The following is a 57,671-nucleotide window of genomic DNA, read 5'->3' as shown; positions in this document are numbered from 1 at the left end:
GTAACGGCATCCGTGAGTGAGGCGGCGGGTGTCGTGGAGGTCGCCGAGCCCGGCTGGACGATGTACCTGGTCTCCCACTTCCACTACGACCCGGTCTGGTGGAACACCCAGGCCGCCTACACCTCTCCCTGGGAGCTGCTCTCCGCCGACGCCACCACCCGGCCGCTGTGGGAGCGCAACGGCTTCGCGCTGGTCGACGCGCACCTGGACTTCGCCCTGCGGGACCCGGTCTACAAGTTCGTGCTCGCCGAAGTCGACTACCTGAAGCCGTACTTCGACCAGCACCCGGAACGCCGTGCGACCCTGCGCCTGCTGCTGGAGCGCGGGCAGGTCGAACTCGTCGGCGGCACCTACAACGAGCCCAACACCAACCTCACCGGCGCCGAGACGACCATCCGCAACATCGTCTACGGCATCGGCTACCAGCGCGACGTCCTCGGCGGCGACCCGCAGACCGCCTGGCAGCTCGACGTGTTCGGGCACGACCCGCAGTTCCCCGGTCACCTCGCCGCGGCCGGCCTCAGCGGCAGCGCCTGGGCCCGCGGGCCGTTCCACCAGTGGGGCCCGATCCAGAAGAACTTCCGCGAGGGCAAGGACGACGCCCGGGTGATGCAGTTCCCGAGCGAGTTCGAATGGATCGCGCCCGGCGGCGACGGCGTCCTCACCCACTACATGCCGCACCACTACTCGGCCGGCTGGTGGATGGACTCCTCCCCGGACCTCGCCAGCGCCGAGCAGGCCGTCTACGAGCTGTACCGCAAGCTGAAGCCGGTCGGCGCGACGAAGAACCTGCTGCTGCCGGTGGGGACGGACTACACCCCGCCGAACAAGTGGGTGACCGAGATCCACCGCTCCTGGGCCGCCAAGTACCTGTGGCCGCGCTTCGTCTGCGCCACCCCGTGCGACTTCCTGGACGCCGTCCGGGCCGAACTCGCCGCCACCGGGCGCCGGGCCAGCCCGCAGACCCGCGACATGAATCCCGTGTACACCGGCAAGGACGTCTCGTACATCGACACCAAGCCGGCCCAACGGGCGGGCGAGGTCGCGGCGGTGGACGCGGAGAAGCTCGCCACGCTCGCGGTGGTGAACGGGCTCGGGCGCTACCCCGGGGCCGCGCTCGACAAGGTGTGGCGCCAACTCGCGTACGGTGCACACCACGACGCGATCACCGGCTCGGAGTCGGACCAGGTGTACCTGGACCTGCTCGGCGGCTGGCGGGAGGCGTACGACCTGGCGTCGGCCGTCCGGGACGCGGCGCTGGACGCGCTGACGGCGCGGATCTCGACGGTAGGCGTCGGGTCGGCGGTGGTGGTGACCAACACGCTGTCCTTCGATCGGGCGGACCTGGTCACGGTCGAACTCCCCGACGGAGTAAGGTCCGTGCGGGTGCTGGACGAGGCCGGTGCGCCCGTGCCGAGCTACGTCGATCGGGGGACGCTGCGCTTCCTCGCCGAGGACGTGCCCGCGCTCGGCTGGCGCACCTGGCGGCTGGTGGAGGGGGCCGCGGCGCAGCCGTGGAACGCCGCGGAGGGCTGCACGATCGCCAACGGACGGTTCCGGGTGACCGCCGACCCGGCGCGCGGTGGCGGGCTCAGCTCGGTCTACGACCTTCTGCACGAACGGGAGCTGATCCAGGACGGCCGGATCGGCAACGAGCTGCGGGTGTACGAGGAGTACCCGCAGCACCCGGACTTCGGCGAGGGCCCGTGGCACCTGGTGCCGAGCGGCCCGGTGGTCGGCTCCGGGGCTTCTGCTGGTTCAGTCCGCCGCGAGACCGGTCCGCTCGGCGAGCGGCTGGTGATCGAGGGGACGGTCGACGGGGTCCGCTACGAGCAGACGGTCACGCTGTGGCGCGGCCTCGACCGGGTGGACTGCCGGACGAGGGTCGTCGACTATTCCGGCGCCGATCGCCTGCTACGGCTGCGCTTTCCGGTGGACGTACCGGGCGGGCTGCCGGTCAGCGAGGTCGCGGGGGCGGTCGTCGGGCGCGGCTTCGCCATGCCGGACGTGGACTCCGCGGAGGCGCCGTGGACGCTGGACAACCCGGCGAACACCTGGTTCGGGCTGGGTGCCACCGTGCGGGCGGTGCTGACCGACCCGGCAGGGGCGGTGGTCGGCTCGCGGGCCCTCGGCGTGGCGGAGGTGGTCGTGCCGACGCTGGACGACGCCGCCGACGCCCGTCCGATGGTGGTTGCGCTCGCCCGGGTCGGGGTCACCGCCACCACCTCGGGGGCGGACTGGGCCCGGTACGGGTGGCTGGACGTGGACTCCAACCTGCCGGACTTCCGGGTCGTCGTGGGCGGTCCGGAAGACAACGAGGCCGCCCGGGAGTTGATCGAGCGCGCGGGGGAGGAGTACGCGGCCGCGCTGAAGACGCACGGCGCGGTCTGGGTCCCGGCGCTGACGCCGCTCGCCGAGGTGTGGCGGCCGGATGCGGATCTGCGGGACCTGCGAGCGCTGCCGGTGTTGGTCGTGTCCGAGGTCTCCGCGCTGGTCGACGACCTGGCCGACGCCCGGATCACCGCCGTCTGCCCCGCGCCCGTTGAGGACCAACTCGCCGACCACACCGTGGCCCTGCTCAGCTTCGGCCTGCCCGGCTTCGCGGTGGACACCACCGGCGCGCTGCACCTGTCGCTAATGCGCTCCTGCACCGGCTGGCCGTCCGGGGTGTGGATCGATCCGCCGCAGCGTACCCTGCCGGACGGTGCCTCATTCCAACTCCAGCACTGGACCCACGAGTTCAGCTACGCGCTGGTGGGCGGGGACGGCGACTGGCGGGACCAGACACTGCCCGCGCGAGGGCAGGAGTTCAACCACCCGCTGTACGCCCGGGTCGCGCCCGCCCAGGAGGGGCCGCTTCCGCCCACCCTGTCCTGGCTGCGGGTCGAGCCGCAGCGCGAGGTGCTGCTCGGCGCGCTCAAGCCGGCCGGAAACCCGATCGCCCACGGCTCGGCGGCGCCGGAGGGGCATGACCTCACCGTTCGGCTGATCGAGTCGACCGGCCTCGGGCAGACGGCGAGGCTCAGCGGCGCGCTGGGGTTGGACCAGGTGCGGCCCGCTGACCTGCTGGAACACCCGCTCGGGGAATCGGTCGACCAGCTCGACCTGACCGGGTCGCAGATCGCCACCCTGCTCGCGGTTCCTGCCGTGACCGCTCCGGCCGACGGCCCCGTGCTCGGTCCGGTCGCCGAACCCGCCCAGCCCGTGCACGCGCGCTACTGGCTGCACAACCGGGGCCCGGCACCGCTCGGCTACCTGCCCGTGTCGATCGGCGCGTCGCCGGGGCTGCTGCGGACGACGGGGGAGGCGGTGACCCTCTCGGTCGCCCTCTCGTCGCAGCTGCGGGACGCGGCGGTCGAGGGCACGGCCGTCGTCCTGCCGCCGGACGGCTGGGCGACGAGCCTCGGCAGCCGCCCGTACCGGCTGGAGCCCGGCGGCCACCTGCGCTTCCCGGTCACCCTCACCCCACCGTCGGACTCCGAACCCGGTCTGTACTTCGCCGCCGTCCGGATCGAGCACGACGGGCAGCAGATCGAGGACGTGGTCACGATCGCCGTCGGTGACCTCCCCGATCTGTTGCCCGTCCCTGGGGACACCCCCGAGGACTGGACGGCGGCCCAGGGCACCAAGGCCGTGACCGGCCGCGACACCGGCCTGTCGGTGGACGTCTCCCACGAGACCGTACGCCTGACCGCCGGAGGCCGTGCCGCCCTCACCCTCAGGCTCACCAACCGCACGCGCGGCGAGGTCCGAGGCGAACTGCAGCTGGTCTCCCCGTGGGGCACCTGGGAGGCGATCAACGATCCGGTCCGCGGCTTCACCGTCCCGGCCGGCTCCTCCGTGACCGTCGACTTCGAAATCGCCGCCCCCGAGTCCACCGACCCCGGCGCCTACTGGGCGCTGGCCAAGGCCATGTGGTTCGGCCGCTGCCAGTACGCGCCGACCGTCGCCCTGGTGGTGGAAGCATGACTCTCGGCCTGCTCGACGGACACCCCCTCCCCCGCACCGCTCTCGACGAGCGCCTCGCCGCCCTCCGTAACGCCCCACGCTCCACCGCGCTGCCCCAGCCGGGCAGCTCGGAGGACCGCCAGCTCATCAGGTGGGTTGCCCAGGTACTCCTGACCGAAGTCCTCTGCGAGGTGGTCGCCGCCGAACGCGAGCTGCCCGTCACCGAGGACGGCCCGGCCCGACTCGACCAACAGGCTGCCGTCGAGCTCGGCTCCATCACGGCGGCCGCCTACGAGGGCAGCGCAGCCGTCCGCGCCGTCTACGAGGCGGTCACCGCCGAGGTCGAGCCCTCACCGAACGACATCGCCCACTACCGCGCCCTGACCACCCAGCCGCCGGCCACCCGCTGGCACATCGCGACCCCCGACGGCGGCTTCGAGGCCGCCCCGCCACGCTCCCCATGGCCCTCGCCGAAGCCCTCCGCGAAGCACCACCCGGCGAGTGGGTCACCGTCGGCCCCTGGAAGGCCAGCCTGCTCGCCACCCTGACCAACCCCCAGAACCCCGACCCCACCCCCGCCCTACGCGAAGCCGCCCGCCGAGCAGAGTTCGTCCGCTGGCTCGACCGCGAGCGCGCCCAACGCCTCACCCTGGTAGAGGGATTGGAACACCCCGGAGACCCCGCCCAACCCGACAACCACCACCGCCACTGAGCAGACTTCGTAGGTCAAGCAGCGAGTTGGTAGCGGGCCCGGTGGTTGCGCTGGTGCTCTAGGCCCAGATGGTAGGTCCAGTAGCGGTCGAAGTCGCCGTTGGCGAGCAGTGCGCGGAGTTCCAGGACGGCTTCGGCGCCGGCGCTCCGCCCGGCCGTCGACGCGTTCGTCCGACAAATTCGTTACCCGGCGGCCGGAGCGCCGTGATACACAACCGAGGTGCAAAACACTTTGGAGTTCCCCGAGGTCCTGCGGCTGATCGAAGACCGCTCGGCCGCGTTCCGCGCCGCGATCGCGTCCGCCCCCGACCTTGACGTCCAGGTCCCGACCTGCCCGGACTGGACGCTGCGCGAACTGGCGCAGCACCTCGGCGACGGCCGCCGCCGCCAGGCCGCCATCGTCGCGGCGGGCCCGGGCGCTGAGCCCCCGGCGAGGACGGACCCGAAGGGCGCCCCGACCGCGCCCCGCGACCGCGAAGCCCTGGACGCCTGGCTCGCCGAGTCGACCGAGCTCATGCTCGACGCGATGCGCTCGGCCGGCCCGGACCGCGGCTGCTGGACCTGGTGGGGCCGCTCGCAGGCCCCGGAGACCAGCGGAGCCGTGGCCCGGCACCAGATCCAGGAGATCGCCGTCCACACCTACGACGTCCAGCTCACCCAGGGGGCCGCACAGCCGCTGCCGACGGACGTCGCGGTCGAGGGCGTCGACGAGTTCCTGACGACCGTCTCGGCGACGACCGTCCCCTGGCCGTTCAAGCCGGCGACCATCGACCTGCACACGACCGAGGGCCGCTCCTGGCGCCTGACCCTCAACGCCGACGGCGTCCGCTGCGACGACCTCGCCGCCGACGCGGAGCCGGGCGACATGGCGGTGCGAGGCGCAGCGAGCGAACTGGTCCTCTACCTCTACGCGCGCGTCCCGCTTGACGGCCTGGAGACCACCGGCGACACCGAGCCGATGGAGCAGCTCGCAGACTGGGACCCGAACGCGTAAAACGCGCACTTGTGACGCATCCGTCGGTTGATGCGCTCGCTCCTGCGGGCGCCACTGGGCCCGGGGTTGCGGACATCGCGCGGCTGCGGGCAGGCTGCGGGCCTGCTGTTCAAGGGCGAAAGGCGCACCTGCGGGCGGCTCGCGCCCGACTGGGGACAGTGCGCGGCGGGTGCAGATTGCTGGGACTGACCTCGTAGATCAAGCAGCGAGTCGGTAGCGGGCATCGGCGCGCGGAACTCCGTCTTGGATCGGCCCCTCGCTCGGTGGAGCGAGGGGCCGATCGTTTCAGCCGGTGGAGTTGGCGTGGTGGTCGAACTCGCCGGCCTTGGCGGCTTCCAGGAACCTCGTGAAATGGGCGGGCGTGGTGCGGACTATGACCTCTCCCTCGTCAGACTCCCGCAGTTCAACCACCCCGTCTAGCGTACGTACTTCGACGCACTCATCGTTTGCGGCGGAGTAACTGGACTTCCACCACGCAGAACTATTCACGCTTGCTCTCCATTTCCTTCTTGATGGATCCGATGAAGTCTCGGGACTCCTCCTCGGAGAGCGCGTTGGAGTTGAATCGCGCGAGGAGGGAGCGGAACCTTGCCATGTGGGCCGGAGCGTCGAAGATTCGGCAGCCGAGGCTCGTGTCTACCTGAGCCCCATCGAGCTCGGGCACTGATCCCTCGGCATACGTGAAGTTCTCGCTGGAGCTTGGCATACCGCCGATGTCGAAGGGCACGACTCGAATCGAGATGGTCGGTTGCTCGGAGTCTTCGATGAGGGCTCCGAGTTGCTCGCCGAGGACGGCTGGTCCACTGAACTGCATGCGCAGCGCTGCTTCATGGATGAACGCTGAGTAAGGCGTCGCGCCGGACCGGATGAGGCGCTGCCGCTGCATTCGGAAGGCTGTTCTGAGATCGATCTCGTGGCGAGGCAGTGGCGGGAATGTCTGAGCGAAGACGGCAGCAGCGTACGGCCCGGTCTGGAGCAACCCGGGGACGAAGGCCATCGTGTAGGTGGTGAGACGTCGAGCCCAGCCTTCGAACTCTGCGACATCAATGAAGTCCGAGGACAGAGTTCCTCGGTATTCCTCCCACCAGCCCGGCCTCTCGCGCTCCGTGATGATGTCGGAGAGCGCAGCGATCAGAGGCTCGTTGACGCACATGCACGTCGCGGCGATCGTGCGCAGGCGCTCCACGCTGATGCCGATTCTCCCTGCCTCCATCTGCGTCACCTGCGCCGGGCTCATGCCCGCGAGGCGGCCGAGCTCGCTGCCGCCGAAGCCAGCCTGCTCGCGCATCCTTCGCAGCTCTGCGCCGAGTCGTCGCTGACGGAGTGTCGGGTTCGCGCGTGGAGCCATGGCTTCCTTCCAGGGCGGGGTGGGCCCCAGTCTGCCGCGCGGCTTGCCGGTCGGTCCATCTGAGGCGGCTGATACCACGATAGAGGGAAAGATCCGAGATTGGGGTAAAACTTGATCTCATCCTGGGCTATGGTCGCCAGTAGGTCGATCGATCCGACGGATCGTCAGTAACGCCTGTCTTTCCGGGCAGTAGGCGCCTGCTGCCCGCGCACCGCAGAGCAGCCATGCGCGGCATCAACCAGCCCCGCCCTGGCCTGGCTCACGGCGACGAATCCACCGGTTCGCCTCTCTCTCCGCACCACCGCCTCATGGAGGACTCCATGTGCACCCGTAACGCGCCCTCGCTCGCCCTCTCCCGGCAGGCCCTGCGGGAGGTCCTGACCCGCGCGGGCTGGGACCCCGAGACGATCTTCAACGCCGAACTCGCCCTCTGCGAGCTCATCGTCAACGCGTGGCGGCACGGCGAGACCGCCGCCCCCGTCGTCTACTTCTCCCTCCTCACCCGCACCCTCCGGGTCTGCGTCTCGGACGAGAACGACGCGCTCCCCGAGCAGCGCAACCCCGTCGACCTCGGAGAGTCCGGCCGTGGCCTCCAGCTCGTGGAGGGCCTCACCCACCGCTGGGGCGTCGACCCCCAGAAGCGGGGCAAGATCGTCTGGTACGAGCTGGACTCCGTCTCGTGAGCCCCCACCGCACGCCCATCGCGCCCACCGACCCCCGGCTGCGCGACCACGCCGAACCGCAGGTCGCGGCGCTCCTCCGCGAACTCCACGAGTGCGGGCGCGAGTTCGGCCTCCTCTGGGGCTCGGCCACCGTCACCGAGAGGACCCTCGACGGCCGCATCCTGGTCGACTTCGGCAACGCGCCCGTGAGCACTCTGCTCAACCTCCTCCACCTCCTCCGCGACAACGAAGGGAGCGAGCGAGGATGAGACCGGGTACCGCCACCTTCCTGATCGGCGCCGCCTTCGCCGTGCTCCTCGCGCTAGCGTTCGCCACCGTCGCACTGGGCGTGATCACGGCCCTCCGGATGCCCAAGCCTGACGACCGCACCGATCCCGAACGGCAGGACCAGGACCGGACCCGGGGCATACCCGCCTGACCGCGACGCCGCGCGGCCGAGCCGAGTCCCCCGACTCGGCTCGGCGGCAGGGAATCCGAGCCCGTCTTGCCGTACGAGCTCCCGTATCCGCAGCTGACCGAGCAGCGAGGGCTTGAGGCGCGGTCGACTCCCGGGGGCGAAGCTCTGAGCGAGCAGCGGCATCAATCCTGCTGATGCGCAGTGAAGCAGACCGCGTTGGACGTGATCGCGGCCGCGACTTCAGGATGGCCGCATGACCGTTTCCTCTGCCATCGCCTCCTTCGCCGTCGTGGCAGGCATGCTGACCATCATGCCGGGACTGGATACCGCTCTGGTGCTGCGCTCCGCCATCACGCTGGGCAGGCGCCGGGCCTTCGCGACGGCGCTGGGGATCCTCTGGTGGCTGAACCGCGGCTCGGTGCAGCGGGTCATCGACGCGATCACCGGCACGGTGCTCGTCGGGTTCGGCGTCAAGCTGGCACTCGGGGACAACTGACCACTGAGACCGACCGGCAGGAACGGTCGACGGCCACCGAGTGGCGACGGTGTTCACGTACTTGTCCGCCGCATCGACGACGTGGGTCGACAACGGCGGCAAGGGGGACGTCATGGACCTGCACGACGAGTGCCTGGCCCTGGGACTCCTGGCAAAGGTGGTGGGCTTGACCTGGTCAGCGGTCGGTGTTGTGTACGAGGCCGCCGGGTAGCGGGACGCGGTCAGCCGCGCGATAGCACGCGATAAACCCGGCGACGTCGACGGTCATCCCGGGATAATGGTCGCCATGGATGAGGTCGAGGTCGTCGTCGCCCATTCCGAGCGCGCGACCCTGCGCGTCGGCGACGTGTTCCTGAAGGTGGACGCCGATCAGGCGCGCATCGACGTCGAGGTCGAGGCGATGGCCCTGGCACCGGTTCCGACCCCGGAGGTCCTGTGGCGCAAGCCGTCCGTGCTCGCGATCGCCGCCGTCCCGGGGACGGCGCTCGGCCGCCTCGGCGAGCCGTCGACCGCGTCGCCGGCGGCGTGGGCCGCGGCGGGTGCCGCCATCCGGAAGTTGCACGACGCGCCGTTGCCGCCCTGGCCCGGCCGGGGACTCGACGAGTTGACGGCGGATCTCGACGGCGAGTGCGAGTGGCTCGTGACGAACGGCGTCCTGCCCGCCGACCTGGTCACCCGCAACCGCCAGGTCGCCGAGGCCGCGCTCCGGCCGTGGAACCCGGTGTTCACGCACGGCGACCTGCAGATCACTCACGTGTTCGTCGACGGCGACGAGGTCACCGGCATCATCGACTGGTCCGAGGCGGGCCAGGGTGATGCCCTGTTCGACCTCGCCATCTTGACGCTCGGACACGAGGAGCACCTCGGCGACGTCGTCGCCGGCTATGGCACCGACGTCGACCTCGACGTGATCCGCGCGTGGTGGTCGTTGCGAAGCCTGCTGGTGGTTCGCTGGCTGGTCGAGCACGGCTTCGACCCGTCCGCGCCGGGCTGTGAGGTGGACGTGCTGAGATCCCGGCTGTGAGACTGCGCGGGCCCGACTGTCCGGCAGCGCCGGGTGGGCGTGGCGGTACCGTCGACCGCATGACTGAACTGAGCGACTGGACGTACGTGGTGACCGACATCGAGGTCGACGGTCCGTGGGCGGGCCCGAACTCGATGCGGTCCTTCGCGTCTGTTGCCACGACGACGGACGGGCGGACGTTCGGCGAGTTCGAGGCCATCCTCGAACCGCTCCCCGGTTCGGCACCGAACCCGCGCACCAAGGAATGGTTCGACTCCGAGCCGGGCGCGTGGGAGGCCGCGACCGCGAACCCGGAACCCGTCGTCGACGTGATGAGCAGGTACGTGGAGTGGATCCAATCGCTGCCCGGGCCACGAGCGTTCGCCGCGGCACCGCTGTCGTTCGACGGCACATGGATCGACTACTACCTGCGTCGGTTCACCCCGTACGGGCTGCACCAGGGCCCGTACGAGCAGGATCCCCTCTTCCAGGGACCGGCGCTGTGCCTGCGCTCGTACACGGCGGCACTGACCGGGCGGCCGGCAGCGGACCTTGCGGCGCCGAAGCTGCCCCCGCACTGGCTGGGCGATGTGACGCACACGCACAAGGCGATCGACGACGCTCGTGGCTTCGCCAACCTGCTGCACTTCCTCACCCGGAACGCCGGGACACCTGTGATCACGTTCGACGCGTAAGCCAACGTGCTGCGGCTGGGTCCGCCGCCCGCTGCCGGTGCCGGTGCCGGTGCCGGTGCCCAGGGTGCGGAGCGTGTGGTTGGCCATGTGGAGGTGGCCGACCAGGCTCGTTCGCGGACGGCTTCCTGCCCCAGGGGCCGGAGGGCTCAGCGAGGCAGGACCATCCGCAGCCGGAGGGTTCAGCGCAGCACCGCCGGTGTCGGACCGTTCGGGCGTACCGTGATGCTGTAGGCGGAGCCGGTCGGGCGGGAGCGGAACTCCAACCGCCCCAGCGGAAGCAGTAGTTCCAGCAGCGCCGTGGTCTCCCGCAGGGCGAACTGGGTGCCCAGGCAGGCGCGGGCGCCAAGGCCGAAGGGCAGGTATGCGCCGAACTGGCCGGGGCGGTCCGCGCCGGGGGCGAACCGGGCGGGGTCGAAGCGCTCCGGGTCGGGCCACAGCGCCGGGTCGCGGTGGGTGAGGTACGGGCAGACCAGGACGTCCGTGCCGGCGGCGATCCGGTGCCCGGCGATCACGTCGTCCTCGATGGCGTGCCGGGGGAGCAGCCAGGCGGAGGGGTAGAGCCGGAGGGTCTCGCTCACCAGCGCCTGGGGGTCGGTGCCGCGGGCCCCCGGGTTGTCGTCGAGCAGCAGGAACAGCCAGGTGAGCGTGGTGGCGGTGGTCTCGTGGCCGGCCACCAGCAGGGTGACCAGCTCGTCGCGGATCAACCGGTCGGTGTACTCGGGGAGGTGGTCGGCCGCGTCGAGCAGGACGCGGAGCACGCCGGGCCCCTCGACATCCCGGACCGACCGCGCCGCGTCGATCGCCGCCTGGGCGACGGCGTCGATCCGGGCGAGGTCCTCGGCGACCGCGTCCCGGGCGTCCGCCGCATTGGTCGGCAGGGTCGGCATCGCGGTCACCACCCGTTCCACGGAGCGCAGTTCGCCGTCCGTCCGGTCGTCCAGCGGCAGCCCGGTGAGCGCTCGCCAGACGGTGTCCAGGGCGAAGCCGCGCATCTCCTCGCCCACGTCGAAGGTCTCCCCGCTGCGCCGGTATCCCTCCCAGCGCTCGGCAGTCCGGCGCGCCGCGGCGGCGATCCGCTGCTCGTAGCGGCGCATCCCGGTGCCGGTGAACTGCGACTGCAGCAGCCGCCGTTGGCGCTTCCAGGCGTCGCCGGTGGCGGAGAGAACGCCGTCGCCGACCAGCATCCGGGCCCGGTGCGAGCGCTTGACGTACCGGTCGGGGTGGCGGCCGAGCACGTGCTGAACCGCGGCCGGGTCGGTGACCAGGACGGTCGGGGTCGGGCCGAGCCGGAAGGCGGCGATGCCGCCGATGCCGCGCTGGGCGAGGGCCAACAGGTCGACCAGCTGGGCCTCCTCGGCCCGCCACTGCTCGACGACGTCCGCCGCCAGCTCGGGGACGGGGTGAGCTTCCGTGGTCACGGGGTCTCCCTAGCGTGTTGGGCGGCCCGGGAGGGGCTGGGAACATCCCGGCTGACTGTACGCCAGACGGGCGACGCCGAGTGGCGGCGTGATGGCCTCCGGTGGACGCTGGCCGGCCTGGCCACCCCGGGCGGAGGGCACGACGACCGCCTGGATCACCCGGATCGCCACCTGGATCGCCCCGACGGCACTGATCACCGCGCCGCTGTTCTTCTTCGGCTACGTCTACACCAGCGCCTACTACGACTACTTCGGCGTCGACAGTTCGACGCTCGGCTTCGACACCCGGCAAGTGCTGGTAGCGGGCGAAAGCGGCGGCCACGACCTACGCCTCCGACCGGGGGAGTGCTCACGCGGCGTGGGCCGGGCGGAACCTCTACATGAGCCCCGCGGTCATCCTCGACACCGTCGAACGCCTCCACCTGGACCTCTCCGCGTGCGCCGACCCGAAGAGCACCGCGTGCCGCAAATCGGAATGGGCCGGTCTGACGGAGACGACGCTCCCGGACGCGGGGCCCCAGGACCGGTTCCGGTACCGCTACCGCGGACTGCGCCTGCTCGCCCAGTCCGGCGACCGGATGTTTCTCCTCCCGAACTACTGGACCTGGGAGCACGGCGACCTGCTGGTCCTGCCGATGGACGCCGACGTCCGGGTGGCCCTCCACCCCGGCTGACCGCGGTAGCGCCCACACGGCTGCGCCGCTCAGATGGGGTCGGCTACCAGTGGTTGATCACACCGGCTGCCACAGCGCCGGGACGATCGGCGCTCAGGGCGTGCAGCAGCGCGGATGCGCCCCCTTCGCGTCGGCTTGACGTCAACTTCGTGCGCTAATTTTCCGTCGATCGGGTCATTTGTGGCGTTAACACGTCGAATGACTGCCCCGGCCTGTGGCTCCCGCTAGAGTCTCTGACGTTTGCAGTCATTAGTCCGCGAAGAACAAGGGGGAGCGTGCTGTCCGCCATCGCACGCCGGCTCGCCCATCCGCTTCCGCTCTTGGGTGTGCTGTGTACGGTCGCCGCCATGTGGCACTTCCGCCTCGGGCGGGTCGGCTCTGCCCGCCCGGCGCTGCCGGCCGCGCTGGGGATCCCGCTCGCCCTGTCGATCGGCTCGCCTTCCCGCTGCCTCCAGAATGTCGCTGACAATGGCGTGATTCACTTTCCGGTGTCTTCGTCGCGTGGCCCGGGGTGCATCTGTCCGCGGGCCCTGATCTGCTTCTCGGCGTATTCAGTATTCGTGGTCGGAATACTTATTTCGGCACAGGGGTATTCCGCTCACGCCGACATCGACGTCCACCTCGGCCGGCTCGGCCGCGGCCCGGTCATGTTCCCGACCGCGGTGTGAGCTCCCCGCCACCCCGCCGCACCCCTGACGCCGGATGAGGGCCACCGAGCAGTCCGCCTGACCCCGGCCCGCGAAGCCTCTCCTCTCCTCCCGTGCCCGCGCGTCCCGCCACCGACCCCGGATTGGATCATGACCACATCGCCCTTCGCCGTGCCCTGCGACCGGATCGCGATCACCGGGATCGGCTGCCGACTGCCGGGACACGCCAACGACCACCGGACCTACTGGCGCAACCTGATCGAGGGTCGGGACTGTCTCACCGACACCCCCGCCGACCGGTACGACACCGGTACCCTCGGCAGCCGCGACCGGGCCAAGCCGGGGCGGCTGATCGGCGGCCGGGGCGGCTACATCGACGGCTTCGACACCTTCGACCCGGACTTCTTCGGCATCAGCCCGCGCGAGGCCGAGCACATGGACCCGCAGCAGCGCAAGCTCCTGGAGGTCAGCTGGGAGGCGCTGGAGGACGGCGGGCTGCGCCCCGGCGAGCTGGCCGGGCGGGACGTCGGCGTCTACATGGGCGCCTTCACCCTGGACTGGAAGATCCTGCAGTTCGCCGACCTCGACTTCGCCACCATCGCCGCGCACACCGCCACCGGCACCATGATGACGATGGTGTCGAACCGGATCTCGCACTGCTTCGACTTCCGCGGCCCCAGCGTCTCGATCGACACCGCCTGCAGCTCCTCGCTGGTCGCGGTCCACCTGGCCTGCCAGAGCCTGCTCCGCGGCGAGACCGAACTCGCCCTGGCCGGTGGCGCGTTGCTGCACATGGCGCCGCAGTACACGATCGCCGAGACCAAGGGCGGCTTCCTCTCCGCTGACGGCCGCTCGCGCGCCTTCGACGCCTCCGCCGACGGCTACGTCCGGGCCGAGGGCGTCGGCGTGGTGGTGCTCAAGCGGCTCTCCGACGCGCTGCGCGACGGGGACCCGGTGCACGCGGTCATCCTCGGCAGCGGCGTCAACCAGGACGGCCGCACCAACGGCATCACCGTCCCCAGCGCGGACGCCCAGGCCGCCCTGATCGAGCGGGTCTGCGCCGAGGCGGGGGTGCTTCCCGGCAGCCTGCAGTACGTCGAGGCGCACGGCACCTCCACCCCGGTCGGCGACCCGATCGAGGCGGCCGCGCTCGGCCGGGTACTGGGCATCGGCCGGCGCTCCGGGGACCGCTGCTACGTAGGTTCGGTCAAGACCAACATCGGGCACACCGAGGCCGCCGCCGGTGTCGCCGGGCTGATCAAGACCGTGCTGGCCCTCAAGCACCGCCGCATCCCGCCGCACCTCAACCTGGAGCGGCCCAACCCCGCCATCGACCTGGCCGTGCTGCCCTTCGAGATCCCGACCGCCCCGGTCGACTGGCCCGAGCACCAGGGCCCGGCCCGCGCCGGCGTCAACTCCTTCGGCTTCGGCGGCACCAACGCCCACGTCCTGCTGGAGGAGCCGCCGCTTCCCGCCACCGCCCCGGCCCCAGTCGTCGCTGCGGCGTCGCGGCCGACCCGTACGGTGCTTCCGCTGAGCACCCGGGACGCGGCCGGACTGCCCGAGCTGGCCGGCGCCGTCCGCGCGGAACTCGCCGCGGGGACGGCGCTCACCGACCTCGGCCACACCCTGGCCCACCGCCGTCAGCACCTGCCCGAGCGGCTCGCCGTGGTCTACTCCGGGCAGCAGGACCTGGACGAGGCGCTGGCCGCGGCCGAGCGCGGCGAGGCGCACCCGCTGGTGGTCCAGGGGTGCGCCCGGGAGCGCCGACAGCGGCGGCTGGCCTGGGTGTTCACCGGTATGGGCCCGCAGTGGTGGGGGATGGGCCGGGGCCTGTACGAGAGCGAGCCGGTCTACCGGGAGGCGGTGCGGGCCGTCGACCGGGAGATCCGCGAGCAGGCCGGCTGGTCACTGCTGGAGGAACTGGGCCGCGACGAGGCGAACTCCCGGATGGCCGAGACCTGGCTCGCCCAGCCCGCCAACTTCGCCGTCCAGGTAGGGCTTTCGGCGCTCTGGCGAAGCCACGGCCTGGTGCCCGACGCGGTGGTCGGACACAGCACCGGCGAGGTCGCCGCCTTCTTCGAGGCCGGGGTTTACGACCTGGCCGACGCCGTCCGGGTGGTGCTCGCCCGCAGCGGGCTGCAGCAGCGCCTGGCCGGGACGGGCTCGATGCTCGCGGTCGGCTTGCCGGAGGCCGAGGCGGAGCGGCGGATCCGCCCGTACCGCACCCGGGTCTCGCTCGGCGCCGTCAACAGTCCCTCCGCGGTGACCCTCGCCGGCGACGCCGAGGCGCTGCGCGAACTGGCCGAGGAACTCAGGCAGCAGGGCGTGTTCACCCGCTTCCTGGACGTTGAGGTCCCGTACCACAGCGTGCGGATGGACCCGATCCGGGACGAGCTGATCGCCGCGCTGGACGGGATCAAGCCGCGCGAGGCGCAGCTGCCGCTCTACCTGACCGCCCGTGAGGGGCTCGCCCAGGGCCCGGAACTGGACGGCGAGTACTGGTGGCGCAACGTCCGCAACCCGGTGCGCTTCCGGGCCGCCGTCGAGCGGATGGCCGAGGACGGGCACCGGCTGTTCCTGGAACTCGGCCCGCACCCGGTGCTCGGGCACGCGATCCGCGAGTGCGCCGAGCAGGCGCACACCCTGCCGTCGATCCGCCGCCAGCAGGACGAGCCCGAGCGCTTCGCCCGGACCCTGGCCGAACTGCACACCCTGGGCGTCGAGTTGAGCTGGGACGCGCTGCACCCGGCCGGACGCCCGGTACCGCTGCCGACCTACCCGTGGCGGCGCGACCGCTACTGGGTCGAGCCGAAGCCGGTCGAGCAGGTCCGGCTCGGGCTGGTCGACCACCCGCTGCTCGGCCGCCGCACCGCCGCGGCCCAGCCGACCTGGACCACCGCGCTGGATCCGGAGCGGCTGCCCTACCTGGACGACCACCGGATCGAGGGCCAGGTGGTCTTCCCGGCCGCCGGGTACCTGGAGATGGCTGCCCAGGCCGTCCGGGCGCTCACCGGCGGCACCGAGGTGGTGCTGGCCGAGGTCGAACTGAGCCGGGCGCTGTTCCTCTCGACCGAGCCGGTCCCCGTCCAGCTCGGCTACGCGCCCGAGGACGCCCGCTTCACCATCGCCTCCACCCCGACCGGCGGCGAGCCCGCCGTGCACGCGAGCGGCCGGGTCCGCACCGGCCAGCGCCGCGCCCACGGGCCCGCACCGGACTTCGACGCACTGCGCGACCGGGGGCGGCGCTTCGACGGCCCCGACTGCTACCGGCGCCTGGCCGAGCGGGGCTACCACTACGGGCCCGCCTTCCAGGCCATCGCCGAGGTGTGGGCCGGTCCCGGCGAGGCGCTCGCCCTGATCCGTCCCACCCCGCAAATCGGCGCCGGGGCGGCCGACCACCACCTCCACCCGGTGCTGCTGGACGCCTGCTTCCAGACCCTGCTGACCACCCGGCTGCACGCCCCCGAGGGCGGCGTCGTCCGGCTGCCGGTCTCGATCGAGGAGGTCCGGCTCGACCGGGCCGGCGACCGGCCGCTGTGGGCGCACGCCACCGTCACCCGGGACAGCGGCGAGGAACTCGTCGGCGACCTCGCCCTCTACACCGAGGACGGCACCCCGCTCGGCCGGATCACCGGCTTCAAGGTCGCCGACGTCGCCCGGGCCTCCGCCTCGGTGGGCCTGGCGACCATCGACGGCTGGCTCACCGAACTCGCCTGGACGCGGGCCCCGGCGGCGCCGCTCGACGAGTCGACCGGCGACCTGCTGCTGTTCGCCGACGGCGGCGGCCTCGCCGAGCGGCTGGCCGCCCTGGCGGTCGACCGCGGCGCCCGCTGCCACCTGGTCCGGCCCGGAACCTCCTACGCGTTCGGCGACGGGGAGACGACGGTGCGGCCCGACTCCGCCGAGGACCTCCAACGGCTGTTCGCCGACCTGGAACCGGCGTACCGAACCGTCGTCCACCTGTGGAACCTCGACCTGCCCGCCCTCGACGCCGCCGAGCCCGCGCAGCTCGACCGGCTCGCCACCCACGGCGCCTACTCGCTGATCACCCTCGCCCAGGCGCTGCCCGCCGCCCGCCCGGACGGCCGGCTGCACATCGTCACGCGGGGCACCCAGGCCGCCGCGCCCGGGGACCGGGTCGAACCGCTCGGCGCCCCCGCCTGGGGCATCGGGCGGGTGCTGTGGCAGCAGGAACTCGTCGCCCAGCGGGGCAGCCTGGTCGACCTCGACCCCTCGCTCGACGCGCGGGACCAGGCCGAGGCACTGCTCGCCGAACTCGCCGCCAGGGGCGAACAGGAGATCGCCCTGCGGGCCGGCAGCCGGCTCACCAGCCGGCTGCGCCGCGCCGAGGGCCTCACCCGGCCGCTGCCGCCGGTCCTGCGCCCCGACGGCAGCTACCTGGTCACCGGCGCCTTCGGCGCGCTCGGCCGGCTGCTCTGCCGCACCCTGGTCAAGCGCGGCGCCCGGCGGCTGATCCTGGTCGGCCGCACCGCCCTGCCCGAGCGCGCCGAGTGGCAGACCGTCGACGCGGCGAGCCCCGCCGGGGAGCGGATCGCCTTCCTGCGCGAACTGGAGGCGCTCGGCGCCGAACCGCTGCTCGCCCCGGTGGACGTCACCGACGAGACCGCCCTCGCGGCCTGGCTCGCCGACTACCGCCAGCGCCAACTCCCGCCGATCCGAGGGGTGTTCCATCTCGCCGGGCAGGTCCGGGACACCCTGCTGGCGCAGATGGACCGGGCGGCCTTCGACGCCGGATACAGCCCCAAGGTGATCGGCGGCCACCTGCTGCACCGGCTGCTGCGCGCCGAACCGCTCGACCACTTCGTGCTGTTCGCCTCGGTCGCCTCGCTGCTCACCACCGCCGGACAGGCCAACTACGCGGCCGGGAACGCCTTCCTGGACGCCCTGGCCCACCACCGCCGCCGCGACGGCCTGCCCGCGCTCAGCCTGGACTGGGGCCCCTGGGCCACCGGCATGATCGAGGAACTGGGCCTGGTCGCCCACTACCGTGACGCGCGCGGCATGAGCTCGCTGCCGCCGGAGGCCGGAACCGCCGTGCTGGAGCGCGTCCTCGGGCAGGACCGGGCCCAGCTGCTGGTCGCCACCGTGGTCGACTGGCCGACCTTCCTGGCCTGGTACCCGGCCCCGCCGCCGCTGGTCGCCGAACTCGCGGCGAGCGCGGCCGAGCAGGCCCCGGCCGAGACCGGCGGCTTCCTGGACGGCTACCGCGCCGCCGACCAGGGGACCCGGCGGGAGCTGGTCACCGAGCGGTTCACCGCGGCCGCCGCGGCCGTGCTGCGGATCGGCGCCGAGCGGATCTCCCAGGGCAGCAAACTCGGTGCCCACGGCCTGGACTCGCTGCTCGCCATGGAGCTGCGGGCCCGGGTGCACGGCGAACTCGGCGTCGCCCTCCCGGTGGTGGCGCTGCTCAGCAACGGCACCGTCGGCGACCTGGTCGACCTGCTCACCGCGGGCCTGGCCGACCAGCTCGCCGCCGAGGGGAGCCCGGAGCAGGCCGAGGTCGAGCTGTACACCGACGAGTCCCGCTACCCGCTCACCCACAACCAGCAGGCGCTGTGGTTCCTGCGCCAGCTGCACCCGGACGGCTTCGCGTACAACATCGGCGGCGCGGTCGAGGTGCGCGCCGAACTCGACCCGGAACTGGTCTTCACCGCCTTCGCCTTCCTGGTCGCCCGCCACCCCGGGCTGCGCGCCGCCTTCACCGCCGAGGAGGGCCGCCCCGTCCAGCGCATCCGGGGTGAGGTCGTCGCCGACACCGGGCTGTTCGACGTGGAGGGCCGCCCCTGGGAGGAGATCCACGAGCTGATCGTCCGCGAGTACCGACGGTCGTACGACCTGGCCGAGGACCCGTTGGTACGGCTGCGGCTGTTCCGGCGCGGGCCGGACCGCTGGGTGCTGATGAAGGCCGTCCACCACATCGTCTCGGATGCGATCTCCATCTTCACCTTCATCGAGGAGCTGTTCGAGGTCTACGAGGCGCTGCGCCAGGGCCGCATCCCCGAACTTCCCCCGGTGGCCGCCCGCTACCTGGACTTCCTCAACCACCAGAACCGCTTCCTGGCCGGTCCGCAGGCGCAGCGGATGCTCGACTACTGGCGCGGGCACCTGCCGGCCGAGATGCCGGTGCTGGCACTGCCCACCGACAAGCCGCGCCCGGCGGTGCAGACCCACAACGGGGCCTCTGAGTTCTTCCAGCTGGACGCCGAACTGACCGGTCGGGTACACGAGTTGGCCCGCGCGCACAGCGCCACCCCGTTCATGGTGCTGCTCAGCGCCTACTACCTGCTGTTGCACCGCTGGTCCGGGCAGTCGGACATCGTGGTCGGCAGCCCGGTGACCGGGCGCACTCAGGAGGATTTCAGCTCCGTCTACGGCTACTTCGTCAACCCGCTGCCGCTGCACGTGAGCCTGACCGGGGAACCGACCGTGGCCGACCTGCTGGCCCGGGTGCGGGAGAGCGTGCTCGGCGGGCTGGACAACCAGGAGTACCCGTTCCCGCTGCTGGTCGAGCAGCTGGGGCTGCAGCACGACCCGAGCCGCTCCGCGGTGTTCCAAGCGATGTTCATCCTGCTCACCCACAAGGTCGCCGTGGAGCGCTTCGGCTACCGCCTGGAGTACATCGAACTCCCGGAGGAAGAGGGGCAGTTCGACCTGACCCTGTCCGCCTACGAGGACCGGTCGGACGGCTGCTTCCACTGCGTGTTCAAGTACAACTCCGACCTCTTCGAGCCCGCCACCGTGCGGCGGCTGGCCGCGCACTACCGCAACCTGCTGGACGCCATGACCCGGGCCGCCGAGGACGAGCCGGTCGGCCGGCTGCGGATGCTGGATGCGGCCGAACGCCGGCGCATCCTCACCGGGTTCAGCGGCGCCGAGCGGCGGATCGACCACGAGGTGCCGGTGCCCGAGCTGATCGCCAAGGCCGCCGCCGAGCACCCGGAGGCCGTCGCGGTGGTCGCCCCCGGCCGGGACGCGGTACGGCGGCTCAGCTACGGCGAACTGGACCGGCGCTCCCAGCGCACCGCCGCACGGCTGCGCGAACTGGGCGTCGGCGAGGGCTCGGTGGTCGCCGTCTGTCTGGACAAGTCCCCCGAGCTGATCACGACCCTGCTGGCGATCTGGCGGGCTGGCGCCGCCTACCTGCCGCTCGACCCCGGGCACCCGGCCGACCGGCTGGCCTACCAGGTGGCCGACGCCGGGGCGGCCCTGGTCGTGGTGGACGAGCGGCGCCCGCTCGCGGCCGACCTGCCCGCGCCACTGGTCACCCTGGAGGAGCTGGAACGGCCCGCCACCGCCAACGGGTCGCTGCCCGCCGCCGACCCGGACCGGCCCGCGTACGTGATCCACACCTCCGGCTCCACCGGCCGCCCCAAGGGCGTACGGGTCGACCACCGCAACCTGGCCGCGGTCACGGCGGGCTGGCGCGAGCAGTACCGGCTGGACACCGAGGCCCGGGTGCACCTGCAGATGGCCGGGACCGCCTTCGACGTGTTCTCCGGTGACCTCGCCCGGGCGCTCAGTACCGGCGGCACCCTCGTCCTGGTCGACCGCGAACTGCTCTTCGACACCGCCCGGCTGTACCGGGTGATGCGCGAGGAGGCCGTGGACTGCGGCGAGTTCGTGCCCGCCGTCGCCCGTGCCCTGCTGACCCACTGCGAACGCGAGGGCGTCGGGCTGGACTTCCTGCGGCTGCTGATCGTCGGCTCCGACTCCTGGAAGGCCGCCGAGCACCAGCGGCTGCGCGCCCTGTGCGGGCCGGGGACCAGGCTGGTCAACTCCTACGGCCTGACCGAGGCCACCGTCGACTCCAGCTACTACGAGGGCACCGCCGAGGAGCTGGAACCGGGCCGGATGGTCCCGATCGGCCGGCCCTTCCCGAACAGCGCGCTGTACATCCTCGACCGCTACGGCGAGCCCGTCCCGGCCGGGGTGCCCGGCGAGCTGTGGATCGGCGGCGCGGGCGTCGCCGCCGGCTACCTGGGCGGCACGGAGCAGACCGAACGGCGCTTCACCACCCTGGAGTTCGACGGCACCCCGCTGCGGCTCTACCGCACCGGCGACCTCGGCCACTGGGACACCGAGGGCACCGCTCACCTGCTCGGCCGGATCGACAACCAGGTCAAGGTGCGCGGCCACCGGATCGAACCCGGTGAGATCGAGGCCCACCTCACCGCCCGGCCCGAAATCGCCCAGGCCTGCGTGGCGGTCCGGCAGGACGCCTCGGGCGAGTCCGTCCTGGCCGCCTACCTGGTGCCCCCCGAGGGCGTCGAGCTGGACCGCCGCGAACTGCGCCGCCACCTCGCCGAGCACCTGCCCACCGTGATGATCCCCTCCTACCTCACCGAACTGCCCGCCCTGCCGCTCACCCCCAACGGCAAGGTCGACCTCGCCGCCCTGCCGGATCCCAAGGCCGACACCGGCGGCGAGCGGCACGAACCGCCCGTCACGCTCTACGAGGTCCGGGTCGCCGAGCACTGGAAGAACCTGCTCGGCCTCGAAGAGGTCGGCCTCCAGCACGACTTCTTCGAACTGGGCGGCAGCTCGATCCGGCTGATCGAGCTGATCCACCACCTGCAGACCGAGTTCAACATCAGCATCCCGGTCGGCCTGCTGTTCAAGGTCACCACCCTGCACGGCATGGCCCGCACCGTCGAACAGATCATCACCGGCGAGCTGGCCGGCGGCGAACCCCACCTGTGGTTCAACCCCGAGGCGCCCGAGGACCGGACGGTCTTCTGCTTCCCGCCGGCCGGCGGCCACGGCCTGGTCTACCGGCAGCTCGCCGCGCACCTGCCCGAGCACCGGGTCGCCGCCTTCAACTACCTGACCGGTGAGGACAAGACCGCCCGCTACGCCGACCTGGTCGAGGCGCTGCACGAGTCCGGACCGTACGTCCTGCTCGGCTACTCGCTCGGCGGCAACCTCGCCTTCGAGGTGGCCAAGGAGCTGGAGCGGCGCGGTCGCACGGTCGGTTCGGTGCTGCTGGTGGACGCCTACCGGACCCTGGCGGCCTTCGACCTGGGCGAGGAGCACGTGGCCGTCTTCGAACGGGAACTGCGCGAGCACCTGCACCGGCACACCGGCTCGCGGATCGTCGCCCAGAAGACCCTCGAACAGGCCCGGGACTACCTGGAGTTCTGCAGCCGCACCCCCAACACGGGCACGGTGAACGCCCAGCTGGACGTGGTCTGCGAGCGCGAGCGCCTCGCCGTGCACGTGGGCGGCGAGAGCGGCTCCTGGCACGGCGCCTCCGCCAGCGGCACGGCGGTGTACGCCGGCCACGGCAGCCACGCCGAGATGCTCGACGGCGAGTTCGCCGCGCGCAACGCCGAACTGGCGGGTGCCATCCTGGCCGGAGGCGCCGCCGATGGCCGCGGCTGACCACGGGCCGGACTGGTCCACCAGGGAGCGGGCCGGCGGCGGCCCGCCCCGGGTGATCGTGATCGGGGCCGGCCTGGCCGGTCTCGCCACCGGTTGCTACGCGCAGATGAGCGGGCTGGAGACCCGGATCTTCGAGAAGCACGTGCTGCCCGGCGGCTGCTGCACCGCCTGGTCCCGGCACGGCTACCTGTTCGACTACTGCATCGACTGGCTGATCGGCACCGCCGAGGGCACCGGAGCCCACCAGGTGTGGCGTGAACTCGGCGCCCTGGACGGCAAGTCGGTGACCCACTTCGACACCTTCAACCGGGTCGTCGACGAGCACGGCCGGGCCGTCACCTTCTACGGCGACCCGGACCGGCTGGAGGCCCACCTGCTGGCCCTCGCCCCCGGCGACGCCGCGCCGATCCGGGCCTTCTGCAAGGACCTGCGCCGCTTCGCCGCGATCGACCTGCCCTGGGACCTCACCCCGCCGCCGCTGCGCACCACGGCCGAACGGCTGCGCACCCTGCGCACCGTACTGCCCGCCTTCCGGCTGTTCTGGCGCACCGCGACCACCCCGATGAGCGGCTTCGCCGAGCGCTTCCAGGACCCGCTGCTGCGGCGGGCCTTCCCCAACATGTTCCTGCAGGAACCGGCCGGATTCCCGCTGCTGCCGTACCTGTACACCCTGGCCGCCGCGCACACCGGCAACGCGGGCTTCCCGCAGGGCGGTTCGCTCGGACTGGCCCGCTCGGTGGAGGAGCGGTACACCTCGCTCGGCGGGGTGATCGGCTACCGCTGCCGGGTGGACCGGATCCTGGTCGAGCGCGGGCGTGCCGTCGGCGTCGAACTACGGGACGGCTCACGGCACTTCGCCGACCACGTGGTGGCTGCCTGCGACGGCCCGACGGTGCTCGACCGGCTGCTGGAGGGCCGCTACTCCAGCCCGGCCACCGACCGGCTCTACGGCGAACTGCTGGACAAGCCCGGCAACCTCTACCCGGCCGTGGTCTCGGCCTTCGTCGGCGTCGACGGCTCGCTGCCGACCGGCGAGCCGCACAGCACCACCTACCTGCTCCCACCCGAGCAGGGCGCCCGGTTGCCAGGATCGCTCCAGCACAGCCTGGTGGTGCAGCTGCGCTCCAACTACGCGGACGGCTTCGCTCCGCCCGGCAAGTCGGTGCTGCACTGCACCTACTTCAGCGACTACCGCTCCTGGAAGGACCTGCGGATCCGCGACCGCCGGGCCTACCGGGCCCGCAAGCAGGAAGTCGCCGTGTTCGTCCGGGAGTTCCTGACCCGGACCTATCCCGGGGTCGGCGAACGGATCGAACTGGTCGACGTCGCCTCGCCGGTGACCACCGAGCGCTTCACCGGCAACACCTACGGCAGCATCCTCGCCTGGCAGGCCTTCTCCGAGGCGGAGGACACCGCCAACCGGCTGGTCAACCGGGACCGGATGCGGCTGCCGGGCCTCAGCGGCTTCTCCATGGCCGGGCAGTGGGCTTCGCTCGGCGGCCTGATCCGCGCCGCCACCAGCGGCCGGTACGCCGCCCAGTACCTCTGTCGGGAACTCGGCCGGCCGTTCCGGGCCTGGCCCAGCGACAACCAGGAACCCTGGCGCGCGGAGAAGTGGGGCCGTCTGCCGCAACTCGACCGGGCCACCGTGGGCCAGATGACCGTCGGAGGGCCGGAATGACGGGGACGAGCAGCAGCCGGCGGAGCGTGGTCATCATCGGCGGGGGGCTGGGCGGCCTGTCCACTGGCTGCTACGCGCAGATGAACGGCTACCGCACCCAGGTCCTGGAGATGCACGAGCTGCCCGGCGGTTGTTGCACCGCCTGGGACCGCGGCGAGTTCACCTTCGACTGCTGCGTCAGCTGGCTGCTGGGCAGCGGGCCCGGCAACGAGATGCACCGGATCTGGCTCGAACTCGGCGCCCTGCAGGGCAAGCGGATGCGCAACTTCGACGTCTTCAACGTGGTGCGCACCCGGGACGGGCAGGCGGTCTACTTCTACTCCGACCCGGACCGGCTGGAGGCCCACCTGCTGGACCTCGCCCCCGAGGACGCCCGGCGGATCCGGCAGTTCTGCGCCGGGCTGCGCAAGTTCCGGGTGGCGCTGACCCGTTACCCCTTCCTCAAGCCGGTCGGGCTGATGGGCCGGTGGGAGCGCTGGCGGATGCTCGCCTCCTTCCTGCCGTACTTCAACGTCATCCGGCGCTCGGTCTCGGTGCTGATGACCGACTACTCGGCGCGGTTCCGCAGCCCGCTGCTGCGCGAGGCGTTCAACTTCGTGCTGTACGAGAAGCACCCCAACTTCCCGGTGCTGCCGACGTACTTCCAACTCGCCTCGCACGCCGGGCAGTCGGCCGGTGTGCCGGAGGGCGGCTCGCTCGGCCTGGCCCGCTCGATCGAGCAGCGCTACCGGCGGCTCGGCGGCGAGATCACCTACAACGCCAAGGTGACCGAGATCCTGGTCGAGCGGGACACGGCGGTCGGGGTCAGGCTGAGCGACGGCCGGGAGGTGCGGGCCGACATCGTGGTGGCGGCCTGCGACGGGCGGACCACGATGATGGACCTGCTCAAGGGCCGCTACCTGAACGACACCTACCGCCGGCTGTACACCAAGACGCTCACCGAGCCGGGCATGGTCTTCCCCGGCTACCTGACCGTCTTCCTCGGGCTGCGCCGCCCCTTCCCGGCGGGCGACCCGTGCACCACCTACCTGCTGGAGGAGGAGTTCGCGGCGCGGCTCACCGGCATCCGGCACCCCAGCATCAACATCCAGTTCCGCAGCCGCCACTACCCGGAACTGTCGCCCGACTCGACCACCGTCGTGTACGCCAGCTACTTCTGCGACATCGCCCCCTGGCGGGAGTTGAGCACCGGACCGGAGCAGGCGCCCCGGCTGCGGCGGGGCGAGGAGCTGCACACCCTGCCGGTCGGCCGGGGGCGGGAGTACCAGCGGGAGAAGCGCCGGGTGCGCGACGCCGTCATCGAGTTCCTGGACCGGCACCACCCGGGGCTGAGGGACGCGGTGGCCGTCAAGGACGTCTCCACCCCGCTCACCCAGGTCCGCTACACCGGCAACTACGACGGCACGGTGCTCGGTTGGCAGCCCTTCGTGGAGAGCGGGGAGACCCTGGAGGAGGAGATCAAGCGCAACGGGCCGGGGCTGCCGGGCCTGGCGAACTTCTACCTCTCCGGGGTCTGGGCGACCACCGGCGGTCTGATCCGCGCGGCGGCCGCCGGCCGGCACGTCGTCCAGTTCATCTGCCGCGACGACCGCAGGCCGTTCACCGCCGCGGTGGACGACAGCGCGCCGTTGCCCACCCTGATCACCGAACCGGTCGGGCCCGACGACCGGCAGTTTGGAGTCACCTCGTGAGGATCGAGAAGTGGGTCGTCCGCGCGCACGTCGACGGCGTGCCGGACGTGGACCGGATGTACCGCAAGGTCGTCGAGGAGGTGGACGTCCGGCTCGCCGAGGACGAGATGCTGCTGCGGACCCGCTACGTCTCGGTGGACCCGTACCTCCAGGGGATCGCGCTGGACACCCCGGTCGGCGACCACATGGGCGCTGACTCGATCATGGAGGTGGTGGAGGCCGGGCCGGCCGCGCGGTTCGCGGTGGGCGACCTGGTCCAGGGCTTCGGCGGCTGGTGCAGCCATGTGGTCAGCAACGGCGCCCCCAGGCTCTGGCAGACCGGCACCTTCCCGATGGTCTTCCCGGCCTACCGGCGACTGGACCGCGCGCACTACGATGAGCAGCTGCCGATCACCACCGCCCTCGGGCTGCTGGGCGGGCCCGGGATGACGGCCTGGGGGACGGTGGAGAAGTTCCTCGACGTGCGCCCCGGTATGACGGTGCTGGTCAGCGGGGCCAGCGGCGCGGTCGGCTCGGTGGTCGGCCAGCTCGCCAAGCACCGCGGCGCGCGGGTCATCGGCACCACGGCGACCCCGGCGAAGGCGGACCGGCTGCTGGAGCTGGGCTTCGACGCGGTGCTGCACTACCGGGACGGGGACGACCCGGAGCGGTTGGCGAAGGAGCTGGCCGAGCTGGCCCCGGACGGCATCGACCGCTACTTCGACAGCCTGGGCGGGGCGCTCACCGACGCGGTCTTCGGGATGCTCGCGGTGGACAGCCGGGTGGCGGTCTGCTGGCAGTGGGGGAGCCAGGTCGGCGGCGCGTGGACGGGGCCGCGGCTGCTGCCGATGATCATGTTCCCGCGCACCGTGATCCGCGGCATCTTCTCGCTGGAGTGGTTCACCGAGGAGAACTGGTCGGCGCTGCGGCGGGACCTCGGGGCGCTGGTCCGCAGCGGGGACCTGAGGTACCAGCAGACCGTCCACCAGGGGTTCGACAGCATTCCGGCGGCGTACCGGAGCCTGTACACCGACCGCTCGGCGAGCCGGGGGAAGGTGCTGGTCTCGGTCTGAGCTTACGGCTTCCGCTGAGCGGGGTTCAGTTCCCGCTGACAGGGTTTCAGTGTAGTGATTGACTAGTGTTCTACTAGACCATAACAATTCAGGGGCAGGCCTCAACGATGCGAGGAGATGCCCCGTGATCGACTTCCATGTGGACCGGGCGGACAGCCTCCCGGCCTACGCGCAGCTCGTACGACAGGTGCGGGAGGCGCTCAGGCTGGGAGTACTGAAGCCCGGGGACCGCCTCCCGGCCGTGCGGGACGTCGTCGTCTCGTGCACGGTCAACGCCAACACCGTGCTCAAGGCCTACAAGGAACTGGAGCACGCCGGCTTGGTCGAGGCCCGCCAGGGCTCCGGCACCTTCGTCACCGGCTCGCTCGGCGCCGTCGAACCGCACGACATGGCGCGGCTGCGCACCGGGCTCGCCCGTTGGGTCGCCGAGGCCCGCCGGGCGGGGCTGGAGGACGAGGACGTCAAGGCTCTGGTCACCGCCGTGCTCACTGCGGAGCAGGCCGCCGCCGAGCGGGCCGGCTGGCACGGGGTGCAGGCGTGATCGCCGTCGAACCGGCCCTGACGGTGCGCGGGCTGACCAAGAGGTACCGGGGCGTCACTGCCCTGGACGACTGCACCTTCACCCTCCCGGCCGGCGGGGTGATCGCCCTGGTCGGCGCCAACGGCGCCGGGAAGTCGACCCTGATGAGCATCGTCAGCGGCATGCTCAAGCCCACGGCCGGGGAGTACACGGTCGGCGGCCGGGTCGTCCTGCTCGCCCAGGACAAGCCGCTCTACCGCGACTTCAGCGTCGCCGACATGCTGAACTTCGGCCGGCACACCAACCGGGTGTGGGACCAGCCGCGCGCGCTCGCCTGGCTGGAGCGCTTCGGCATCCCGCTCGACCGGCGCTGCGGCAAGCTCTCCGGCGGGCAGCAGGCCCAGGTGGCGCTGTCCGTCGCGCTCGGCTCCTGCCCCTCGCTGCTCCTGCTGGACGAGCCGCTGGCCAACCTCGACCCGGTCGCCCGCAAGGCCGTCACCGGCGAACTGCTCGGCGAGGTCGCCGAGACCGGGATGACCGTACTGCTCTCCACCCACGTGGTGGCCGAACTCGCCGGGGTGGGTGACCACTTGCTCCTGCTCTCGCACGGCCGCAACATCCTCGACGGCGACACCGAGGACCTCCTCGCCCAACACCTGCGGCTGACCGGCCCGCGGGCCGAACGGCCGCCGGTCGAGGGGGAGATCGTGCACGAGACCCACACCGCCCGGCAGTCCACCTTCACGGTGCGCACTCTGCTCGGTGCGGCGACCCCGCTGGAGGCCCCCGGCTGGACCGGCCACCCCGTCACCCTGGAGGACATCGTGCTCGCGTACCTCAAGACCTCGCTCGGGGCGACCGGACGATGAGCGCCCCGACCACCACCCCGCCGCCCGCCGCCGCGACCCGGCCCGCCCTCGCCGCCCGCGACAACCTGTGGCGCGGCATCCTCTGGCTCGCCTGGCGCCAGCACCGCACGGTGCTGATCGGCGCCGCCGTCATGACGGCCGTCATGCTGACCTGGATGGCCGTCAACGCCTCCGACCTGCAGAGCGCGATCGACCTGTGCAACGGGCCGGACTGCGCCAAGGCCGTCGCCGACGAGCGGCTCGCCCGGATCAAGGACGGAGCCGACATCGCCGGCTACCAGCTGAACCTGGTGGTCTTCCTGCCCGCGATGCTCGGCATGTTCATCGGGGCGCCGCTGCTGTCCCGGGAGTACGAACAGCGCACGCTGATGCTGGCCTGGTCCCAGGACATCACCCCGATGCGCTGGCTGTTCGGCAAGCTCGCCGTGATCGGCACCGTCATCGGGGGGCTGGCCGCCGCGCTCGCCGCCGAGTGCCTGCACGTCGCACAGCTGGTCCACCTCGCGGACCGGCGCAGCCTGTTCGAGGGGACGCTGTTCCAAGCCGGCGGCTGGATGCCGCTCACGCTCGGCCTCGCCTGGGGGATGTTCGGCGTGGCGGTGGGCGCGGTGCTGCGGCGGGTGCTGCCCTCGCTGGTCGTGGTGCTCGGCGCCTTCGCCGGGCGCACCGCGCTGATGGAGCAGTTGCGGCCGCACCTGATGGACCCGGTGACGCGGACCATCCCGCTGGGACCGGACCGGGGCGCGGGCGGCGACCCGTTCGGCCCGGTGCCCAACGAGCTTGTGCTGGACGGCGGAAAAGCGCCCTTCGTGGACGCGGCCGGGCAGGTCCACCCGTACGGTGAGGTGATGTCGCAGGCCTGCGGCAGCATCCCGGACGGGCGGGGGGACGCCTTCTTTTCCTGCCTGAAGCAACACGGGTTCGTCGGCATGCAGCAGAGCCTGCAGCCGCAGGGGCGGCTGGGGACCTTCCACCTGATCGAGAACGGGGTCAACCTGACGCTGTTCGTGGTGTCGCTGGCGGTCACCTGGTGGCTGGTACGGCGGGGGCGGGCCGCGGCGTAGTCGGGGGCCTCCGGGGGGCGGCGGATCCGGTCAGGGTCTGAGGCGTCAGCCGGTGATGCCCGCGGCGCGCAGGCGGCGTTCGACCTGTGCCCACTCGGGGGTGACCGGGGCGGTCGGGTGGGTGCCCACGGCCTTGTCCTTGAAGCCGCTGGAGGTGGACACGCAGACCACCGGGCCGTCGCCCAGGTCCTCCTCGCCGAGGCTGCGCAGTCCGGCCAGGCCGGCGGCCGAGGACAGCTCGGCCCACAGGCCGGCGCGGGCCAGTTCGCGCTGGGCGTCGACGAGTTGGCGGTCGTCCACGGTCAGCGCCCGGCCACCGCTCGCACGCACCGCGACCACGCCCCGGTAGCCGCTGACCGGGGAGGCGATCGAGTACGCGTCGCTCGGCCCTACCGTCACGTGGGTGGCCGGGACACCCTGGGCGAGCGCCCGGTGCAGCGGGCCGGAGGCCGCGGACTCGCAGGAGAAGACGCGCGGCACCCGGTCGGCCAGCCCGAGGCGGTGCAGCTCGGCGAAGCCCTTCCAGACGCCGAACAGCAGCTCGCCGTACCCGGTCGGCACGAACACCGCGCTCGGCACGCCCACGTCCTGGAAGATCTCGTACGCCACCGTCTTGTAGCCCTCGGGGCCGTACGCGTGACCGGTGTGGGTGGTGGTCAGGTTGCTGACCGGGTGCAGGCTGAAGCGCTCGACCACCTGACGCAGCAGCGGCCAGCGCGCCTCCCACGGCACCGGCAGCACCACGGCGCCGTAGGCGTTGAGGAAGGCGTCCACGGCGGGCGGCACGTCGGGGCCGGTGAAGACGACGCAGGGCAGTCCGGCGCGGGCGGCGTAGGCGGCCGCCGAGGCGCCGTGGTTGCCGGAGGACGCTACCGCGATGCCGGGCGCGCCGACAGCGACGGCGGCGCTGGTGGTGCAGCGGTTCAGCCGGTCCTTGTGGCTCCAGGTGGGGTTGCGGGACTCGTCCTTGAGGTAGACGCCCGGCTGGATCTCCACCAGCGGGGTGGCGCCCTCGCCGAGGCCCGGCGCGAGCAGCGGCGGCAGCAGCGGCGACCAGCGCTCCAGGCCGCCACGGGCCTTGACGGGGGCGAACAGGCTTGCCGGGTCGAGCTTGTCGTAGGCGTAGTCGACCTCGACCGGGTAGGAGACGTCCGCCGTGCTGGTCTGCGGGCAGCCCGCGGTGAGCGGGGGCCGGAGCGGGTAGTCGAGGTCGGGGTTGCCGAGTGAGCGCTGAACGGTTGCGAGGGAGTCGCCTGCTGTCATGTAAGTACCCTAGCTAAGTTTTGAGTGCTACAGGGGGAGTTTCCGACTGCTGGGCGGCGGGGCACACTCACCCGGACATTGACGGCGGGGCAGGAGCTGGAGGGCGCGGTGGACGGCGGTGTGCGGGCGATGGTCGACGCGGTGGACGAGGCGCGGCGGCAGTTGCGGGAGAACGCGTTGCCGAAGGCGCGGGAGCGCGGGCGGGACAAGGTCCCGGCGGCGGACGAGCCGGTGATGCTGGGCGCGCTCGCCGATCTGGTGGAGGTCGCGGCGGAGCTGGCGGAGGCCCTCTCCGACCGGATGGCCACGCATGAGAGCCCGCCGTTCTACAACGGGGCGGGCCACCGGCTCAGGGATCAGGCCCGCTATCTGCGGGAGGCCGAGCAGAAGGTCGCCAAGCGGCTGGGCTGAGCGCGCGACGGCCGCCGGCGTCCTCCAGGGGCGCCGACGGCCGTTTCGCCGCCTCAGCGGTGGCTGGCGAACTGCACCACCTGCTGGTACGTCGGCCGGTTCTGCCAAGTGGTCTTGTCGTCCGTCACCCCGCCCAGCGGCCGCTGGATGATGGTGTCGGCGCACCACTGGTCGCCCGCCGAGCAGTCCGCGTCGCCCGGGTAGACCTGGGAGGAGGTCTGGGTGGCGGCCTGCTTGAGGGTGTTCAGCAGTGTGTCCCGGCAGGACGCCAGGTCGCCCCCACCGCAGAACGGACGGGCCAGCGGTCCGGCCACCGGGTCGCCGAGGGTGGACCGCAGGTCCTTGTCCAGGTAGCTCCACCAGCCGTACTGGAAGGCCGAACCCTTGTGCGGAATCGACTCGTTGGCGCTCGCCGGGCCGCCGGCCGTGGCGCCGGTCTGCCCGCCGGAGGGCGACTCGTTGATCTGCAGTGCGCCGGTCAGCGCGGTGAACAGCTGGTCGCCGAGCCCGGGCCGCATGACGCCGTCGGCGACCAGTGGCCACCAGGCGTCCATCACCCGGATCGCGTCCGCGTCCGCGTAGTTGTGGCTGCCGGGTGAAGTCTCCTTCCGTTGCCCGCCGTTGGCGAGCCAGGCCTCCAGCTGCTGCAGCGCGGTGAGGGTGGCCGGGTCGGTGACCGGCCCGCTGCGCAGGACCCGGATCAGGTCGGGCAGGACGTCCTCGGCCCGCAGGTCAGCGAGGGCGGCGCTCTCCATGGCCTGGGTGAGTGAGACCCGGCCGGCCTTGCCGCCGTTGCCGAGCAGGGCCTTGACCCGGTCGTCGAGCAGGTTGCCGCGGTGCACCGAGCCGTTGCCGAAGCCGGCGGCGGTGTAGCCGTCGGCCTGCTTGTTGTTCCAGGAGATGTAGTAGTCCTGGTTGACGGACTGCGGGTGCTCGGTCGGCGGGGTGTACCGGGCGGTGTTGGTGGCAGGGTCGAAGTCGGCCCACTCGTACGCGGGTTGGGCGAGGACCGGCAGGCCGGCGTCGACGCCGGGGGCGCGCACCGGGTTGCTGCCGGAGTTGTAGTACGCGATGTCGCGGGAGTCGGCGTAGAACCAGTTGAAGGTGTAGTTGATGTCCTGCGCCGCCTGCTGGAAGCTCGGTGCGTCGTGCACCGCGCCGGGGTCGTTCAACTCCTGGAAGCCAATGATGGAATCGGCCTCGTGCCGGTAGGTGGAGCGCAGCGAGGTGAACGCGACGGGTGCGCCGCCGACGGTGCCCCGGGCGGTCACCAGGCCGTAGTTGGAGCGGTACATCACCAGGGTGTAGGAGCCGGCCGGGGTGGAGTCGGCGGTGGTCGGGCTCCACGCGTTCTTGCGTTCCAGCCGGTCGAAGGGCAGGCACTGGCCGTGCCAGAGGTAGGAGTTGGCCGCGGTGGTGACCGGCGAGCCGTCGGTGGTGCAGAGCGGGACGGCGTAGGTGTCGGTGATGTCCTGCCCGGCCGAGGTGGCGCTCCAGGCGTAGTCCTGGCCGCGGCCGAGCTGCACGTAGAAGCTCAGGCCGGCGAAGGCGGCGCCGCGTGCGCTGATCCCGGGGCCCTGGATCTCCTCCAGCATCAGCAACTGCGGGGCGAAGTAGCCGGTTTGCGGGCCGAAGACGGCGACCGGGTGGCCGTCGTCGGTATGTGCGCCGGAGACCAGCAGGGCGTTGGACATGCCGTGCTTGGCGGTGAGCAGGTTGCCGGGGAGGACGCCGTTCGCGGCGGTCGTCGCCGCCCCCGCCGAGCCGGTGGCGTCGTAGATCATCCGTTCGGGCACCACCGAGCCGGGGTCGGGCAGCGCCTGGCCCTGCGGCTGGTCGGGCACGGTGGCGTACGGGAAGCTCTGCCCGTCGTGCAGGGTCTGCACCGCCTCCGGGTCGTCGGCCTCGCGCAGCGACTTCCAGACCGCGTCCCCGGCGTCCTTGCCGTAGCGGGCCTCGGCGGCCGACCTGACCTGGGCGGAGGCGAGTTCGTTGCCGCCGCCCGCACCGAACAGCGCACCGACCACGGAGGCCAGGGCGACCAGGTCGGTCAGCTTGAACGGCTCGATCGAACCGGCGTTGGTGATCGGGTCGACGTGCCCGGTGAGGTCGTACTCGCCGGGGAAGGTACGGCCGTTGTACGCCTGCGTGACGTACTGGTTGACCCCGTCGAGGTAGGCGTTGGCGTCGGCGAGCGCCTGGGCGGCCCGGCCGCCGCGGGCGGCGAGGGCGTCGATCTGCTCCTGCAACTCGGCCTCGGTGTACGGCGCGGCCTGCCAGAAGCTCTGCTCCAGCTGGCGGTTGGCGGCCGCGCCGCCCGCGAAACCGGACAGCTGGCCGCGGCCGACGTGCCGGAACAGGTCCATCACCCAGAGCCGGTCCTGCGCGGCGGCGTAGCCGGCGCCGAACTCGGTGCCGTAGCGGGTGGTGCCGGTGATGTGCGGGACGCCGGTGGCCTTGTCGCGCACGATGGTGACGTCCGGGCGCGGGGCGGTGGTGCTGGCCACCTGGTCGGCCGGGACGCCGAAGGAGGCGTCGTTGAAGAAGCTGCGCAGCCCGGCCTCGGTGAGCCCGGGATAGCCGGAGGCGAGGGCGGCGTAGGGGCCGAGCTGGTCGTCGGTGTGCGCGGGGCGGCTGCCGAACATCCGGTTGAGCAGGATCTCGGCGAGGGTGGCGTTGCCGTTCTCGCCGGGAGGGAGGACGTCGGTGCAGTGGCCGCCGCAGTAGTCGGCGGCGGCCGTGGTGGTGTTGGTGGGGACCGCGGTGGCGGTGGTGGGGGTGGTGAGGGCTGCGGTGACGAGCAGGGCCGACGCGAGGGCGGCGGCCGGGAAGCGGAGGCGGTGGGGGCGTGGGCGTGGGCGCAAGGCTAGCTCCTCCGTCGAAGCCACGGGGAGTCGACGGTAGGGGTGCTACTGGACGGTTGGCTAGTGGCGTGCATGTCATTTCGCGGTTGTTGCGGCGGAGTTGACGGTCCGCGGGGACACGGGTCGGCTGGTTGTCAGTGTCGTCGGCTATGGTCGCTCGCGTCGGTGGGAGATCGTCCGTCAGATCGGCGGGGGAGGAGGGTGCGCGGTGGTGGAGGCAGACGTGGAGGTCGCGGGGCTCAAGGAGTCGCCGGACGGGCTGACCCATGGGCGCAGCCGGGAACTGCTCGCCGCCGGGGAGCTGTGCTGGTCCTACGCGCACCTGGACCTGCGGGACTCGGGCGCCGATGCGCTTGAGTCCGCGTCGACTTGGTGGGAGGGGCGCGCCGTCCAGGGGGCCGAGGGCCTGTACGTGCTGGGCGAGGCGCGCTACGAGACCTGGTCGATCCGCGGGCCGGTCGCGGTGCTGCTGGACGGCGCCAGCGGCGAGGTGTACCTGGCCCGCCCGGACGACGACGGCGTGCTCCAGCGCGACTTGCTGGCCAGCAGCCCGGACACCCTGATCGCCCTGGTGGCGGCGATCGAGGCCGTCACCTCGGCCGCGGCCGGCGAGTACGACCTCGACGAGGGGGGCGCGGAGCCGCCGCGCCGTCCGGCCACGGTCACGGAGGTGGTGCGGGTCGTCCGGGAGGAGTTGCGCGAGGCCGATCCGGAGCTGTTCCGGCGGACGGACGGTCAGCCCGCGCACTGGGAGACGGCGCTGCGGATCCGGGCCCTCGGCTGGGGTGCCGAGAGCGGCGAGGACGGTGCTCTGGCGTACGAGATCGATCCGTCTCTGGTCGAGGACCTCGCGACGATCGAGGGCGAGGGCGTGGTCCGGCGCTTCGCCGAGGACGAGCTGCCCGAGCGGCTCACGCATGCCCCGACGCGGCACCTGCTCACCGAGATCGGACTGCCCGTCTCCGGCCGGTGCCTGCTCGACGTCGATGCCGAGGGCCCGCTGGGCACGCTGGCGGAGGGCTCCCCGGAGAACTACGAGCCGGACGAGGACGGCGATATGTCCAGCCGCCCGTACCAGGGGGAGTTCCTGGTGGTCGGTGGGTGGATGTACGACTTCGTGGTCGCGCTCGACGGCGCCACCGGGCAGGTCGAACTGCCGGACTGGTGGGACGACGACGATCCGGCGGCGTACCTGCACCGCGATCTGTCCGCGCTGCTGTACGTGCTCTGGACCTTCGAGCACCTGCGCGCGCAGCGGCGCGAGGCGGAGCGTCCGCAGACGTCGGGGTCGTGGTCGGTGTTCGACCCGTGCGAACTGCTGGACGGCGCGGCGGAGGAGACCCTTCGGGCCCTGGACCCGGAGGCCTTCGCGAGCGATCGCCACTTCTGGCCGATACGGGTGGATGACGGGCACATGGGCAGCTTGCTGGAATAGCGGACGGTCAGAGCCATGACGGGCCACGCGCGGGAGGGCGGCAGCGCCGTGACCGAACTGCTTCAGGTGCTGTCGTGCATCGGGCCGACCTGCGGGGATACTGTCGATTGGAGTGCGGCAGAGCGGGTCCAGGGCCACTTCTTCCCCGCCGACTACCGAGCCCTCGCCGCAGCCTTCGGCAGCGGCTCGATCGAGCAGCTGGTTGGCACCCGCATCCCCGCCGTCAGTTCGGGCGAGCTACCAGGGAACACGGTGTCAGGGATCTCCGAGGAGCACTCGCGGACGAGAAGGTGAACCGGTGGAGCCCTGCGGAGGGGCGCTGCCGGGCTGTCAGTCCGGCAGGTGCAGCGCCGTGTCGGCCGGGCCCTGGGTGAGGCGGGTGAAGCGGACCTGGAGGCTGTCGCGTTCGGGGGAGCAGCAGAACGGGCCGGCGGTCGCGGGGGCGTCGGGGGCGAGGGGCGCGAGGCGGACCAGGCGCCAGGGGCCGTCCTCGCAGCGGGCGCGGATGGTGACGGCGTCGCCGGTGCGGCTGGCGCGGACGGTGACGGGGCGGCCGTGCCAGTCGGGGACGGGGGCGAGGGACCAGTCGGAGAGGCCGTGGGTGACGACCGCGCCGAGGTGGGGGAGGCCGTCGCTCATCTCGACTCCGGCCTTGATCCACGTCCGGGGGTCGACCCGGATCAGCAGGCCGGCCTGGTCGTAGAGGGCGGCGAAGTCGGCGATGAAGGTGACTTCGGTGGCGCTGCCCGGCGGGAAGTCGGTGAGCAGCGCGTGGCCGTCGTCGCGGACGAAGCCGTAGCTGGTGGTGCGCCAGAAGTCGCTGCGGCCACGGGCGGTGACCAGGAGGTCGGTGCCGTCGGTGTGAGTGCGCTCGGGCGGGTTGAGCCAGCTGCCCTCGTGCCAGGGGATGTCGCGGGGCGGGTGCATCGGGCCGTCCTTCCACCGATCGCTGCAAGTTTCGGAAAGAACATCCAAGCACTCGCCCCGCGGCCGGGGGAGGGGAGGGGTGGGGTGGGTCAGGGCGTGAGCACCAGCCGGATCGGGGTGCTCTCCTTGCGCTCCGAGGCCTCGACGGGCCTGAAGCGGCGGCTACCCGGTGGTGGGGCCGTCGTGGTCGGACTGGCTGACTGCCGCCAACAGGTGGGCCACCAGGGGGTTCCGGTCGTGCCGGCGCCAGGTGACGGCCATCCGGGTGCGGGCGGTGCCGGGCTCGATCCGGCGGAAGGCGACGCCCTTGAGCCGGATGCGGCGGATGCCCGCCGGGGCGAGCGAGACGCCGAGGCCGGCTGGCCGGTGCTGCGCCGCTGCTTCGGGGACGTCGGCCGGACGCCACGATGATGGTGTTCGGTCTGGCAGACCCTCGGATGAGGATCGAGATCGAGGTGTACGCGCGGCGGGCCGCCTGACAGCAGGCCACCGCTCTCCGCCACGGGCCCGGCGGGGGTCCGCAACGGGCCCGGATCGAGGTCGGCGTCGGATCCGGGCCCGCAGTCGTCGATGAAGCGTCAGGCTCGGTTCGCCAGACGGGCGGTGAGGGCCTCGGTGTCCGGGAGGAACCAGATGTGGCTGGCAGCGTTGGACTCGTGGACCAGCGAGCGCAGTGCCGAACTGGCCTCCAGGTGACGGGAGATGTCGCCGGTGACGGCCAGCCGGACGTGGTAGTTGACGAACTTCTGCATGACCTCGCCGGCGAAACCGGTGCTCAGGGCGAAGAACTTGTCGTCCAGCCGGTCGGCGGGGACCGCGACGATCTCGGCGCCGACGTAGGCCGCGCCGATGAGATCCAGTGCATCCTGCACGGTGGTGATCGCGGGCCCGGCGGGGTCGCACACGAGCACCTTCACCCCGCTCAGTTCCTGCACTGTGTCTGCCATGGCGGTCTCCTGCCGATCGGGCGTGATGATCCGGTGTGATCATCCGTGGACGAGCCTCAATCTAGGGGAGGAGGCCCGGCGCCCGGAATCGATTTACCGCTCACTGCCGCTGTCGTCGGGCCCGGCTGCGGCCGGTGGGCGGCGCAATGCGCACCCGCTGGGTGGCAGGCGCCTTCTCGATGTCCTCCAACTGGTCGAGGATGGTGGCGCGCAGGTCCTCGTCGTTCTCGAAGCAGTGGTCGTTGAACAGGGTGTAGCCCGTCCACATCAGGTTGGCGCACACCCGGGCCGGGACCCGGCCGGTCTGGGCGCACATGCCGACCAGCGCCACCGAGCGGATGCTGCCCGGCGCCAGCAGGTTCTGCCGGTGCACGGCCTGGAAGGCGGCGGCACAGGCGAGCGCCACGTTCAGCGTCTCGCTCACGTTCTGCGAGGACGTCTGCATCGTGGGCGCCGAGATCAGGAACTTCGGGTTGACCGCCCCGGAGGGCACGCAGACCGCGCTGCCGATCGGCAGCGTGCCCGCGTACCTGCTGCGTATCGCCCGCTGCACCTTGAGCTGGATGCCCGCCCCCAGGTGCCGCTTGATGGCCGCGTCCGTCCCGCCGTCCATCCGGCCGCGGGAGTTGGTCGGGCTGACCCAGGCGTCGACCTCCTCGGTGAGGATCGAGCCGTGCCGGATCTCGATTCCTGGGGTGTCGGCGAAGGCCGCCCGCCACGACTCGACCACCGTCGCGTTGAGGTCCGTCAGCACCACCTTGAGCGGGGACTGCGCGCGGTCCGTCGTCATGCTGCAACTCCTGTCGTTCGTCGAGCTGTTTCCCGCTGTCGACGACGACGCTAGCGCGCACCGCTGACAATTCGGCCGTCCCGGCCGACCGGCCGTCGAGGGGTCGGAACTGTCAGTCCTGCCTGGTAGGACTGTGCTGTCCGCCGGGAAAGCTGACGGACACTCAGTCGAACTCCACCCTGCCCTTCGCACGGCCCGACCCTGCCGGAGTCCCACCACCATGAGCGCTGCCAACACCCCCGCTCCCGCCACCCAGCCCGACCCGAACGACCCGCTGGCCCTCGCGGAGCTCTTCCAGGACGGCGGAGAGCCGTGGCTCCCACTGCTGAAGCCGGTCATCGAGGCGCAGCCCGAGGCCGCCTCGTTCATCGGCCCGGGCCGCAGTCCGGAGGTCGTGCCCGTCCGCGAGCTGACCTTCCAGGCGCTCAAACCGCAGGCCCCGCACAAGTGGAAGGTCGTGGTCTTTGGTCAGAACCCGTACCCGCGGCCGGAGAGCGCCACCGGCATCGCCATGTTCGACAACGCCTTCCACGACTGGAAGGACAGCCAGTTCGGCCGGGTGGTCAGCATCCGCTGCATCATCAAGGCCGCGGCGATGTGGAAGTACGGCATCCCCAAGAAGACGCCGATCGCCGACATACGGGCGCTGCTGAAGGAGCAGGAGACCGTCCAGCCGCCGGAGTGGTTCCAGGCGATGCTGACCCAGGGCGTGCTGCTGCTGAACGCGGCGCTCACCGCCAGCGCCGACGGCGCGATGGGCCCGGACCGGCACACCGGGTTCTGGCGACCGGTGGCCGCGCGGATCATCGAGGAGATCCTCCGGGCCAAGCAGCAGGCCGGCGAGGAGGACCGGGGCGTCGTCTTCGCTTGGTGGGGCGCGCACGCGCGCAGCCTGAAGAACGTCGTGCTGCGGCTGCAGAAGAAGTACCCCGAGGTCGAGGTCCGCCACATCGACCACGCCAACCCGGCCGCCCAGGGCGACATCTTCTGCGACGGTGACCACTTCGCCACCGTGAACGCCGCGCTCGCCTCGCTCGGCGCGGAGGAGATCGACTGGCTCCCCAGCGCGGGCTGGAACGCCGACGCGGCGCAGCACGGCGGTGCCGACGGCGGCGTCGCCGAGCGGATGGGCGCGTTCATCGCCTCCACCATGGAGCTGCACCAGCTGTACCTGGAACGACTCGCCAGCGTCAAGGACGAGGGCCTCGAACTCCCGGCGATCAGCGGGGTGTTCGACACGCCGATGATGGACTTCCGGGACGCGGTGGCTCCGGTGGCCGCGCTGCTCCGGGGCTTGGACCGGCACGTCGCACTGTCGCACGACTTCGGCAAGCGGCGCGCGGACGAGGGGGCGTCCGGCCTGTCCGCCGACGCGATCGCCGCGCTCTACCTCTACACCTGCGAGTCCGCGTTCTACCGGGAGATCAACGCGGTGCTGCGCTCGCCGGACCGCGGCCGGCTGGTGCCGTACCTGCCGTACCTGCGGCTGCTGTTCGCGGCGGTCTCGCAGCTGCCGACGCGCACCGAGCCGCTCTGGCGCGGGGTCTCGCTGGACCTGCGCAAGCAGTACCCGCTCGGCCGGACGGTGACGTGGTGGGGCGTGTCCTCCTGCACCTCCAAGCTCGGGGTGGCCCAGTCCTTCCTGGGCAGCCGGGGCAAGCGGACGCTGTTCGAGGTGCGCCCGCGGCGGGCGGCGGGCATCCAGCGGTTCTCGGCGTTCACGGGGGAGGAGGAGTTCATCCTGCTGCCGGGCACCCAGCTGGAGGTCACGGACGTGCAGACCCAGCGCGGCGGGTTGTGCACCGTGACGTTGACCGAGCTCGCGGAGGAGCCGCTGGTGTCCTGAGTCGATGTCCTCGATGTCCTGAGTCGAGCGCCGCCCACTGCCATCTGACCTGGTTAGGATCTTTACTTGGTTAAGTTATGATGGCTCCTCCGAACGGTAGCCGAGCCGACCACGGGGGAAGCGATGACGTCCAAAACCATGGGACTCGACGGAGAGTTGGCGCGCGAGCGGGCCTACGTCGAGGTCTGCCGGGCGGCGATGGCCCGGCAGGTGGCGGACGCCGGCCACCAGGTCGTCGCCGGAGAGGACGTCTCGGGCGACGGCGCGAGCGCCGAGGCACTCGGCCGCTACCTGCGGACCCGCGCGAAGCGGATGCGGGAGCTGCCGGACAGCCCGTCCTTCTTCGGCTGCCTCGACTTCGACGACGCTCCCGGGACCGGGGACCACCGCGGGCAGCGCTACTACGTGGGTCGCCGGCGCATCTCCGAGGACCCGACCGTGCCGCCGTTGGTGGTCGACTGGCGGGCCCCGGTCTCCCGGGTGTTCTACCGGGCGAGCGCCCACGAGCCGCTCGGGCTCGCGCGCCGCCGCCGGTTCGGCTGGGTACCGGGGAGCCCGGGCGCGCCGGAGGACCTGACCGGCCTGGAGGACGAGAACCTCGACCGTGCCGAGGACGAGAACCTCGACCGTGCCGAGGGCGAGCACCTCGACCGCGCCGAGGAGGGCGGGCCCAGCGGCATCCTGGCCGCCGAGATCGAGCGCCCCCGCACCGGGCCGATGCGCGACATCGTCGCGACCATCCAGCCCGAGCAGGACGAACTGGTCCGCGGCGAGCTCAGCGAGTCCGTCTGCGTCCAGGGCGCCCCCGGCAGCGGCAAGACCGCCGTCGGCCTGCACCGCGCCGCCTACCTGCTGTACAGCTTCCCGCAGCGGATCCAGCGCAGCGGCCTGCTGGTCATCGGCCCCAACCGGACCTTCCTGCGCTACATCGCCGAGGTGCTCCCCGCGCTCGGTGAGCTGGACGTCTCCCAGCACACCGTGGAGGACCTGGTCGCCGCTGGCCGCACGGTCTCCGCGGTGGACGGCGAACGGGCCGCCACGATCAAGCAGGACGCGCGGATGGCCGAGGTGCTGCGCCGGGCGCTGTACGGCCGGATCCGCGCCTCAGGCTCCGAACCGCTGGTCGTCCCGGACGGCTCCTACCGCTGGCGGGTGCCCGCGGAGAAGCTCGACCGGACGGTCGCCGAGATCCGCGAACAGGCGCCGCCGTACGCCGCAGGCCGGGAGAACGTCCGCACCCGGGTGATGGAGCTGATCCGGGACCAGGCCGAGCGGCGCTCCGGCGTCCAGAACGCCGCCTGGCAGCGCAGGGTCGGCCGCTGCAGGCCGGTCGCGGCCTTCCTGGAGACCGCCTGGCCCGCGCTGCGCCCCGAGGCCGTGGTGGCCGCTCTGCTCGGCGACCCCGCCGTGCTGGCCGCGGCGGCCGACGGACTGCTCTCGCCCGAGGAACAGGCGGCGATCCTGTGGCAGAAGCCGCCGCGCTCGGAACGGAGCGCCAAGTGGTCCGAGCACGACCTCGTCCTCCTCGACGAGGTGGCCGGCCTGATCGAGCGCCCGGCGAGCTTCGGCCACGTGGTGGTGGACGAGGCCCAGGACCTCTCCCCGATGCAGTGCCGGGCGATCGGCCGCCGCAGCACCTTCGGCTCCCTCACCGTCCTCGGCGACCTCGCCCAGGCCACCGCCCCCTGGTCGGCCCGAAGTTGGACCGAGCAGCTGGCCCATCTCGGCAAACCGCAGGCCACCCTGGTGCCGCTGACCACCGGCTTCCGGGTCCCCGCCGCCGTGATGACGCTCGCCAACCGGCTGCTCGGCGCGCTCGACGTCGACGTGCCGCCGGCGGTGTCGCTGCGCCGGGACGGCGAAGTGGCGATCCGGGCGGTGGACGCCCTGGACGAGGCGGTGGCGGTCGCGGCGCGAGCCGCGCTGGAACGGGAGGGCTCGATCGCGGTGATCGCCGCCGACGGCGCGACGGCGCGGGTCGCCGCCGCGCTGGGAACCGCCGGGATCCCGAGCGTCTCCGCCGAGGAGGCCGGCGGCACGGCCCGGGTGACGGTGCTTCCGGCCTCGCTGGCCAAGGGACTCGAGTACGACCACGTGATCGTCCTGGAACCGGCCGCCATCGCCGAGGCCGAGCCGCGCGGACTGCACCGGCTCTACGTGGTGCTGACCCGGGCGGTGTCCCGGTTGGACATCCTGCACTCCCGTCCGCTTCCGGCGCAGCTGACCGCAGGGTGAACCGGTATCCCGGCCGGCCCGGACCCGGTCGTCGCCTCCGGACCGCCGGTGGATCCGGCGGAGGCGACGACCGGGTGAGGTGGGCGGCGGGTCAGAGCACCCGGCGCAGCCAGCCGTGCCTGTCCTCCGCGCGCCCGTACTGGATGTCCAGGAGGTGTTCGCGGATGGCGAGGGTCTGCTTTCCGGGGGCGCCGGTGCCGATGGTGAACTCGTAGCCCTGGCCCTTGAACGCCGTGATCGGGGTGATCACGGCGGCGGTGCCGGTGGCGAAGACCTCGGTGACCGTGCCGTCGACGGCGCCGGAGCGCAACTCCGCGAGGGTGATGGCGCGTTCCACCGGGGTGAGGCCGAACTCGGCGGCCAGGGCGAGGACCGAGTCGCGGGTCACGCCCTCCAGGATGGTGCCGAGCCCGGGGGTGACCAGCTCGCCGTCGGAGGTGACCAGGCAGAGGTTCATCGTGCCGGACTCCTCCAGGTCGCCTTCGCCGCCGGTGTCGTCCAGGAACAGCACCTGGTCGCAGCCGTGCTGCCTGGCCTCCATCTGGGCGGCCAGGCTGGAGGCGTAGTTGCCGCCGCACTTGGCCGCGCCGGTGCCGCCCCGGCCCGCGCGGGTGTACTGGCCGCTGACCCACAGGGTGATGCCGGTGACGCCGGAGGGGAAGTACGGCCCGGCCGGGAAGGCGATGACCGAGTAGGTGACGTGGTCGGCCGGCCGGACACCGAGGAAGGCCTCCGAGGCGAACATGAACGGCCGCAGGTAGAGGCTGCCCTCGCCGTCGGCGGCCGGAACCCAGGCCTCGTCCGCGCGCACCAGCTCCTCGACGCTGGTGAGGAAGTCCTGCTCGGACAGCTCGGGCAGGGCCAGCCGTCGTGCGGAGCTCGCGAAGCGGCGGGCGTTGACCTCCGGGCGGAACAGCCAGACGCTGCCGTCGGCGTGCCGGTAGGCCTTCAGCCCCTCGAAGATCTCCTGCGCATAGTGCAGCACGGCCGCGCTCGGGTGCAGCGCGAACGGCACCAGCGGCCCGACCTTGCGGTCGTGCCAGCCCTCGGCGGACGTCCAGGTGGCGGTGGCCATGTGGTCGGTGAAGTGCTTCCCGAAACCCGGCGCGGCGAGGACGTCGCGTCGCTCCGCCTCGGGGACGGGCTCGGTGGTCCGGAACAGCGGGAATGCGCCACTCATCGTCAACTCCTCAGCATCGAGGCAGGATCTGCTGCGGTAGCCCGGCAGACGGGCCGGGGATCGGCGCCGCACCCGGCATGCTAACGGTCGTTCGCAGACGCGGACCCGAACGGTCCGGTCAGCGGGACCGTGGCAGCCGGCCCCGCAATGCCGTGGGTGTCCCGGACGGCGACGCGGCGGCGGCGCGTCGTCATGCTGTCGTGCGGGCGGTCCCGGCTGCCGGATTCGGCGGCGGCCCGGCTGGTGAAGGCGACCAAGATGTCGGCGGCGGTCGCGCCGTGGGCTCCGAACTGCGGTCCCAGGACGAGCGGTTCGCAGCGGCCGGTGGAGGCGTTGGGGTCGCCGACCACGCCGTACGCGGGGAAGCCGGCCTTGAGGACGAGCTGCGGCTTGGCGCCGAAGTGGTCCGGGCGCCACAGCACGAGGCCGGCGAGCTTGCCGATCTCGATCGAGCCGACCTCGTGGGAAAGGCCGTGCGCGATGGCCGGGTTGATGGTCAGCTTGGCGATGTAGCGCAGCACCCGCCGGTTGTCGTCGTCCGGCCCGTCACCCTCCAGCGGCCCGAGTTCGGTCTTCATCTTCCCCGCCATGGCGAAGGTGCGGCCGCCGGCCCGGCCCGTGCCCTGGGCGTCGGAGCAGGTGATGCCGATGGCGCCCAGGTCGTGGAGGACGTCCTCGGCGCCCATGGTCCCGGCCCGGATGCGGTCGCGGGCCATCGTGGCGTCGCCAGCCAGGTCGGTCTTGAGGCCGTGGACGGAGACGATCACGCCGTAGTGTCGGCGATCGCGGCCCGGCCGAAGGGGAGGGTGGGGTTGGTGGCCCTCGGGGTGGCGGGGCGACGTCAGGAAGCGGGCTGGTCGTGGGTGGAGCAGTGGATGCCACCGCCGCCGGAGGCGATGGTGTCGATCTGCAGCGGGACGATCTCGCGGCCCGGGAACTGGTCCTTGAACACCTCCTGGGCGTGCCCGTCGGCCCGGGAGTCGCCGAACAGCGGCAGGTAGACGCCCTTGTTGCCGATGTAGAAGTTCATGTACGAGGAGACGAAGGCGGCGCCGCGGCCGGTGATCCGGTCCGGGTCCGGCTGGCTGATCTCAACGACCTTCAGCTTCTTGCCGGTCGCGTCGGTCGCCTCCGCCAGGACGGCCCGGGCCTGGTCGGCCGAGCGGGACCAGACGTCCGCCGGGGTGCCGGGGAAGGCGCGGTCCAGGAAGACGACGCCGGGCGCGGCGAACCGGGCCAGGCAGTCGACGTGGGCGTCGGTGATGTCCTTGCCCCTGACGCCAGCCAGCCAGATCACCTTGGTGACGCCGAGCGCCTGCTTGAGCTCGGCCTCGATCTGGTCGCGGTTGCGGCCCGGGTTGCGGTTGTCGTTGACCACCGAACTCTCGGTGACCAGCAGCGTCCCCTGGCCGTCGCTCTCGAAGGAGCCGCCCTCGGCGACCAGCTGGGTCGCGACCCGCTCGATGCCGTACTTGTCCAGCACGGCGCGGGCGATCCGGGCGTCGTTGCCGTGCTGCTGCTTGCCGCCCCAGCCGCTGAAGTTGAAGTCGACGCCCTTGACCTTGCCACCCTCCTCGACGAACACCGGCACGGTGTCGCGGGCCCACAGGTCGTCCACAGGGACGGAGAGCAGCTCGACGTCCTGGCCGCAGGCGTTACGGGCCGAGGCCTCCTGGCCGGGCCGGACCAGCATGACCAGCGGTTCGCGCCCGCCGACGGCCCGGGCCACGGTGGCGATGTCCTTCCGAACGGCCCCGAGCTGCTCGCCCCAGACGCTCTCGGAGGCCGGCCAGGCCATGAAGGTCCGCTCGTGCTTCTCCCACTCCCCGCCGAGCCTGCGCCCGCGGGCCGGGGCGGGCGTCGAGGGGTCCGCCGGCGCGGCCCCGGACGGCTGCTCGGCGGCACCGGAGGACGGGGCCGCCGGCTCGGTCGGGTCCTCGCCGGCGGCACAGGCAGTCACGCCGAGGGCGAGCACACCGGCACCGGCGAGGGAGCGCAGCACCGTGCGACGGGCGAGCGGGGACTGGGTCACGGTGATCTCCGGTGGGGCCGAGGGTGGATCGAGGTGCGGGCGCAGCGGACGGGTTCCGGGGAGCGGTCCGCGCGGGCGTCGGTCGACGGCCGACCGGTAGACCTCCACGGTCGGCAGCGCCGGATCTGAACTCTCGCATTGACTGAAAAATCAGTCAAGCTCTACGGTGAAGCCATGGTCAGGGGAGACGCGTGCGTGTGGCGGGATCACGGCAGCGGCTCGTGCATGGTCGAGCAGTGGATGCCGCCGCCCCCGGTCATCAGCCGGTCGACGTCGAGCTGCACCACCTCGCGGCCGGGGAAGGCCGAGGCGAGCGCGTCCCGCGCGGCGGCGTCCTTGTGGGCGTCGCCGAACTGGGCGGTGATGACCCCGCCGTTGACGAGGTGGAAGTTGAGGTAGGAGTCGACGAACGTGGAGCTGCGCGAGCGGACGGTGTCCGGGCCGTGCACGGGGATGACCTGCAGTCGGCGGCCGTGGGCGTCGGTGGCGGCGGACAGGATGGCGAACTGCTCGCGGGCGTCGCGCGCCCAGGAGTCGTTCCGGTCGGCGGGTGGCAGCTGCACCATCACCACGCCGGGCCGGACGAACCGGGAGGTGACGTCGACGTGGTCGTCGGTGATGTCCTGGCCCTTGATGCCGGGCAGCCAGATCATCTTCTCGGCGCCGTAGGCGTCCAGGACGGCGTCCTCGATCTCGTCCCGGCTCATGCCGCGGTTGCGGTTCTTGTTGACCAGGCTGCTCTCGGTGGCCATCACGGTGCCGTCGCCGTCGGTCTCGACGGCGCCGCCCTCGCCGACGAAGTCCGCGTAGGTGTGGCGCAGGCCCCGGTGGGCGGCGAGGCGCTCGGCGACCCGGGCGTCGTCGTGGTGGACCTGCTTGTTGCCCCAGCCGTTGAAGTTGAGGACCACGGCCTCCAGTCCGCCGTAGCCGTCCCGGCGGAACACCGGGGCGATGTCGCGCATCCACAGGTCGTCGGTGGGGATCGCGGTGATCACCTCGACGGTGGGGCCGCACCGCGTCCGGGCCTTGTCGGCGGTCCAGTCGTCGGGGGCGCACATGACCACCGGCTCGAACTCGGCGACGGTGCGGGCGATCAGGGCGATGTCCTCCTGGACGCCGCCCAGGCGCAGCCCCCAGACACCCCGGCGGGATGGCCAGGACATCCAGGTCCGCGCGTGCGGGACGCCGTCCGCGGGCACCCAGGGGTACGCCTCGGTGGAACGGTCATCGCGGTAGTGGCTCATGAGGGTCTCCAGACGGTGCGACGGTGCCGGGAGGGGTGCGCGGGGCCGTCAGGTCCGCTCTTCGCGCCGCACCGGCGCGAACGGGCCGGCGGCAGCACCCGACTTGCAGGCTCAGGCTGGCATTGACTGAAAAATCAGTCAAACTCATCGGCGTGCCATGACTCCTCCCGCAGGAAGGCCGTACGGAGCGTGACGATCCGCCCGGGTCGGAACCCGGTCAGGTGCCGAGCCGGGCCACCTCGGCGTCGATCGCGCCGACCATGAGCGTGCGGGCGTGCGCCAGCGGCAGGCTCCCGCTGAGCCAGCGCGTGCTCAGCCCCTCCAGCAGCGCGGTCAGCCGCTCGGCGGCGCCGGCCAGCGCGACGGCCGAGGACATCGGTCGCACGACGCCGAGCAGCTCGGCGATCTCCTGGACCCAGATCCGGGTGGCCCGCGCGAGGTCCTCCCGCAGGGTCTCGTCGAACACCGCGCTCGCCCGCAGCTCGCCCCAGGCGGTGCTGTTCTCCCGCACCTCGACCGTCTCCTGGAGCTCCAGCAGCAGCGTCTGCTCCAGCTCCTCGCGCGGGGTCAGCGGCGGTGCGTCCGCCGCGCGCTCGGTGGTGTAGCGCTCCGCCCGGTCATTGATGAACTCCAGCGTCTGCCGGAGGATCCCCGTGCGGTCCTTGAAGTGGTAGTAGATGAGCGCGGTGGACACGCCCGCCTCCGCGGCGAGTTCCTCCACCCGCAGCCCACGCACCCCGCGCCGGGCGATCACGCGCGCGGCTGCTTCCAAGATCGACGTTTTACGACTGGCCACGATCCACCACCTTACCCGGGCGCCCCGACCAAGATCGGGCCGCCCGTGTCGCCCGCCTGGGACCGGGCCCTGCTGCTCTCCTGACGGCTCAGCAGAGCAGCAGGCCCGTCACAGCCGCTCGGGGACGGGGTTGCCCACGGCCTCGACGGCCCGGCGCACCGGCACCTTCACCAGCACCGCGAAGCCGATCACGAAGAACACCAGCAGCGAGATGATCGCCGAGCGGTAGCTGCCGGTGACCTCGTACGCGAGGCCGAAGACCAGCGGGCCCATCCAGCTGGTGCCGCGGTCGCTGACCTTGTACAGGCTGAAGTACTCGGCCTCCCGGCCAGCCGGGATCAGGTGCGAGAACAGCGAACGGGAGAGCGCCTGGCTGCCGCCGAGCACCAGGCCGATCATGCAGGCCAGGGCGTAGAACCAGGCCGGCTGGTGGGCGGGCATGAAGTACCCGAGGGCCAGGGTGATCACCCAGCCGACCAGCGAGCCGAGGATGGTCTTCTTGGCGCCGTACCGCTGGGCGATCCGGCCGAGCAGCAGTGCGCCGCCGATCGCCACGATCTGGACCATCAGCACGGCGGTGACCAGCGAGGTCTGGGTCATGCCGAGTTCCTCGCTGCCGTACAGCGAGGCCTGCGAGACGACGGTCTGGATGCCGTCGTTGTAGCAGAGGAAGGCGGCGAGGTAGAGCAGCGTCAGCGGGTGCTTGCGCATGCCCTTCAGCGTGCGGCCGAGTTCGCGCAGGCTGCCGGCGGCGGGTCGGTCGGCCGCGGCGCGGCTGGGCGCGACCCCGGCCCGGGAGGGCAGCCGCAGCAGCGGGACGACGGTGAACAGCGCCCACCACAGGCCGGCCGAGGCCAGGCAGATCCGCACGGCGGTGCCGGAGGACAGCCCCAGCGCGTCGCAGTTCTGGAACAGCGCCAGGTTGGCGACCAGCAGCAGCCCGCCGCCCGCGTAGCCGTAGGCCCATCCCTTGGAGGAGACCTTGTCGCGCTCGTCGGGGGAGGCCAGGCCCGGCAGGTAGGCGTAGGAGAGCGCGACCGACACCGCGTACGAGATGTTGGCGACCACCAGCAGCGCGCCGCCGAGCAGGTAGCGGTCGCCGTCGAGGAGGAACATCCCCATCGTGGCGAGCGCGCCGACGTACGCGAAGCCGCACATCAGCTCCTTGTGCCGCCCGGTGCGGTCGGCGACCGTGCCGGTCAGCAGCATCACCGCGACCGAGATCAGCACGGAGAAGGAGACCGTGTAGGGGAAGAACGATCCTGCCCGGATCGACAGGCCGAGCGGGTGCACGTCGCCGGACGCGTCGGCGGCCTTCTTGGCCACCTCGGTCAGGTACGGCCCGAGGAACACCGTCAGGACGGTGGCGGAGAAGGCCGCGTTGGCCCAGTCGTTGATGTACCAGCCGACCTGCATCCGGCGTAGCGAGCGGCCGTCGTCGGCGCTCGCCGGGGGGTCCGCGACGAGGTCCTGCAGGTGGTCCGTGCTGCTCATACGGCTCCTATCGCCGTGCTGGAGCCGGTGCTGCCGTCCGTCCAGCAGCCGCGCTCGCTGAGGACGTCCCGAAGAACGTCGATGCGATCGGCCATGATGCCATCCACACCGAGGTCCAGGAGAGCCCTGATCCGTGTGGGATCGTCCACAGTCCAGACGTGAACCTGCAGGCCGAGCCGGTGCGCGGTCCGGACGAAGGCCCGGTCGACCACCCGCACGCCCTGGTGCCGCTCCGGCACCTGCGCGCACATCCCTGCGTACGGTGCCCCGCGCCCGCCCAACAGCGCCCCGGGCAGCACCAGCTCGCCCACCGAGCGCAGCCGCAGCCGCGCCACCTCGCGCGGCCCGAGCGAGGTGGCAAGCCGGGGCCCGGCGGCGGCCCGGACGGCGGCCAGGCGGCTGTCGGAGAAGCCGCCGACGCAGACCCGGTCCCAGGCGTCGGTCCGGCGGATCGCCTCGACCAGCGGCCCGACGGCCGGTGCCGCCTTGACGTCGATGTTGAACCGCGCCCCCGGGAACGCCCCGAGCAGGTCCTCCAGCAGCGGCACCGGCTCGGTCCCGCGGATCCGGGCCCGCCTGACGCTCTCCCAGGGCAGCTCCGCCACCGCCCCGCTCCGGTCGGTGACCCGGTCGAGCCGGGAGTCGTGGAAGGCCACCAGCACTCCGTCGGCGGTGGCGTGCACATCCGTTTCGAGGTACCGGTACCCGAGCGCCACGGCCGCCTCGAACGCGGCGAGCGAGTTCTCGGGATGCCCGAGTTCACCACCCCGGTGCGCGAAGGCGAGTGGCCCCGGATGGTCGAGGAAGGGGTGGGGGTGCATGTGCTGCTCCGAGCTGCGTGGACAGAAGCGGGCGCCGCCCGTTCCGCCGCCGTCCCGGACCCGCTCGCGTTACAGTATTACGCACCCTGTCAAGCAGTAACGATCAATGCCCCACCCTCCCGGGGGGCACTGGTGCGGGGCGCTCAGCGGTGGGTGATGAGCACGTCGTTCGGGCGGCCCAGCGAGCTGCCGTCGCGCAGGATCACCTCGTCGGTGAGCTTCGGCACGGTGACCGGCGAGGGCGGCAGCGGAGCCGCCGGGGGAGTGGGCCGGGGCGCAGGCGGCAGGGTGATCTGGCTGCCGAAAGCGGGCGGCTTGGGCATGACGGCGCCGGTGCCCGATAGGTCGACCAGGTCCGCGAGGCCGCCGTCGTCGTCCACCCGCGGCACGCCCAGCGGCGGCAGGCCGAGCAGCTGGATGGCGGTCTTGGGCAGGCTGACGTGGGAGCACCAGCGCGAGTCGATGCCCGGGCGGACCCGGCCGCCGAACATCAGCAGCCCATTGACGCACGCTCATCCGCCGCGGCACCGGCTCGCGGGCCGTCACTCACCGCAACGGCCCAAGCCGCTCCCCGCAGCGCCGCGCCGGCGGCCGCCGACGGCGGCCTGCCGACTCGGCGAGTGGCACTGCGGCGGATCGGCTAGGCGCCCAGCACCTGCACCCGGGTGTCCGTGGGGAAGCCGGCGATCGGGCCGGCCTGTCGGGCGAACTCGGTGATGGCGGCGAACTGGTCCCCGGCCAGCCGGAAGTCGAGGGTCTTGAAGTAGCGCTCCAGCGAGGCCGCGTCGAACGGTTCCCAGCACGCGGCCTGTTCGGCGATCCCGGGGAGGTGCTCCAGGGAGAGGTCGCGGGCGGCGAGCAGGGAGCGGTGCACCCGGTGGACCAGTTCGGGGTGGCGGGCCAGGTAGTCACGGCGGACGGCCCAGACCGCGAAGACGAACGGCAGCCCGGTCCAGTCCTTCCACATCTGCCCGAGGTCGTGGACGTGCAGGCCCAGCTGCTCGGCCTGGTACAGCGACGCCGTCAGTGCGACGTCCCCGATGACCACGGCCGCGTCCGCCTCCCGCATCATCGCTTCCAGGTCGGGCTGCCGGACCTCGTACCGCGGCGTGACCCGGTACTGCTCGGTCAGTAGCAGTCTGGCCAGGCACACCGACGTCCTGGACGTGGAGCCGAGTGCCACCCGGGCGCCGTCCAGCTGGTCCAGCGGCAGCCGGGAGACGATCGAGCAGGACATCACCGGGCCGTCGCAGCCCACCGCCAGCCCGGGCAGCACCACCAACTGGTCGGCGTTGCGCAGGAACTCGACCAGGCTGATCGGCGAGATGTCGAGGTCCCCGCGGACCAGCCCGTCGTTCAGCTCGTCCGGGGTCCTTCTGGTCAGTTCGACGTCCAGCAGGGCACTGGTCCGGGCCAGCCCCCAGTACACGGGCAGTGAGTTGAGGAACCGGATGTGTCCGACCCGGGGGCGACGGACGGCGGTGCTTGGTGTTGTCTCCACAATCGGAGAGTAGCCCGGTGCCACCCGGACGACGTCGAGGGGGCCACTCGAACGAGTGGCCCCCTCGACCGCTTCCCACCAGTGGTGCTGATGTTCGCTCAGATGAACGGGGTGTCGGGCATGCCGCCCAGCAGGAGCTGGCCCGACCAGTCGAGGATCAGGTCCTGCCCGACCACGTGCTGGCAGATCGTGGTCAGATCGCGCAGCCGCCGGTCGAGCGGGGTGCGGTGGCTGTAGATCGAGTCGCCGCCGACCAGGTCGTACAGGTCGTTCGCGATGTCGCGCGCCGTCCGGAACGCGTTGTACCTGGCCAGGGCCGCCATCGCGCGTTCCTGGGGCCTCACCGGCTCGTTCACCGCCAGCCTGGCCCAGACGTCTTCGACCGAGGAGTAGACGAGGGTGCGGGCCGCGGCGAGGTTCAGCTCGCAGCGGGCCACCGTGCGCCGGGCGCGCGGCGAGTCCCGCCAGCCGGTGCCGCTGGCCCGGTCCACCCGCTGCTCGGCGATCTCGTGGACGAAGTCCAGCGTCGCGCGCGCCGCGCCCAGCGGGACACCGGCCATCTTCCGCAGGATCGCGTCGGGGTGACGGTTGATCGGGCGGTCGGCCCGCGGCTCGTCGAAGGTGAAGGTGTGCTCCTCCGGTACGAAGACGCCCTCGGCCCGGTAGTCGCAGCTGCCGCTGCCGGCGAGGCCGGTGGTGTACCAGTTGTCGATGATCTCCACCTGGTCGCGCGGGAGCAGCACCACCCGCCACACCGGGCGGCCGCGCTCGTCCTTGACCTGCTCGCCGTCGCGGAAGACCAGACAGCCGCCCGCGATCACGTCGGCGTGGGTGCAGCCGCTGCCGAACCGCCAGGTGCCCTCCAGCCGGTAGCCGCCGTCGACGATGTGGGCCCGGGCGCCCGGACGGACCTGTCCGGCGGTGACCAGGTCCAGGCTCGGGTACAGCCGGCGGGCGGCGTCCGGCTCCAGGTATCCGGCGTAGATGCCCGAGTCCATCCCGATCATGACGCACCAGCCGACCGAGGTGTCGGCCCGGGACGCCTCCTCGATGATCGAGATCTGTTCCATCGAGGTGAGGTCGCTGCCGCCCCACTCCGCGGGCATCGCCGCCCGGAACACGCCGGCGGTGCGCAGCGACTCGACCAGGTCCTCGGGCAGCCGGCGCAGCTGCTCGATCTCCTCCGACCGCTTGGCGATGAGCGGGGAGAGCCGGCGGACCTCGCCCAGGATCTCCTCGTAACCGAGGTGGCCCTGCGTGGCGTCAGGCATCGGCCAGCTCCTTGCGCTCTTCCTCGGACCGGGCGGCGTCGACGAGCTCACCGGAGCGGATCAGACCCAGGACCGCCTGGATGTCGGCGTCCATGCGGCGGTCGGCGTCGACGAACGGGGCGACGGTGCGGACGAGGTCGTGGACGGTGCGGCTGCGGGTGGCGAGCTGCTCGGCGCCGCGGATCTCGACCGCCTGGCAGGCGGCGAGCAGGTGGATGGCGGCGACCTCCTGGACCAGGTCGACGATCGTGCGCGCGTCCCGCGCGGCGATCGGGGACATGCTGACCTTGTCCTGGTTGTGGGCCTCGGTGGAGCGCGAGAAGACGCTGACCGGGTTGGTGTTCTTCAGCGCCTCCGCGGTGATGGCGGAGCAGGCCAGCTGCATGCCCTTGAAGCCGTGGTGCAGACCGGCGGCCCACTCGTCGGCCTGCACGGGGGCGATCAGGTTGGGGGTCAGGCCGTTGTTGAACTTCTCGTCGACGAGGAGTTCGAGCTGACGGTCGAGGAGGTCGGCGACGTTGGCGACGGCCACCTTGAGCGCGTCCATGGCCTGGACGACGTGGCCGCCGTAGAAGTTGCCGCCGCTGTGGACGGTGGCGCCGGTGACGTCGAACAGGGGGTTGTCGTTGGAGGAGTTGATCTCGATCTCGATCCAGCGACGGGCCCAGTCGATGGTGTCCCGCAGGACGCCGATGACGTGGGGGGCGCAGCGGATGGAGTAGCGGTCCTGGATGGTGCGGTTCAGTCGCTGGTAGCCGCGGTCCTCCAGGGCGTCGCTGAGGCCCAGGACCTGGCTGTGCTCCAGGGCGAGGCCGGAGTCGGCGAGGATCTCGGCGATGCGGCGGGCGCTGGTGATCTGCCCGGGGTGCGGCTTCTCCTCGTGGATGAAGGCGTTGAAGTGGCTGCGGTTGCCGTGCAGGCCCTCACTGGCCAGGGCGGTGCACGCCTCGGCGAGGACGGCGAGTTCCTCGGCGCGGGCGATGGCCAGGGCGGCGTACGCGGAGGAGAAGGAGGTGCCGTTGATCAGCGCGAGGCCGTCCTTGGCCTCCGGCACGATCGGGTCGAGGCCGAGTTCGGCGAGGACCTCGGCGGCGGGGCGGACGACGCCCCGGTGCAGCAGCTCACCCTCGCCGATGAGCGGCGCGGCGACGTAGCACATGGGGACGAGGTCGCCGCTGGCGCCGACGGAGCCGCGCTCCGGAATGACCGGGAGGGCGTCGTGGCGCAGGAGGTCGAGCAGGCGGTCGACGATGGCGGGGTTGACGGCGGAGTTGCCGCGGGCCAGGCAGTTGGCCCGGATCAGCAGGGTGGCCCGGGCGACCTCGGGCGTGGCGGCGGGGCCGGTGCCGTTGAGGTGGTAGCGGATCATGTTGCGCTGCAGTTCGGCCGCCTTGTCCGGGGAGATCTGGCGGTTGGCGCTGTCCCCGAAGCCGGTGGTGACCCCGTAGATGGGCTGCTGGGTGGCGATCAGGTCGAGCTTGAGGCTGCGGGACTCCCGCAGGCGCACGGCGGCGGCCTCGGACAGCCCGACCTCCCCCTCGCCCCGGGATATCCGTACGACCTCGGCGATCGTCAGGCTCCGTCCGTCGAGCACGGCACGTTCCGTCATCGGTGATGTCTCTTTCGTGAGCGTGAGGGATTTGTGTTTCAGGGGGCGGGGGAGAGCGCGCGCCGACCGCCGCTCAGGTGACGGCGGCCTACTTGAAGGCGACGAGCATGCCCTCGGGCCCGGCCAGGTGCTCGGCCCGGACGTCCCGGAACCCGGCCTCGGCCAGCCAGGCCCGGCCGTCGGCGGCGGTGAAGTCGAAGCCGCCGGGGGTCTCGATGAGCATGTTCAGGCTCTGCAGCAGACCGAAGGTGTTCACCCTGCGCCCGTCGTCGATCAGCGCCTCCAGCAGCACGACCGCACCGCCCTCGGGAAGCGCCTCATGGGCCTTGCGGAGCAGCGTCAGCTTGGTCTCCGTGTCCCAGTCGTGGAGGATGTGCGCGAACACCAGCACGTCGGCGGTCGGCAGCGGGTCGACGAAGAAGTCCAGCGGCTCGAAGGCCAGCCGGTCCGACAGTCCGAGGTCCGCGACGTACTCCTCGAAGCCGGCCCGCACGGCGGGCAGGTCGTGGCCGGTGCCGCGCAGGTGCGGATGGCGCAGCGCCACCTGGCCCAGCAGGGCGCCCTCGGAACAGCCCAGGTCGGCCACGGTGCGGTACCGTTCCCAGGGGAACTTCCGCGCCAGTTCGCGGACGGCCTCCAGGGAGAGCGCGGACATGGCGCGCTGGAACGCCCGCAGCCGGGCCGGATCGGCGTAGATGGCCGAGAACGGGTCGCCGCCGGTGCGGGCCTCGTTCTGCGGCTGACCGGTGCGCAGGGCCTCGGTGAGGTTCCCCCAGAACTGGTAGAGACGGGTGCTGCGCATCTCCATGACGCCGCCGAGATAGCCCGGCTTCGCCCGGTCGAGCACCTGGTCGGCCACCGGGGTGTTGGTGTAGCGGCCCTCGTCGTCCCGGTCGAGCAGACCGAGCGACACCAGGGCGTCGAGGAAGTCCGCGGCGGAGCGCTCGTGGAGACCGAGCCGGGTCCGCAGCTGCTCCCCGGCCAGGGGGCCCTTCGCCAGTTCGGTGAACACGCCCAGCTCGACCGCGCTCAGCATGGTCTTGGAGGCGCGGAACGCGGAGCTCAGCTCCACCACGTCCGCCACGGAGGAGATCCGGGTGCGTCGTTCGCGCCAGGCCGTCGGGAGATAGGGGTGATCATGGCCGAGGTCGACCGACTCGGTGCTCATGCCTCTCGATTCGTCGATGATCGCTGTTGCCGGAGCGAGCTTCGTCGGAAGGCGTGAGCGGGTCCAGGGGCGTGTCAGGTTGCTGCCGTCTTCCCGTCGACCGGCTTGCAGACGGATGCCGGGTGTGCGAGTGCCGACACGAACTGTCGCCACCCTGACAGCAGTTGGTCGCCCGAGCGCAGATCGGTTGCGCTACCCCGTCAGTAGGGTGGGGTCGGCTGCTGGTTGGTGGGGGCGGTGCCGGCGGGTGGGGGCGACCAGAGGTTGGGGCCGTGGCGCAGTTGCCAGGTGGCGGTGGGGTGTTGCTCCCGTTGCCAGTACCAGTGGTCGGGTCCGGGGGAGGCGTCGGGACCGGGGAGCGGGGCGACGACGCGCAGGGCGGGCGTGGGCGGGGTGTCCGGGTCGGTGGGCGGGGAGCGCCACAGGACGTCGTGCAGGTGGTCGGGGTGGGCGTGGAGCACCGTCACCCCGTAGGTGTGGAGGGTCTCCCGGAGTCGGGTGACGTCGTGGCAGAGGACCTGGGCGGCCCCGAGGGCGAGGGGCCCGGAGACGGCTTCGGGGTGACGGACCAGCCAGTCGAGGTCGGTCGCACACCAGTAGACGTCGGCAGGTCCGCGGAGGCCGAGGCGGAGGGCGGCAGCGCGTTCCCCGGGGGCCGGGGGGAGGTGGGCGGGCCGGGGCGCCGTCGCGGCGAGGGCACGGTGCCACCACTGACGGCCGTCTCGCGGGTGGACGGGGTCGCCGGCCGTGCGGACCACCAGTACCGGCGGGGCGGTGGGTGCGGCGGTTCGGCTCGCGTCGGGCGCTCGGGTGTCGGTGGTCACCAGGAGGCGGACCCGCCGGAGGCGCCGTGCGCTGAGTTCGTCGGCCGGGTGGCGGGCCAGGGTCGTCCACGGGGCGGGGGTGGTGGCGACGGCGCCGATCCGGGTGCAGGCCAGCAGCGCGACCACCGCTTCGGGGAGCAGCGGCAGGTGCAGGGCGACCCGGTCTCCCGGGCGCACCCCGAGCCGGCACAGCACAGCACCGGCCCGGTCGACCCGGTCCGCCAGTTCCCGGTGGGTGACGGCCCGTCCGGCGCCGGTGGCATCGACGGCGTACAGCGCCACCGGGTCGTCCGGGGCGGTCGGCAGCGGCGGTCGGGCTGCGGTGCTGGTCGAGGGCATGACGGGCTCCGGTCTCTCGGAGAGGTCGTGGACGGGGCGGTCAGGTGCCGGTCGGAGCGCTCAGACCCTGCGGACGCCAGCGCGCGGCGGGCGAGGAGCAGTCGCCCGCCAGCACAGGCGCGTCCGCGCCGTGGTCGAGCAGGCAGCGGGTGCCGTCCTGCGTCCTGATCAGCAGGCAGTCGGCGGTGACGGAGCCGTCCACCGCGGCGGCGCTCGGGTCCTGCCGACGGTCCGTGAGCTGCCAACGTTGGGCGGAGGCATCGGCGGTGCCCGCGGGGCCGTCGTCCCGGACGTCCACGGTACCGGTGGGCTCCGCGGTGGCCAGCCGGGGGACGGGCGCGCCGCCGGACAGCAGCGATTGCAGGGCCAGGCCGCCGTCCGGCTCGGTCCAGACGAGCCACTCCTCGGCGTCGGCGCCCGTGGGCGCCGTGGTCCCGACGACGGCGCCGTCCGGAACGTCGGACGGCGGGGCGTTCAGCACGGCGAGGCGCCGACCGGAGTCGCAGGAGGTCAGGGTGCCCAGGCCGCCGTAGGAGGGGGTGCGCGGGCCGTCCGGTTCGAACACCGGGGCGCCGGTCGGCGCGGTGGCCGGATCACCGAGGCCGCCCGGGAGCGGGTCGCGCGGCGTCGGCGTCCCCTGGTCCGTGGCGGTCCGGCCGTCCGGCGCGGCGGCCGGACGGGCTGTGGCGCCGTGACCGTCGGCGCACCCCGCGACCAGCAGCAGGCCCGGCAGGAGGACGGCGGCTGCGGCTGCCCGCCCGGTCCGTTCCGTGGTCGCCCTGCGCAGCGTCATCCGGTGTTCTCCTAGCGGTGCTGTTCCCTGTGCCCGGTCTCTGCGGGCGCGTAGCCCCGATGTCACGGGGCCTCAGCCTCCCGGCGGGGCCGCCCCTTCCGGGTCCCGTCCGCGGTCACGCTAGATGGCTCCGGGGCGGCGCCGGATGACGGTCGGTACCGAAGGATTTGGCCGGGTGGCGGTGTTTCGGTCGGCGGACCGGCAGGTCGGAGTGATGGTGGCCGCCGGATCCGTCGTCGGCCGGGGCGCCGAAAGGTTTCGCTCCGGGTACCGAGAGTTCTGCCCGATCCGGGCCGGAGCACTCCCGACGGCCCCGATGATCGTAGGGAGTCACCCGGGAGGTCGCCTCCCCGCAAGGAACGCGAGAACAGCATGAGGAGTGCGCGTTGAGCAACGAGAGCCTGGCCAACCTGCTCAAGGAGGAGCGGCGTTTCGCCCCGCCGGCAGAGCTGGCCACAGCCGCCAACGTGACCGCGGCCGCTTACACGCAGGCCTCCGAGGACCGTCTGGGTTTCTGGGCCGAGCAGGCCCGCCGGCTGAGCTGGGCGGTCGAGCCCACCGAGACGCTCGACTGGTCCAACCCGC

47 protein-coding genes and 2 pseudogenes (1 of these 49 running past the window's edge) are annotated in these 57,671 nt (G+C 72.3%); 26 read left to right on the top strand and 23 right to left on the bottom strand.

Annotated features, from left to right (window positions below; translation table 11 throughout):
- Both ACWC9T_RS06630 and ACWC9T_RS06625 read left to right on the top strand, forming a co-directional pair.
- On the top strand, window positions 1–3,969 hold the 3' portion of the coding sequence (locus ACWC9T_RS06630) for a glycoside hydrolase family 38 N-terminal domain-containing protein (protein ID WP_449819956.1). Its footprint begins 216 nt before the window's first position; the window shows 3,969 of its 4,185 coding nt (coding positions 217–4,185); its start codon lies off the left edge, out of view; its stop codon occupies window positions 3,967–3,969.
- A complete protein-coding gene (locus ACWC9T_RS06625; protein ID WP_449819955.1) occupies window positions 3,966–4,496 on the top strand; it encodes a DUF7158 domain-containing protein in 531 nt (176 codons plus the stop codon). Before ACWC9T_RS06630 ends, ACWC9T_RS06625 begins: the two co-directional genes overlap by 4 nt.
- A 32-nt stretch (window positions 4,497–4,528) precedes the next feature.
- Here ACWC9T_RS06625 and ACWC9T_RS06620 read toward each other — a convergent pair whose 3' ends face one another.
- Window positions 4,529–4,678, bottom strand: a complete 150-nt coding sequence (locus ACWC9T_RS06620; RefSeq protein ID WP_449819954.1) for a hypothetical protein — start codon at window positions 4,676–4,678, stop codon at window positions 4,529–4,531.
- A gap of 201 nt (window positions 4,679–4,879) precedes the next feature.
- Here ACWC9T_RS06620 and ACWC9T_RS06615 point away from each other — a divergent pair, with 201 nt between their 5' ends.
- Window positions 4,880–5,653, top strand: a complete 774-nt coding sequence (locus tag ACWC9T_RS06615; RefSeq protein ID WP_449819953.1) for a maleylpyruvate isomerase family mycothiol-dependent enzyme — start codon at window positions 4,880–4,882, stop codon at window positions 5,651–5,653.
- A gap of 285 nt (window positions 5,654–5,938) precedes the next feature.
- Here ACWC9T_RS06615 and ACWC9T_RS06610 read toward each other — a convergent pair whose 3' ends face one another.
- Complete coding sequence (locus tag ACWC9T_RS06610; RefSeq protein WP_449819952.1) at window positions 5,939–6,142, bottom strand: DUF397 domain-containing protein; 204 nt, start codon at window positions 6,140–6,142, stop codon at window positions 5,939–5,941.
- Window positions 6,135–7,001: a helix-turn-helix domain-containing protein gene (locus tag ACWC9T_RS06605; protein WP_449819951.1), complete on the bottom strand. Its 867-nt coding sequence runs from the start codon at window positions 6,999–7,001 to the stop codon at window positions 6,135–6,137. The genes ACWC9T_RS06610 and ACWC9T_RS06605 overlap by 8 nt, the downstream gene beginning before the upstream one ends.
- A gap of 320 nt (window positions 7,002–7,321) precedes the next feature.
- On the opposite strand from ACWC9T_RS06605, the gene ACWC9T_RS06600 reads away from it, so the two are divergent.
- The 7 genes from ACWC9T_RS06600 to ACWC9T_RS06570 all read left to right on the top strand — a co-directional run bounded on the left by ACWC9T_RS06600 (window position 7,322) and on the right by ACWC9T_RS06570 (window position 10,275).
- Complete coding sequence (locus ACWC9T_RS06600; RefSeq protein WP_449819950.1) at window positions 7,322–7,684, top strand: ATP-binding protein; 363 nt, start codon at window positions 7,322–7,324, stop codon at window positions 7,682–7,684.
- The gene (locus tag ACWC9T_RS06595; protein WP_449819949.1) at window positions 7,681–7,932 is read left to right on the top strand and encodes a hypothetical protein; all 252 of its coding nucleotides are present in this window, start codon (window positions 7,681–7,683) and stop codon (window positions 7,930–7,932) included. The genes ACWC9T_RS06600 and ACWC9T_RS06595 overlap by 4 nt, the downstream gene beginning before the upstream one ends.
- Window positions 7,929–8,102 carry a hypothetical protein gene (locus tag ACWC9T_RS06590; protein WP_449819948.1) on the top strand — a complete coding sequence of 58 codons (174 nt, stop codon included), beginning with the start codon at window positions 7,929–7,931 and terminating at the stop codon, window positions 8,100–8,102. The genes ACWC9T_RS06595 and ACWC9T_RS06590 overlap by 4 nt, the downstream gene beginning before the upstream one ends.
- Window positions 8,103–8,334: 232 nt before the next feature.
- A complete protein-coding gene (locus ACWC9T_RS06585; protein WP_449819947.1) occupies window positions 8,335–8,577 on the top strand; it encodes a hypothetical protein in 243 nt (80 codons plus the stop codon).
- Window positions 8,578–8,626: 49 nt separating this feature from the next.
- Entirely contained in the window at window positions 8,627–8,788 is a 162-nt protein-coding gene (locus tag ACWC9T_RS06580; protein WP_449819946.1) for a hypothetical protein, read from the top strand.
- Window positions 8,789–8,863: 75 nt separating this feature from the next.
- Window positions 8,864–9,601 carry a phosphotransferase family protein gene (locus tag ACWC9T_RS06575; RefSeq protein WP_449819945.1) on the top strand — a complete coding sequence of 246 codons (738 nt, stop codon included), beginning with the start codon at window positions 8,864–8,866 and terminating at the stop codon, window positions 9,599–9,601.
- A gap of 59 nt (window positions 9,602–9,660) precedes the next feature.
- Window positions 9,661–10,275 carry a hypothetical protein gene (locus ACWC9T_RS06570; protein WP_449819944.1) on the top strand — a complete coding sequence of 205 codons (615 nt, stop codon included), beginning with the start codon at window positions 9,661–9,663 and terminating at the stop codon, window positions 10,273–10,275.
- Window positions 10,276–10,454: 179 nt separating this feature from the next.
- On the opposite strand, the gene ACWC9T_RS06565 is transcribed toward ACWC9T_RS06570, so the two are convergent.
- Window positions 10,455–11,693 (bottom strand): cytochrome P450, encoded by a 1,239-nt coding sequence (locus ACWC9T_RS06565; protein WP_449819943.1) that lies wholly within the window; start codon window positions 11,691–11,693, stop codon window positions 10,455–10,457.
- A 380-nt stretch (window positions 11,694–12,073) separates the two neighbouring features.
- Between ACWC9T_RS06565 and ACWC9T_RS06560 the strand changes: the two genes are divergently transcribed.
- The 9 genes from ACWC9T_RS06560 to ACWC9T_RS06520 all read left to right on the top strand — a co-directional run bounded on the left by ACWC9T_RS06560 (window position 12,074) and on the right by ACWC9T_RS06520 (window position 29,296).
- The gene (locus tag ACWC9T_RS06560; protein ID WP_449819942.1) at window positions 12,074–12,367 is read left to right on the top strand and encodes a hypothetical protein; all 294 of its coding nucleotides are present in this window, start codon (window positions 12,074–12,076) and stop codon (window positions 12,365–12,367) included.
- A 275-nt stretch (window positions 12,368–12,642) separates the two neighbouring features.
- On the top strand, window positions 12,643–13,035 hold the full coding sequence (locus tag ACWC9T_RS06555) for a hypothetical protein (RefSeq protein WP_449819941.1): 393 nt from the start codon (window positions 12,643–12,645) through the stop codon (window positions 13,033–13,035).
- A gap of 129 nt (window positions 13,036–13,164) precedes the next feature.
- Window positions 13,165–22,419 carry a non-ribosomal peptide synthetase/type I polyketide synthase gene (locus tag ACWC9T_RS06550; protein ID WP_449819940.1) on the top strand — a complete coding sequence of 3,085 codons (9,255 nt, stop codon included), beginning with the start codon at window positions 13,165–13,167 and terminating at the stop codon, window positions 22,417–22,419.
- Window positions 22,406–24,100, top strand: coding sequence for a phytoene desaturase family protein (locus ACWC9T_RS06545; protein WP_449819939.1), 1,695 nt, complete (start codon window positions 22,406–22,408; stop codon window positions 24,098–24,100). The genes ACWC9T_RS06550 and ACWC9T_RS06545 overlap by 14 nt, the downstream gene beginning before the upstream one ends.
- On the top strand, window positions 24,097–25,791 hold the full coding sequence (locus ACWC9T_RS06540) for a phytoene desaturase family protein (protein ID WP_449819938.1): 1,695 nt from the start codon (window positions 24,097–24,099) through the stop codon (window positions 25,789–25,791). The genes ACWC9T_RS06545 and ACWC9T_RS06540 overlap by 4 nt, the downstream gene beginning before the upstream one ends.
- Entirely contained in the window at window positions 25,788–26,843 is a 1,056-nt protein-coding gene (locus ACWC9T_RS06535) for a zinc-binding dehydrogenase (RefSeq protein WP_449819936.1), read from the top strand. Before ACWC9T_RS06540 ends, ACWC9T_RS06535 begins: the two co-directional genes overlap by 4 nt.
- 124 nt (window positions 26,844–26,967) lie before the next feature.
- Window positions 26,968–27,384 carry a GntR family transcriptional regulator gene (locus ACWC9T_RS06530; protein ID WP_449819935.1) on the top strand — a complete coding sequence of 139 codons (417 nt, stop codon included), beginning with the start codon at window positions 26,968–26,970 and terminating at the stop codon, window positions 27,382–27,384.
- Window positions 27,381–28,232 (top strand): ABC transporter ATP-binding protein, encoded by an 852-nt coding sequence (locus tag ACWC9T_RS06525; protein WP_449819934.1) that lies wholly within the window; start codon window positions 27,381–27,383, stop codon window positions 28,230–28,232. The genes ACWC9T_RS06530 and ACWC9T_RS06525 overlap by 4 nt, the downstream gene beginning before the upstream one ends.
- On the top strand, window positions 28,229–29,296 hold the full coding sequence (locus ACWC9T_RS06520) for a hypothetical protein (protein ID WP_449819933.1): 1,068 nt from the start codon (window positions 28,229–28,231) through the stop codon (window positions 29,294–29,296). Before ACWC9T_RS06525 ends, ACWC9T_RS06520 begins: the two co-directional genes overlap by 4 nt.
- A gap of 45 nt (window positions 29,297–29,341) precedes the next feature.
- On the opposite strand, the gene ACWC9T_RS06515 is transcribed toward ACWC9T_RS06520, so the two are convergent.
- A complete protein-coding gene (locus tag ACWC9T_RS06515) occupies window positions 29,342–30,559 on the bottom strand; it encodes a threonine synthase (RefSeq protein WP_449819932.1) in 1,218 nt (405 codons plus the stop codon).
- 78 nt (window positions 30,560–30,637) lie between these two features.
- On the opposite strand from ACWC9T_RS06515, the gene ACWC9T_RS06510 reads away from it, so the two are divergent.
- Window positions 30,638–30,970: a hypothetical protein gene (locus tag ACWC9T_RS06510; protein WP_449819931.1), complete on the top strand. Its 333-nt coding sequence runs from the start codon at window positions 30,638–30,640 to the stop codon at window positions 30,968–30,970.
- A gap of 53 nt (window positions 30,971–31,023) precedes the next feature.
- Here the strand turns inward: ACWC9T_RS06510 and ACWC9T_RS06505 are convergent, their stop codons facing one another.
- Window positions 31,024–33,834 carry a penicillin acylase family protein gene (locus tag ACWC9T_RS06505; RefSeq protein WP_449819930.1) on the bottom strand — a complete coding sequence of 937 codons (2,811 nt, stop codon included), beginning with the start codon at window positions 33,832–33,834 and terminating at the stop codon, window positions 31,024–31,026.
- A gap of 208 nt (window positions 33,835–34,042) precedes the next feature.
- Between ACWC9T_RS06505 and ACWC9T_RS06500 the strand changes: the two genes are divergently transcribed.
- A complete protein-coding gene (locus tag ACWC9T_RS06500) occupies window positions 34,043–35,269 on the top strand; it encodes an SUKH-4 family immunity protein (protein ID WP_449819929.1) in 1,227 nt (408 codons plus the stop codon).
- Window positions 35,270–35,284: 15 nt separating this feature from the next.
- The gene (locus ACWC9T_RS06495; RefSeq protein ID WP_449819928.1) at window positions 35,285–35,563 is read left to right on the top strand and encodes a hypothetical protein; all 279 of its coding nucleotides are present in this window, start codon (window positions 35,285–35,287) and stop codon (window positions 35,561–35,563) included.
- Between the two features lie 36 nt (window positions 35,564–35,599).
- Here ACWC9T_RS06495 and ACWC9T_RS06490 read toward each other — a convergent pair whose 3' ends face one another.
- Complete coding sequence (locus ACWC9T_RS06490; protein WP_449819927.1) at window positions 35,600–36,196, bottom strand: DUF1349 domain-containing protein; 597 nt, start codon at window positions 36,194–36,196, stop codon at window positions 35,600–35,602.
- A 345-nt stretch (window positions 36,197–36,541) separates the two neighbouring features.
- On the opposite strand from ACWC9T_RS06490, the pseudogene ACWC9T_RS06485 reads away from it, so the two are divergent.
- Window positions 36,542–36,675: pseudogene (locus ACWC9T_RS06485) on the top strand (RidA family protein); the annotation flags it as partial.
- Between the two features lie 99 nt (window positions 36,676–36,774).
- Here the strand turns inward: ACWC9T_RS06485 and ACWC9T_RS06480 are convergent.
- Both ACWC9T_RS06480 and ACWC9T_RS06475 read right to left on the bottom strand, forming a co-directional pair.
- On the bottom strand, window positions 36,775–37,143 hold the full coding sequence (locus ACWC9T_RS06480; protein ID WP_449819926.1) for a DUF4180 domain-containing protein: 369 nt from the start codon (window positions 37,141–37,143) through the stop codon (window positions 36,775–36,777).
- A 100-nt stretch (window positions 37,144–37,243) separates the two neighbouring features.
- Complete coding sequence (locus ACWC9T_RS06475; RefSeq protein WP_449819925.1) at window positions 37,244–37,933, bottom strand: macro domain-containing protein; 690 nt, start codon at window positions 37,931–37,933, stop codon at window positions 37,244–37,246.
- A gap of 220 nt (window positions 37,934–38,153) precedes the next feature.
- Between ACWC9T_RS06475 and ACWC9T_RS06470 the strand changes: the two genes are divergently transcribed.
- Window positions 38,154–39,779, top strand: a complete 1,626-nt coding sequence (locus tag ACWC9T_RS06470; RefSeq protein ID WP_449819924.1) for an ADP-ribosyltransferase domain-containing protein — start codon at window positions 38,154–38,156, stop codon at window positions 39,777–39,779.
- 123 nt (window positions 39,780–39,902) lie between these two features.
- On the top strand, window positions 39,903–42,014 hold the full coding sequence (locus ACWC9T_RS06465; RefSeq protein WP_449819923.1) for a HelD family protein: 2,112 nt from the start codon (window positions 39,903–39,905) through the stop codon (window positions 42,012–42,014).
- Window positions 42,015–42,105: 91 nt separating this feature from the next.
- Here the strand turns inward: ACWC9T_RS06465 and ACWC9T_RS06460 are convergent, their stop codons facing one another.
- From ACWC9T_RS06460 to ACWC9T_RS06395, 14 genes and pseudogenes are all read right to left on the bottom strand, one after another.
- On the bottom strand, window positions 42,106–43,194 hold the full coding sequence (locus ACWC9T_RS06460; protein ID WP_449819922.1) for a branched-chain amino acid aminotransferase: 1,089 nt from the start codon (window positions 43,192–43,194) through the stop codon (window positions 42,106–42,108).
- A 134-nt stretch (window positions 43,195–43,328) separates the two neighbouring features.
- Window positions 43,329–44,014, bottom strand: a pseudogene (locus ACWC9T_RS06455) (amidohydrolase family protein); the annotation flags it as partial.
- 21 nt (window positions 44,015–44,035) lie between these two features.
- Window positions 44,036–45,226, bottom strand: a complete 1,191-nt coding sequence (locus ACWC9T_RS06450; protein WP_449819921.1) for an agmatine deiminase family protein — start codon at window positions 45,224–45,226, stop codon at window positions 44,036–44,038.
- Between the two features lie 206 nt (window positions 45,227–45,432).
- Window positions 45,433–46,470 (bottom strand): agmatine deiminase family protein, encoded by a 1,038-nt coding sequence (locus tag ACWC9T_RS06445; RefSeq protein WP_449819920.1) that lies wholly within the window; start codon window positions 46,468–46,470, stop codon window positions 45,433–45,435.
- A gap of 217 nt (window positions 46,471–46,687) precedes the next feature.
- Complete coding sequence (locus ACWC9T_RS06440; RefSeq protein WP_449819919.1) at window positions 46,688–47,266, bottom strand: TetR/AcrR family transcriptional regulator; 579 nt, start codon at window positions 47,264–47,266, stop codon at window positions 46,688–46,690.
- Window positions 47,267–47,374: 108 nt separating this feature from the next.
- Complete coding sequence (locus ACWC9T_RS06435) at window positions 47,375–48,760, bottom strand: MFS transporter (protein ID WP_449819918.1); 1,386 nt, start codon at window positions 48,758–48,760, stop codon at window positions 47,375–47,377.
- Window positions 48,757–49,581: a glycerophosphodiester phosphodiesterase gene (locus ACWC9T_RS06430; protein WP_449819917.1), complete on the bottom strand. Its 825-nt coding sequence runs from the start codon at window positions 49,579–49,581 to the stop codon at window positions 48,757–48,759. Before ACWC9T_RS06430 ends, ACWC9T_RS06435 begins: the two co-directional genes overlap by 4 nt.
- Window positions 49,582–49,724: 143 nt before the next feature.
- Window positions 49,725–50,072, bottom strand: coding sequence for a hypothetical protein (locus ACWC9T_RS06425; RefSeq protein WP_449819916.1), 348 nt, complete (start codon window positions 50,070–50,072; stop codon window positions 49,725–49,727).
- 149 nt (window positions 50,073–50,221) lie between these two features.
- The gene (locus ACWC9T_RS06420) at window positions 50,222–51,082 is read right to left on the bottom strand and encodes a menaquinone biosynthetic enzyme MqnA/MqnD family protein (protein ID WP_449819915.1); all 861 of its coding nucleotides are present in this window, start codon (window positions 51,080–51,082) and stop codon (window positions 50,222–50,224) included.
- Between the two features lie 98 nt (window positions 51,083–51,180).
- A complete protein-coding gene (locus ACWC9T_RS06415) occupies window positions 51,181–52,353 on the bottom strand; it encodes an acyl-CoA dehydrogenase family protein (protein ID WP_449819914.1) in 1,173 nt (390 codons plus the stop codon).
- Window positions 52,346–53,962 carry an HAL/PAL/TAL family ammonia-lyase gene (locus ACWC9T_RS06410; RefSeq protein ID WP_449819913.1) on the bottom strand — a complete coding sequence of 539 codons (1,617 nt, stop codon included), beginning with the start codon at window positions 53,960–53,962 and terminating at the stop codon, window positions 52,346–52,348. The genes ACWC9T_RS06415 and ACWC9T_RS06410 overlap by 8 nt, the downstream gene beginning before the upstream one ends.
- Window positions 53,963–54,050: 88 nt before the next feature.
- Complete coding sequence (locus tag ACWC9T_RS06405; protein WP_449819912.1) at window positions 54,051–55,130, bottom strand: methyltransferase; 1,080 nt, start codon at window positions 55,128–55,130, stop codon at window positions 54,051–54,053.
- A 200-nt stretch (window positions 55,131–55,330) separates the two neighbouring features.
- Window positions 55,331–56,293, bottom strand: a complete 963-nt coding sequence (locus ACWC9T_RS06400) for an AMP-binding protein (RefSeq protein ID WP_449819911.1) — start codon at window positions 56,291–56,293, stop codon at window positions 55,331–55,333.
- 40 nt (window positions 56,294–56,333) lie between these two features.
- The gene (locus tag ACWC9T_RS06395) at window positions 56,334–57,086 is read right to left on the bottom strand and encodes an RICIN domain-containing protein (protein WP_449819910.1); all 753 of its coding nucleotides are present in this window, start codon (window positions 57,084–57,086) and stop codon (window positions 56,334–56,336) included.
- A gap of 386 nt (window positions 57,087–57,472) precedes the next feature.
- On the opposite strand from ACWC9T_RS06395, the gene ACWC9T_RS06390 reads away from it, so the two are divergent.
- On the top strand, window positions 57,473–57,671 hold a 199-nt coding region (locus ACWC9T_RS06390; RefSeq protein ID WP_449819909.1), incomplete at its 3' end, for an acetyl-coenzyme A synthetase N-terminal domain-containing protein.

Source organism: Kitasatospora sp. NPDC001159 (assembly GCF_053598235.1).
This window is presented reverse-complemented; position numbering and strand designations above follow the sequence as displayed.

Bases quoted from the DNA above. Each gene is read 5' to 3' on its own strand.
- ACWC9T_RS06560 (WP_449819942.1), top strand. From the start codon at position 12,074: ATGAGCCCCGCGGTCATCCTCGACACCGTCGAACGCCTCCACCTGGAC.
- ACWC9T_RS06445 (WP_449819920.1), bottom strand. From the start codon at position 46,470: ATGAGCCACTACCGCGATGACCGTTCCACCGAGGCGTACCCCTGGGTG.
- ACWC9T_RS06575 (WP_449819945.1), top strand. From the start codon at position 8,864: ATGGATGAGGTCGAGGTCGTCGTCGCCCATTCCGAGCGCGCGACCCTG.
- ACWC9T_RS06570 (WP_449819944.1), top strand. From the start codon at position 9,661: ATGACTGAACTGAGCGACTGGACGTACGTGGTGACCGACATCGAGGTC.
- ACWC9T_RS06550 (WP_449819940.1), top strand. From the start codon at position 13,165: ATGACCACATCGCCCTTCGCCGTGCCCTGCGACCGGATCGCGATCACC.
- ACWC9T_RS06600 (WP_449819950.1), top strand. From the start codon at position 7,322: ATGTGCACCCGTAACGCGCCCTCGCTCGCCCTCTCCCGGCAGGCCCTG.
- ACWC9T_RS06540 (WP_449819938.1), top strand. From the start codon at position 24,097: ATGACGGGGACGAGCAGCAGCCGGCGGAGCGTGGTCATCATCGGCGGG.
- ACWC9T_RS06405 (WP_449819912.1), bottom strand. From the start codon at position 55,130: ATGAGCACCGAGTCGGTCGACCTCGGCCATGATCACCCCTATCTCCCG.
- ACWC9T_RS06465 (WP_449819923.1), top strand. From the start codon at position 39,903: ATGACGTCCAAAACCATGGGACTCGACGGAGAGTTGGCGCGCGAGCGG.
- ACWC9T_RS06490 (WP_449819927.1), bottom strand. From the start codon at position 36,196: ATGCACCCGCCCCGCGACATCCCCTGGCACGAGGGCAGCTGGCTCAAC.
- ACWC9T_RS06430 (WP_449819917.1), bottom strand. From the start codon at position 49,581: ATGCACCCCCACCCCTTCCTCGACCATCCGGGGCCACTCGCCTTCGCG.
- ACWC9T_RS06605 (WP_449819951.1), bottom strand. From the start codon at position 7,001: ATGGCTCCACGCGCGAACCCGACACTCCGTCAGCGACGACTCGGCGCA.
- ACWC9T_RS06495 (WP_449819928.1), top strand. From the start codon at position 35,285: ATGACGGGCCACGCGCGGGAGGGCGGCAGCGCCGTGACCGAACTGCTT.
- ACWC9T_RS06410 (WP_449819913.1), bottom strand. From the start codon at position 53,962: ATGACGGAACGTGCCGTGCTCGACGGACGGAGCCTGACGATCGCCGAG.
- ACWC9T_RS06585 (WP_449819947.1), top strand. From the start codon at position 8,335: ATGACCGTTTCCTCTGCCATCGCCTCCTTCGCCGTCGTGGCAGGCATG.
- ACWC9T_RS06415 (WP_449819914.1), bottom strand. From the start codon at position 52,353: ATGCCTGACGCCACGCAGGGCCACCTCGGTTACGAGGAGATCCTGGGC.
- ACWC9T_RS06460 (WP_449819922.1), bottom strand. From the start codon at position 43,194: ATGAGTGGCGCATTCCCGCTGTTCCGGACCACCGAGCCCGTCCCCGAG.
- ACWC9T_RS06470 (WP_449819924.1), top strand. From the start codon at position 38,154: ATGAGCGCTGCCAACACCCCCGCTCCCGCCACCCAGCCCGACCCGAAC.
- ACWC9T_RS06545 (WP_449819939.1), top strand. From the start codon at position 22,406: ATGGCCGCGGCTGACCACGGGCCGGACTGGTCCACCAGGGAGCGGGCC.
- ACWC9T_RS06395 (WP_449819910.1), bottom strand. From the start codon at position 57,086: ATGACGCTGCGCAGGGCGACCACGGAACGGACCGGGCGGGCAGCCGCA.
- ACWC9T_RS06400 (WP_449819911.1), bottom strand. From the start codon at position 56,293: ATGCCCTCGACCAGCACCGCAGCCCGACCGCCGCTGCCGACCGCCCCG.
- ACWC9T_RS06625 (WP_449819955.1), top strand. From the start codon at position 3,966: ATGACTCTCGGCCTGCTCGACGGACACCCCCTCCCCCGCACCGCTCTC.
- ACWC9T_RS06435 (WP_449819918.1), bottom strand. From the start codon at position 48,760: ATGAGCAGCACGGACCACCTGCAGGACCTCGTCGCGGACCCCCCGGCG.
- ACWC9T_RS06520 (WP_449819933.1), top strand. From the start codon at position 28,229: ATGAGCGCCCCGACCACCACCCCGCCGCCCGCCGCCGCGACCCGGCCC.
- ACWC9T_RS06480 (WP_449819926.1), bottom strand. From the start codon at position 37,143: ATGGCAGACACAGTGCAGGAACTGAGCGGGGTGAAGGTGCTCGTGTGC.
- ACWC9T_RS06515 (WP_449819932.1), bottom strand. From the start codon at position 30,559: ATGACAGCAGGCGACTCCCTCGCAACCGTTCAGCGCTCACTCGGCAAC.
- ACWC9T_RS06590 (WP_449819948.1), top strand. From the start codon at position 7,929: ATGAGACCGGGTACCGCCACCTTCCTGATCGGCGCCGCCTTCGCCGTG.
- ACWC9T_RS06475 (WP_449819925.1), bottom strand. From the start codon at position 37,933: ATGACGACGGACCGCGCGCAGTCCCCGCTCAAGGTGGTGCTGACGGAC.
- ACWC9T_RS06425 (WP_449819916.1), bottom strand. From the start codon at position 50,072: ATGTTCGGCGGCCGGGTCCGCCCGGGCATCGACTCGCGCTGGTGCTCC.